The sequence below is a fragment of the Stieleria mannarensis genome, from assembly GCF_014154935.1.
In the GTDB taxonomy this organism is placed as follows: domain Bacteria; phylum Planctomycetota; class Planctomycetia; order Pirellulales; family Pirellulaceae; genus Stieleria; species Stieleria mannarensis.
In genome coordinates this window covers 1-41,013 of record NZ_JACEHH010000064.1, presented here as the reverse complement: position 1 = coordinate 41,013, position 41,013 = coordinate 1, and the positions used below count along the sequence as shown (strand labels likewise).

The window sequence follows — 41,013 nt, the reverse complement described above, 5'->3', positions numbered from 1 at the left end:
GTCTTTTTTGGTCAGAAAACGCAAGAAGACAAGCGGACCGAGGATGACTTTCGGCCCAAGCCGATCCACGTCCGATCCATCGAAGCGGGCGCGAAACTGCCAAGCTTTGCTGGTTTCGAAGGCGGTTTCCTCCACTGGTCGGACGCTACTGTCCAAACCCCGGCCGCTCGCAACCCAGCGTCAACGCCGTCGAAAGTGAATTGGGTTCCCTATCGCAGCCACCATCGTGTCGAAGCACACTTTCGCCAAAATTACGGGCCCGGGCAAGCGACGACGAAACTGGCATCATGGACGACGAAGGACGATGCAAAGATCCCCGTTGTTTTGGTCAAGCTGTACGAAAAGCAAATGAGGTCATTTTTTGCCGACCAGTTGGACGAACGCGGTAATCTCGTCAGCCGAAAGCCGAAGCTGACACAGGACGGTGATCAGTTCACGGTATCGCTAAATTCCACTCCCTATGCGTTCACCGCTTTGGCATCGAAATCCGGTATCCCGATTCTCAAAGCGGTCCGGAATCGGTACCACCGTGCAAAGACGGCTGAGGTTTTCGCCGTTGTGCCGGGCACCCATCCGACCAAACGACGGGCGTCGTCGAGCAGCGAAAGAGCGTTCTGGGCAATCGCCCTGGTTGCAAGCATCGGCTGGATCGTCCATCGCCGAAAGCGTGGCGAATGGCTCGGCCGGATCGGTGCCGAGCTGGCTTGAAACTTACCGCGTAATCGCAGGTCGTTTCTCGTTCGCAGTGAAGCGAAAAAATGGATTGGTTCAGTGTGAATCGGAATCGGGTTTGGCAATCGCTATTCGAACATCAAGATTTGCTCGAGAAGCATACGCCGAAAAACATTTGATCAAGGAGTCACCAAGCGTGGAAGGTTTTTCGCTTTGGGGAAACATCGAAGGGTATCGACGAAGGTGGCGACTATGTTTTCGCCGTCAAGGACAATCACCCCAAGCTCTACGCCGCCATCGCTGACCATTTTGAAATGGCTCACAACGAAGGGCTTACAACTCATGGCGTGCGATCGACCACGACCAAGGGGAAGCAGGCTGGGCGTGACGAAGAACGCTACGTCGAATATGAGCTTCACTCGTCGGTTCGTCACGACGCTGCTCAAGCGAGACACTCGGAAAAAGAGTCTTAGGCGGAAACGAAAAATCGCAGGCTGGAACACCGCATTTCTCGAAAAACTCCTGTTTGCAGCCTAATTTTGGTGCGATCGCCGTGATCCTGTACGGCGGTCCGACATCGACGCACTAAGCAAGTTCATTGCCGATGATTGGGAGATACTTCCAAAGTTTTCTTACGTCGGACGCGACTGGTCAGGAACCGGTTTTCCAGTTGCAGCATATAATCACGTCACTCCACCTAATTCCATAGCTTCGGCGATGTTTCATGGAGGTGTTGGCGGGGACTTTGGCATTGTTCCCGCGTCGAGCAGCCATGCTGGTGGAGTTGTGGCGTCGCTTTGTGACGGTAGTGCACGCTTCATTTCCGACACGATCGACATACGTATATGGCGGCATGCCTCAACTCGTGATTCAGGCGAGTCCACCTCGTTTTCGGATTGATTCGCGCAAGAGAGAGAAGTGATAAATGATAAGTGATAAAGCGTGTAACCGGCGTTCCGCCGGTTGGCTTTGGAGCGTAAGCGCCCGAGGAAACCATTATTGGCGCGTGCCGTAGGCTGGTGGGTTTTCACTCACTCAGCCCGGAGGCTTTCATGGCTCGCTTGCCAGACCCAAATGCTCACGTGCGTTGGTCGCGACTCATCCAGCAGCACGAACAATCTGACCTGACCATCGCCGATTTCTGCAGCCTGCATGGTTTCTCGACCGCATCGTTCTACCATTGGCGACGCAAGATTCGATCCCAGGCCAGCGCACAACGAGAGTTCCTCGCCGTCGAAGTCAGCGATCCCAATACGTCCAACCGAAACGTTATCCCATCGAGACTCGATTCGCGCCCACCGCCAAAAGCAACGAGAAGAGCACAACATTCGCCGCGAGCGTGACCGCCTCCGCCGCCGGTGAACTGAAAGCCCGAGCGACAAAGTATGCCACGTACGCTCATCCGTCCGACAAATCGCAAGGCATCGTGACTCCCGAGCGTCTCACTGGTCTGGTCGAAGGCGATCGCTTTAACGCTTCGATCGGTGTTGAAGTTGTGGACCACTTCTCGCTGATTGCCACCGCGATCCGGTAGATTGATCGTACTCGTGCTCAGTAAAACGGTACTCGTACTCCTACTCGAACACATACTCTTGCCGAGTACGAGTACCGCCTTTGGCTGAGTACGAGTACGAGTACGAGTACGAGTACGAGTACGAGTACGAGTACGAAAGAGGCTGGAAATCGCGGTGGAACGGTCGGGCCAAGCGTTGTAAGACGGTGGCAATCAGCGAGAAGCGGCCAGAAAAACGCTGTGCGTGGGTTGTGATGCTATCGCGTGATCTTTTCGATCGCCCAGCGGCAGGCTTCGGCGACCATTTCGTCCTCGTCGGCGGCTCCGCGCTCCAGTGCCGGCAGCGCAGAGGCGTCGCCTTGATTGCCCAGCACGATCGCTGCGTTACGGCGCATGCCTCGGAGCCGCGTCCGCCAGAGCGGCGATTTGCGGTATCGTGCACGAAAGGCTTCTTCGTCCATCTCGAAGAAGGAACAGAGATCAAGGTTTTCCAGCGTTCGTTGTTCCGGCGCCGTTTGGCTGATTCGCGACGGCTTGCGGTTCCAAGGACAAACCGCTTGGCAGACGTCGCAGCCGAAGACCCACGATCCGAGCCCTTCACGCAACTCCACCGGGATCCATTCGCGATGTTCGATCGTCAAGTAACTGATGCAGCGACTGGCATCGAGAACTCCAGGCGCCGGAAAGGCGTCGGTGGGACAGGCGTCCAGGCACGCCGTGCAGGTGCCGCAATGATCGGTCGCGTGGGGCGCATCATACGGCAGTTCCACGTCGACCAAGAAACACGCCAGAAAGAAATAGCTGCCGTGATGTCGATTGAGCAGCAACGTGTTTTTGCCGCGCCAGCCGAGCCCGGCCAATTGTGCCAGTTCCCGTTCCATCAAGGGCGCGGTATCGACACAGCCGCGCGTCAAAACCTCCGGCGCGACTTCGGCGACCAGGCGTTTGAGTTGCTTCAATTTGTGGTGAATCGTGTCGTGGTAATCGACACCGGGCCAAGCGTATCGAGCGACTCGACCGCGTCCATCGTGCGTCGAGGGGTCGGCATCGGCCGGATAGGGATAAGCCAACACGATGATGCTTTTGGTGCCCGCCATCACGCCGTCGGGGTGGCGGTAGGCGTCCAAGCGATCGGCGAAGTAGTCCATCCCGGCCGCGTAGCCGCTTTCGATCCAGCGGACCAGATCCGTAAAACCGGCCGAATCGACTGCCGGGGCGACGGCGGCGTTGATGAACCCCAATTCGGTGGCCCGCTGTCGAAACAACGGCAGCCAACGACCGGAATCAGGGTTCGATTCATCCACAGACGCGGGACTATTTCTGCAAGGTGAATTCGGGCAATTTGACGATCTCGCCACCCTTGAGCGCCGACTCATGGGCACACAGGCCGACGCAGGTCCAGTTGGCGCTGGTCACGGCGTTGGGCCACGGGTCGCGATCCTCGGTGACCGCGCTGACCATTTCGTGAACCAAGTGCGGGTGCGATCCGCCGTGCCCGCCGCCTTGGACGAACGACAGGTGATCGGCGTCGTGGATTTCCGACGGCAGCGTGAACTTTTGAATCTCCGGCGGCAGCAGGTGGGCAAAGTCGGGCACTTCGATCTTTTCGGCGATCTCCGGCTCCGGCTTCTTCGCCGTGTGAATAACGTGTGGTTCGTTTTCAATCAACGTCCACTCGAAACTCTTCTTGGTTCCATAGACGTCAAAGCTTTCGCGGTATTGCCGGGCGACGTCGTACAAGAACCGCCAGATGTGCGCCGTCAGATCACTGTCCTTGAGTTTGATGTGGCAGGTTTCGACGGCGAATCGGTTGCCCGACTTTTCGGCGATCGAATCACGCACCACGCCCGATCCGAAACAGCTGACGTATTCGGCCAACGCGTCGGTCAGTCCCAGACAGGGGCTGACGACGTGGGTGGCGTAATGCATCGGAATCATTTCTTCCCAATAGCTCGGCCAGCCGTCCATGTCTTGCGGGTGCGAGGCGGCGAGGTGTTGGATTTTTCCCAGCTCACCTTTCTCGTACATCTGCTTGATGAACAAGAACTCGCGGCTATAGACCACAGTCTCGGCCATCATGTATTTCAACCCTGTCTCCTTCACCTTTTCGACGATCTGGCGACATTCATCGATCGTCGTGGCCATCGGCACGGTGCACATCACGTGCTTTCCAGCGTCGAGCGCCTTGAGCGACATCCAGGCGTGATCGGGGATCGGGCTGTTGATGTGAACGTAGTCGATGTCCGGATCGGCCAACACCGCGTCGTAGTCGGTGTAACGTTTCTCAATCCCAAACTGGTCGGCCGCCTTGTTCAACTCCGCTTCGTTTCGTCGGCAGATGGCGACCACTTCGGCGCCGGCATGAGCTTGATAGATCGGAATGAACTCGGCGCCAAAACCGAGCCCAATCATCGCGACGCGAACAGGTTTGGACATGGGAAACCTAGGGGCAAAGGGGAGGGAAGGGAACGGGCCGGGCGACCGGCAACGCGGCGGCGTGGTTTCGCCCGACGAGCAACAAACTTAGCAAAAATCGAAACTCCATCAATGCAATATCGCGCATCATTGCTACGCTATTTCACATGCAACAACGAAGCGTCGCCCTGTTGATCGAATCGAGTAACGAGTACGCCCGGGGGCTGTTGCGGGGTGTATTGCGTTATCAGGAAGAATTCGGCCGCTGGAAAGTGGACCTTCCCGAACAGCATCGCGGGGCGGATCCACCCAGTTGGTTGCGCCGCTACCCGGGCGACGGCATTTTGGCACGCATCGAGACCGACACGATCGCGCGGGCGGTGCAAGCGACGGGATTGCCGACGATCGATTTGAGTGCCGCCCGCCAATTGCCGGACATCCCCTGGCTGGAAACGGACGATCGACAGATCGCGGATTTGGCGGTCGAACATTTCGCCGAGCGGGGATTGCGGTCGCTGGCGTTCTGTGGGGAGACGGAATTCAATTGGGCATGTTGGCGTCGCGATGCGTTTGTTCGTGCGGCGCAAGCGCGTGGATTGGAGGTGTCGGTGTTTGATCTGCCCAAGGAATCCGCCGGTGCCAGGTGGCCGCGTCAGCGCCGCCGGTTGTTGCGTTGGATCGAGCAGTTGCCCAGCCCCTGCGGATTGATGGCGGCTTACGATTCGCTGGCCCGTCGTCTGTTGGACCTGTGTCACGAAGCCGGACGCAGTGTCCCCGACTCGATCGCGGTGCTGGGCGTGGATGATGACCCGCTGCTGTGCCGGTTGGCGTCGCCGCCGCTGACCAGCGTGATTCCCGATGCCGAACAGGCCGGGTATGTGGCGGCGGAGTTGTTGGAAAAGATGATGGACGGCCAGGACGTTCCGGCCACGGCGACGTTGTTGCCGCCGATCGGGATTTCCACGCGGCGATCGACCGACACGGTGGCGGTGGACGATCCCGAAATCGAAAATGCCGCCCGCTACATTCTCGTCAACGCCTGTTCGGGCATCCGTGTCGGCGACGTGGTGGCCACAACAACCATGACCCGTCGGGCGCTGGAGTTGCGTTTCAAAGCGATGCTGGGCAAGACACCGCACGAGATGATCGTCGCCACACGAATCCAGCGTGCCGAACGCTTGCTACGCGAAACCTCATTCCCATTAGATCTGATCGCCCGCCGCTGTGGAATCGAACACGCAGAGTACTTGAGTGTGATGTTTCGAAAACAAAAAGGCATCACGCCGGGCAAGTATCGGGCGTCGTTTCGGTGAGGTGGCCGCAGCTTCGTTTTCGATTGGGCTGGACAGTCGCCGTCCTCTCCGAGGTCGGCGCAGGGCAAAGCTTCGCTTTTTCGCGTGCGCCGAGTTCGGAGAACACGGCGACTCTCCGAACGCATCGGCAGGATCAAAAACTAAGCCGCGGTAGACGGCTACCCGACTTCTGATCCGTGGATCCGCCACCACGATCGGGCTTCTTCGACCGACCAGGGGTAGTCCGCGATCAACCGGTCCAGTTGGATGGCCAGTTCGTCGATCGTCGCGAACCGATCGTCCACGCTTTTTGCCATGCATCGTTTGACGACCGCGACGATTTCCTCGGGGACGTCTTGATCGCGATGCACACTGATGCTGATCGGTTGTTCGGTCAACACCAAGGCGAACAACGACTCGGGGTCACACTCGATAAACGGTGGTCGCCCGGACAATAGAAAGTACGCGATGCATCCGACCGAATAGATGTCCGAACGCGGATCGATGTTATTCGGTTCTCGATAGCGTTCGGGCGCCATGTACATCGGCGTGCCGGCCCAAATCGTTTCGGCGGTCTGGTAGGAATCGGCCTCCGGTTGCAGCGGTTTGGCCAACCCGAAATCGAACACGACCGCCCAGTCCCCGACCGAAGCGTCCAGGGACAGCATGATGTTTTGCGGCTTGATGTCGCGGTGAACCAGCCCCAGCTTGTGTGCCTCGCCCAGTGAATCACAGACTTGTCGCAGGATAAACAGCGCCCGTCCGTAGGGCAGAAACCCGCTGCGGGCGACGACATCGTACAGCGTGATGCCCTTTAGAAATTCCATCACGCAATACGCTTCGCCTTCGTCGCCGCGGCCGTAGTCATAGATCGTGACGGTGTGCGGGTTGCTCAGCGACGCGGCCAGTTTGGCTTCGCGATCGAATCGCAAACGGTCTTCCAAATTGTCTCGATCGCCGCGTAAGACTTTCAGTGCGGTGTCGCGCCCGAGTTGTCCGTGTTTGGCGCGATAGACGACGCCCATCCCGCCGCTGCCCAATTCGGCGACCAACTCATATCGGCTGAGCGGATGCACGGCGGCTTGGGCGATGGCGGTTCGTTTGGCGATCCGGCTGGCGGCAATCAACACCGTCATGGTCAGCATCAACGCCAGCACGAGGAACCCCCACCGGACCGCCTGGGTGCTCGCAAATGCGTTCTGAGCGGTCCGTTCGGCGACGATGCCCAAGTTCCATTGGTTCAGCCAACGCCAGGTGCCCACCACCTCGATGCCGGCGTAGTTGCGATAGGGATCGAGCTGCGATCCGGATTGTCCCGACGATGCGCCCGCGACGGCATAGGTCAACGGCTGTGACCGCCGGAGTTGCAGGTCCAGTTTTGTGGCGCTGTCGGCAGAGGTTTCCGGGGCGGACACTCTCAGCCGGCACGCCACCCTGTCGCCGTCCTGGCGGTCGTCGACCAGCCACTGCTCGGCCCGAGCGCTGTTGGTGACCATCACCCCGGCCGCGTTGACGGCGTACACGTCCAGACCACCCGCGCCGGACGCTTCGCGAAAGATCTGGTCCAACGCGTCGTACATGCCGAAGCCTCGAATCAACATCGTGGCGACCACGCGGCCATCGTCATCGCGAATCGGCAGAATCTCGGCCATCACCGGCGATTGCGTTTCCGGTTGAAATCCGTTTTCCTCGGCCACCAAAATCTGAGGGCCGAACAACACCGTTTCGCCACGCATCGCGCGGGCCAAGTTGGCCGCACCGTCGGGTGCCACGTTGCCCCCGATGTCCGCTCCATCGGGCAACCAACTGGCGATCACCCGGCCGGTGCGATCCCAGACGACGTACTTGAGGTCGGGTTGCTGCGACTGTATGCGCAACTGTTGGCGGATCGTGGTGGCGGCGGGCGAATCACGCAACGCGTCGACCGAATCGTCGTGCCGGCTGGTTTGGACCAACGCGACCACTGCGGCACGAAGTTCATCCTGGCGGGTCCAGGATTCGGCCAACCGAGCCTGATCGGCTAGAAATCGATTGACGCTGGTCCCCACCGCATCGGCCACGCCGGCCATTTCGTGGGCCGCCGTTTGCCGCGCGTGGGCCTGAACTTGACTGTAAATCCACCAGCCGGCGAGGGCCGTCGGCAGGATCGCGGCCAACCACAGCCATCCCGCGTTGAAGCGACGATATTTGGTCGCCCGCGTCTGCCAGATCCCAGCCGAGGGGCGTCGTCGCGGGACAGGCTCGTCGTCTCGATAGCGGGGCGATGCGTGCGTCCGCTGCGAACTGTGTTGGGTGACTTGAGCCGATTGTGGTGGGGCCGATCGTAGTGGGGCCGATTTGGCTGCCGCAGCTTTGGTCCCCGAGCGAGACTTGCGCGCGGCGTTTCGAAAGTCCCCGCGTCTTTGATGCCGCTCGCGAGCGGCCGTGCCGGCACCGGATGGTTGACCCGAGGCGTCCAGGGGCAAGTCGCGTTGGGCGCCCGGCATGAAGGGAGCGTTGGACGTCGAGGCGTTGCCATCGGCCTCGGTGCTGGTCCCGGCGGGATCGGGGGCCGTGGCGGCTCGCTCGGGTTCTGTGCCGGGGACCTCTGCTGCCGCCGCGGCGGCGGCCTCGGGGGTGGCCGACGGGATCGCCGGTTTCTTGGCTGAGTTACCTTCCAGCTGTGCGGATTCTTGGTCGTGCTCCTCAAGCAACGACATCACTTCGTCAATCAGCGGCTGGTCGTCGCCGCACTGCGAGGCCAGGAATTCGCGTTGTTGGTCACTGGGAAGGTCGTCGATGGCCAGGAATAACTCGCGGACCCGCGCGTAACGCTCCGCGTCCATCAAGTCGTCTCGGCGTCTTCGCTGTCGCGTCGCAATTCCCGTCGCATCCAAGCCCGGCTCATCGCCCACTCCTTTTCGATCGTCCGCAGCCCCAACTTCATTTCCGCGGCGATCTCACGCATCGTCATGCCGCCAAAAAAACGCAACTCGACGATCTTGGCTTGCCGCGGATTGAGTTTGGTAAGCTGTTGCAACAAATCGTCCAGCGCGACCACGTCGTCGTCTCGATTGAGTTCAAAGGTGACGTCGTCGTGCAATTGACGGCGTTCCCATCCGCCCCCCCGTTTCAACGATTGGACCTTGCGGGCATGGTCGACCAGAATCCGACGCATCACGGTGGCACCGATCGCGAAAAAGTGCGTCTTGCCCTGCCAATTGATCCGCGAGTGATCCACCATCCGCATGTAGGCCTGGTGGACGAGCGACGAACTGCTGAGGCGATTTCGGAGCGGTTCGTTCTGTAAGAAACGGCCCGCCAAGCGACGCAGATCGTCATACATCACCGAAAACAAACGGTCGGTTTCGCCTTCGGTCCCTTCTTGGCTGCGGCTAACTAAATCGGTGACTGAAGTCATGTTTCCGGCTACGGCATCGACGACTCGGAACTCTGTCGCGACCGAGTCCCCTCTACGGCGAGTGAGCTCGATCCCACGACATCTTTGGCGGAATTCCACCTGCCCCCCAGTGTAACTCATCCGATACGAAATGTGTTCTCATTCCTCTTCCGGCTTCTCGCGGCGAAACACCGCGACAATATCGTCCACCGGCACGACAAACAGCTGGTTGTCGTGCTCCAGATCGACGGGGACCGCGTTTTTGGGATGGAACAGGATCTTGTCGTATTGACGCAGCGGCAGCTCTTCGTCGTTCTCCACCACGGCACTGATGGTCACGATGCGCCCGGTGATCGTCGGAATCTCGGCCGCATCGGGCAGCGCGATGCCGCCCCGCGTTTCGCGTTTGGGTTCGTCCTTCCGCACCAGAACTCGGTCACCGATCGGCTCGACGTATTCGAACGTTGCGTTTGCCTTTTTCTTCGCCATCACCACTCCGAAGGGATTCACTCTTTTCCGCACGGCTGCCAGAGGCAACCGTCTCAGGGGGCTCGGCCGAGTCGCGTCTTGCTCTCAATGGGGCTCGTCAGGCCGACCGGGCCAGGAATAACAGGCAATAGTCTTGCGAGACGGGTCGCTTTCGTACACCCGGCATCGTGGGTGGCATGCTGGCAACATAAACCAAACTGGCAAGAATTGCCGATTAGGGGAAATCGCCGGACAAACAGCCCACACGGCGGCGGGCGAGTTTTCGCCGCAACGGACAACCGCGCTGGACCGGCCGAAGCGATCGAGCCGATTGACAGCCAAGGCGGTGACGGAAACCGTATGCTTTTCTCTTTGACCGATGGTCGTTCGATGCGCAAGGATGTGAAACGTTCTCTGGTGATTTGGCCACTCACGGCGTCCGTGATGGTGACCGGATTCAGCTGGCTGGCCCTTCAAGCCGATCCGGGAGCCAAGTTGTTGCTCTCCGGTGCCGCGGCGCTGTGGAAAAACGTGGGGTTGACCGAGCTGGCACCGGCCCGTTCGGCCTTGCCCGTCCTCGCGCCCACCGGCCGCAGCAATGCCCGCACGTCGTCACGTGAACTGGCCGCACGTGAACTGGCCGCACGTGAACTGGCCGCACGTGAACTGGCCGCACGTAGCTTGTCGCAGGGGACGGCAGCCGATCGTTCCCCCCGACAGGCACCGGCCGAGGCGTGGGCCGAACTGTCACACATCGAGTCGTGGACGGATGCATCGTTCGAGCTGCAACAACCGGCGATCGCGGGTGTGCCCGCTCCTTCATTGGATGCCCACAGCGACATCTTCGGCTTTGACGCGAGGTTCGACGGAGCGGACACAGCGGTTTCGGTCGGTGATCTGCCGGTGCTGGAACTGACCCCGCCGACCGAAAGCAAGGTGTCGGTCCAGCTGGACGCTGCCCAAGGGGCATCGTCAGACGAGATGGTCATTCGGATCGATCCGGACGTCTTCTTTGCCGATGACCGGCCGCTGACCCAGGCCGAACCGCCGGCACGTTTGGACGCCCCGTCGCCGCGGCTGGCCGAACGCCCCACCGGCGATGTCGCGTTGCCGTCGGTGTTCGAAGCCCCGGCCGCGACGGTGGCGGATTTGGCGCCCGACTTGGGATCAACCGAACCGACGCCGGGCCGAACGCGCGGCGACGTGTTGGATGCCGAGCCGAAAATGATCGAGCCTGCTCAGCCGCCCGCCGCATCGGAACCCTCACCCAAAACAGCCCCGACGCCCGAGGTCGCCGAGATCACTCGCAAGACCGATGCGGACGCGGGTGAGGACTCGCGTTCCTCGCGGCCCCTGACCCAGCCTCGCTCGGCGACCTGGCCGGTGCCCCATCGGTTGATCGAACAGTTGGACACGCTGGAATCGATCGCCGTTCGAACCGATTTGCCCGCCGATGACTTTGAAGGGGATTTCGCCGCGGCAGAGACACCGGAGATCGGCACCGAAGAGATCCTGGCCTGGTCTGGAAACGTGCGTGATCTGTTGGATCGTCTGCACCAGGCCAATCGTCTGGGCGATCGCAACGTCCAACCGCTGTTGGACGAATTGAATCAGGCCCAAAGCTTTGCCTCGGTTCATGCCGAATCCTTGCGATCGCGCAGCCGACGCGTGGCCTGGCTGCAAGCCGCGTATTCGATCGAGCGACGATTGGCGATTTGGGAACCGGTGTTCAAGATCAACTCCGGCGATTTCCCGGCGGTGCACCACGTCGGAGACGACGTGATGTCGGTCGCCGCCGCGATCAATCAACTGCAGCGTCATCTGGTGGTGACCGGGGATGTCAACGGCTGGGCGACGTTCCTGTTGCTCGATCGGCTTCGTGACGCGTTTGAATCCGGAGACGACAACGCGCGGCGTGAGATCGCGCAACAGTTCCTGGCGCGTCTGGCGTGGCCCAACCTGGCGCCGATTCATCGCCAGTTTCTCGCCGACCCCGCGGTTGCCGATGTGGCCGCCGCAGTGAAACCCTGGGCCAGTGGTGCCATCGACTACTCGGCCTTGTTGCATCAGATCGAACGGGCGGAATCCAACGCGATCGATTTGGTGACCGCGGAGATCGCGCAATCGATGCAGGCCCTCGGCCACGCCGATCACCCCCAGGCCCAACAGTTGGCCGATCACCTGGACACGCACTACCGAAACGCCAATGTCCGTTTCTCGCTCAGCGAGGAACTGTTGCGGGGCTTGATGCCCGAGTTGCCCACCCGCAACGTTCCCCTGCGGACGACGATGCTGGGCAGCCGCGTGACCGGCGTCAGCCGCGTCAGCAGCGATTTGCGGTTGCGACTGATCCCGTCTCCGTCGACTTGGGAATTGAGTTTGGAAACCATCGGTGACGTCTCCACACGCAGCGTCGGACGCAGCGGGCCGGCGGCGGTGAAGACGACAAGTGTGAATCCGTTTTCGGCCGCCACGCCAATTTCGATCAAGCCGGACGACGTTCACTTGGGCGATCCGTCGGTCAACGTCGGCGGTCGATCGAGGCTGCGTGGGATCAATACGACCTATGATTCCTGGCCGCTGCTGGGAACGCTGGTCCAGAACATCGCCGAAAGTCAATACTTTGAAAAGGCGTCTTTGGCCGACCGCATCGGACGCAATCGGATCCGTACGCAGGTCGGTGACGAAATCGATCGCACGGTGACGGAAAAGGTGGATCAGGCGACCGCTCGATTCAGCGACACCGTCCTGGGACCGTTGACCCGACTGCAACTGCGCCCCCGCGTGATCGACATGAGTTCCACCGAGTCGCGTTTGATCGCGCGTTACCGCATGGCCGGTGATTTTCAGCTGGCCGCCATGACGCCGCGGCCACGAGCCCTTCGCGACAACCTGTTCAGCGTTCAAATGCACCAGTCGGCACTCAACAACACGCTCGAGCAACTGGTCCCTCAGGAGGAAGCGTTGCCGATCGACCAGGTGTTGACGCAGTGTTTCGAGGTCCTGGGCGTTCAAGACCGTCCGCTGCCGGAAGACTTGCCCGAAGACACGTCGATTCAATTCGCCAAGCATCGCCCGATCACGGTGGAAATCGAAGACGGAAAGGTTTGGATCACGATGCGGATCATCCGCTTGCAACGCGATCGGTTGCGGCTGAGAAACTTTATCGTGCGAGCCGCCTATTCGGCCCAGGTCGACGGATTGAGTGCGTCGCTGGTTCGCGACGGGCACTTGAGCATCAGCGGCCCCGGGATGTCGATGCGGCAGCGGTTCCCCGTGCGAGCAATCTTTAACAAAGTGCTTTCGCCGACACGCCCCTTGCCGTTGACGTCGCCGGAGTTGTTGGCCCAGCGTTTGCCGCCACAAAGCGGGATCACCCAATTCGAACTGCGTGACGGATGGATCGGTGTGTCGATCGGCAAGACGACCGAGAACCAACGCGTCGCCGGCCGTCCGGTCGGGATCCGCTAGTGCGACCGAGCCCCCATAAACACGGTACGATCGTCACCTGGAACGATGACAAAGGTTACGGGTTTATCGCGTCCGGTGACGACACAGCGGACGTGTTTGTCCACATCAAATCGTTCGTCGATCGCAGGATTCGTCCGGAGGTTGGGATGCCGGTGACGTTTTCGCTGTCGCGCGATGCCCAAGGACGGCTCCGTGCGGACGAGGCCCGATTGGCGATTGAAGCTGCTGCACCGCGGCGACGCGCTAAAACATCACTGCCCGTGATCGTCGCATGGATGTTCCTTGTCTTCGTCGGCCTATTGGTGTTGACCAATCAACTGCCTCAGCCGGTCCTTTGGGTTTATCTGCTCGCAAGCTTGGCCACCTTCGTCACCTATGCATTCGACAAGTCGGCAGCACAACGTGGCAAGTGGCGGACTCAAGAAAGCACGCTGCACCTCCTGTCGATGATCGGTGGTTGGCCGGGCGCCGTGATCGCCCAAGAAAAGCTCCGCCACAAAACCCGGAAACAGTCCTTTCGAATCGTCTTCGGCTTGACCGTGTTGCTCAACGGAGCCCTGTTGATTGGGGCAATCACGGTTTGGTCGCGGTTGTAGAAGAGCGATTGATGAAAAGGCAGAATGATACGGGGCAGAATGATGGCGGAGGCAGAAGGAAAGGGGCAAAACGATGTCCAGAGAAGCGAGGGAGCATGTTGAGCATCACATGCCAGCGGGAAGCGTCACGGCCTGTTGATTTAATCAGCCGTATGGCGCGAGCCTACGGGCCCCGGTGCGATCTTTCGCCGCTTCAATGCCCGTACGCTCGCGCGAAACGGCTGATCCCACGTAGGGTCGGATTGAATCAACACGCCGGTAAGCGAGCGGCCCGTGGGTGATGCATCGACGAAAGCCGCCGCGCCCTCCACATCCGCCCACTCCCCATCATTCTGCCCCGTATCATTCTGCCTCCATCATCCCCTCCCTCATCATTCCGCCCCCATCGTTTTGCCCCCATCGTTTTGCCCGACGCCCTGGCCCAAGCGGTCTTCCACCGACATCCGATCAGGCCAACTTGAGTTGTCGCAGCACACGGTTGACCAAACGTCCGGGAGAGCATAGCGCAGACCACGCCAACCGCGCATAGCCTCGCAGTTGGCGCCCGCCGAGCAGATCGATCGAGGCGAGCCGGTATTGCAGAAGCGCGTAGACGTTCAGCTGCTTGGTCATCCTCGTGACCACGCCGGCTCGGTCGCGTTTGGAGAAATACTCTTCGTAGCTGATCTCGGGCAGCTTTTCTTCGCGCCGCCGTGCCAGTTCGCAAGCGAACTCGATGCTCGCTTGCAGTTTTCGCATGTGTTTTCCGTTGATGCTTCCGGTGTGGATGCGGTATTCCAGCAACGGTTCGGGCAGGTTGGCCAATTCGCCGACTTCGCCCATCCGCAGGAACATGTCCCAGGCGTCGAACATGCCGTGCTGTTTCCAGTACCCGCCGATGCTCTTGAGCAACTCGGTGCGCATCAAAATGGTCGGATGGCACATGGCATGTTGTCCCTTGCGAAGTTGGTTGTAGATCGATCCGTGATCGGTCGCCAACGGGATCACGCGCCCCGATTTTAGCTCGCCGCGGGGAACGATTTGTGATCCGACCAATCCGACGCGGGGATGGTCGTGCAAAAATGCGACTTGCTTTTCCAATCGCGTCGGGTCGCAGATGTCATCACTATCCATCCGCGCCAGAAACTCTGTGTCACACAGTTTTAGCCCGTGGTTGGAAGCGACCGCGGTGCCGGCATTCTGCTGGTGGATGACAGTGATGCGATCGTCATCAAGTGAATCGAGGTAGTCGCCCGAATCGTCGGTCGAACCGTCGTCCACGATGATCATCTTCCACCGCGGGTAGGTCTGCGCGCGAATCGACTCGACCGCCTCTGCCAGATACGGCATCCCGTTGTAGACGGTCATCAGGACGGAGACGTTGGGGGAGGGATCCACGGACACGATCGGGGCTTCCTATGATTGGGATGCGGGGGTGGCGTCAAGGATAGATCAAGACAGGCGGCGATTCCAGCTGCGCGTCCTCGTCATCGAAATTGCGGCGTGGGAATCCGCGAAGGCCGCACAACCGTCACACGGGCCTCGGGACGACCGCCATCGGCGTTCGATTCAGACACACCCCTCCGTGGCAGAGGTCGTGCGGTAACCACGTAGATACGAGGCGATGACGCGTATCACTCCGCTTGGCAGGACGCTTGCTTTCAGGTGGCGCATTCGGCCAGGAGGTCTGGAGGAACCGAAAAAGCCCACCGATCGCAGCGCGATCGCAGCGCGATCCCGCGGATGTGAAGCGGACTGGGATCCGTGGGTTCGCGCTGCCATCGGTGGGCAATCCTCCTCCCTGTGGTTGAAAGCGGCCGGAGAAATTTGCAATAGCCCCTCAAAATCAAAGACTTGTAAACCGCACTGCCTTCAAAAGGGAGGGTGTCTTCACGTGCTTGATGGCTGCAAGTCCTAACTTGATGCCGATGCCCCTTCCGGATCTTCGCTGCGACCCATCTCAACGATCGCTGCACGAAACGCGACCAAACGGTAGATCGCGGTGACGTAGAAACCGCTGACGAGTCCGAGCGAGGTTCCCAGGATGCTGGCCCGATGGACCAAGGCGGATGAGATCACCACGGTCACGACCAAACCCCAAATCCCGGCCCAAAAATTGGCCGCGGGACGATTGATCGCACGCAACCCACTGGCAAACGAGTACCCCGCACCCAAGGCAATCGTTCCCGATGCCAGCACCAGGATCGCGGCCCCATGCCCGCCGTATTGCTGGTCAAAAATCCAGACGACGATCGCGTTCCCGAACACCCCCACCAGCGCGGCAAACACGCACAGGATCGACAACATCACGCCGGTGAACCGCCAGACCAAATGAGCCGCCGCGGCCGCTCCGCCGGCGGCAAAGGCATGCGCGGCCTTGGGCGACAGCACGTTGCTCATGCCCAGAATGAACGGGTTGGACAGCATCACGACGGTCATGCAAGCCGCATAGATCCCGGTCGCGCGTTCGTCGATCACGGCGGCCAGCAACCAGTGGGCAAAGTAGGTTTGCAGCACCGATGTCAATTGCGCCCCCGTGACCCACTTGCCGAACCGAATGTTTTCAACCCAATCCGATCGCATTCGGGATCGATCCCATTGAAAACTCGATCGAACCAGGGTCAACCAGATCAAACCGGAAAGTCCGGTGGCGATCCCGGTCACCAGAAAGGCGGCACCGGCGGTCATCTGGTCGGCCAATGCCAGGGCCGCAAGTCCGCCTAATTGCAACACGCTGACGGCCAAATCCAACGCCATCGCGGTCGGGACATGAAGCTGCGCAAACGCCATCCGTCGGGCAAATTCACGCAGCATCAAGAACGGCAACAACGCGACCAACAACCACAACAATCCGATCATGCCCGTTGCCCCGCGCGTCGTCTGGATCAGCACGCACGCGATCAGCAAGACCAGCATGGCGATCAGGTTCAACCCGATCGCTTGGGCCAGAGAGCTCGCCCCGTACTTACGTTGGTCGTCGGGCGAGAGGCGTTTGACGAATACCGTGTAGGGGATCGAAATCAACGACTCTTGAAACCCGACCAGCAACACGAACACGCTGAACGCCAGTGAATAATACCCCAGCTCGGATTCCGAGCCGAACCGCCCGACCATCACGGTGGTGGCAAACCGGGTGCCGCTGACGATCACCTGATCCAGCAACGACAGCATTGTGTCGCCGCGCGCCAGACCGCGCAGGCGTGCCGAAACTTCAGCCGCCTTCATCGGCGTACGTCAACGATGTTCGTTGGGCGATGCTGGCTCATGGACGACGGTTTCGGCTGGATTGACGTTGGGGTTTTGTTCGTTTCCGCGGGACGGTGTAGAGTTTAGTTGCCGAACACGCTTTGCATAAGCACGCATCGCCATCCGTCGCGAGCTCCTGATTGACGCGTCGTAGGACAGGCCCACCGAACCCCATTTTGAAATGACAGCGACCAATCCCTTTTCTTCCCCCCGGCGCAATGCCGCCGGTCCCGAGTTACGTGCCAGGGGACGTCGGCTGGCCCGACAAGCCGCCAAGGGTGGAGCCGCCAAAGGGGCGATTTTGGCCAAGCTTCGATCGATCGGCCTGGGCGATGTCGACGCCGATGAACTGGCCGATGCCGCCCTGTGGACCCACCGCCGGACGCGACGCATCCAGGGCATCGGCGTCTCAATGGCAGGGACATTGATCGTGGCGGTCGCGGTCGCACTGTTCCCCTTCGTCGCAGCCAAGTTCGCGATCATGGTCGCGGTGTTCGGTGCGTTCTTCGTCATGCTAGGCGTCGCACAACTGTTTAATTAAGGTTCTTGTTTAAAACCGGCGACCTCTACGTTCGATTGATTCGCGAAAACGATTAGTGCCGCGTTCCCGTTGGATGTTCGCGGGCTTGAGTGGTTCGCGAAAGGGGATTCGGCAAATGTTGCCGTGCTTCGGATCAACGGTAGTGGACGACGCGAAAACCGAGTGTGTCGCGACGCACGTCACTCTCTCGCTTGCGTGCTACTTCCCCATGGCGGCGTGCTTGGCCACCGCGAAACCGAGTGCGTCTTGCTTGTCGGCACAAAAGTCCATGATCTTTTCGTAGCCCGATGCGTCACCGGACTGGGCGGCACGCCCCGCGATCTCGATCAGCAACGGCACGATTGTTTGTGATGGCACGTCTGCGGGCACATGGGCGATCGCAAACTCGATCGCCTGCAGGGGGCGTCCGACGCGATCGAGCAGATCGATGTAGGTTTCGATCGCGCCGGTGCCGTGTTCTTGGGTGTCGACGTTGATCGCTTTCCGTTCAAACAGTTTCAGCCCCGCGTCGACATTTTCGCCCAGCAGGATCGAATAAAACGCGGCATAAGCGGGGTAGAAATCGACGAACGGTTCTTCGCCGGGGTATTGAAACTGGTGGTGCAACTGGCGTCCGTACTGGGTCAGTTCCCAGGCCATGCGCAACTGTTTCGGATCGGTCAGGGTGGATGCGATCCGCACGGTCGACGACAGGTGCGTCGTGTCCAGATGGTAGCCGCCGTCCTTCATCACCCAGGGGCGACTGGCCAGCATGTCGTACAGCGATTCGTCTTCGCCGGGGGCGGCATCGCGGGCTTCGATATCGGCCCGGACCAGCGTGGTCAATTCGTTGTAAAAGTGTTCCAGCAAACGCTCGCCGGCGGCGCGGCGGTCGGCCTTGCTGCGTTGGGCGATCGCTTGGTCGAACAGCGTGATGCTGTTGCAGGTGCCTTGATGGTCCAGAATGGCCTGGAATCCTCGCCCCACATCGACGCCTTCATGCAGCAAGACACGCTGCATTTCGTCATAGTTGTCCTCGGTGATCTCGACCTCGGCGATCAGGCTTCGGATCAAATCGTTGTCACCGGTCGGCCGCAGGTACGTCCAGCCCTCGAACACGCGTCCGGCGCGAATCAGCATTTCACCGGATTCGCGGCAGGCTTCCAGCAATCCCGTTTCCAGTTGTCGCTCGATCGCTTCGCAGCGCGGCGGTTCGTCTTCACTGCTCAGCAGCGGCAACCCCAGCGAATCGCGGACGATCATCTTGCGTGCCTCGAACAACTCCATCGGCAATTCCGCGCGGCGATAGTAGTCGGCGAGTTGCTGAAGCAATTCCGAACGAGAAGCGTCGCAGTGACGAAGGGTTTCAAAGATTTCGCAGGCGGGATCAGACATCGACAAACTAGGATTCGGGGGTGAGGGGATCGGCGGGGGAATCAGTCGTTCGGCGGCGGTTCGCTTGGCATTTCCGATGGCGATGCCGACACACCTTCGTCGGGCGATACCGGCATTTGGGCCGCGTCGGCGTAGCGGTGCAGCCATTCCAGCAACGTCCCCAGCTTGATCGCTGCGGCGGGCAGTTGATTGTCGCTGTGTTCGGTCATGTCGGCTAGTGGACCGAGCAATTCGTCGCATTGATGGCGGATTTCGATGGCCAACGACTTGGCCGTGCGTTGGCGATCGCGGCACAGATCCAGCCGGGTTTTCGCCGCCGCGACCCGCTTGCGTGCTTCCATCGCGCTGACACGGTCGCCGGCCCGCGCGGCCGACTCTTTCTGTTGCAAGTTGTCTTTCGCCTCGGTCAATTCACGCTCGGCCAATTCGGTCTGACGACGCCAATACCTCGGCACCTCGTCGCCAAAATACTGGTCGGCGCGATGAATCGCGATTCGAATCTCCTGCAGCGTTTTCTCCCAACTGTCGGCCATCGCCAGCACCCCCGTGCGGAGCCGCTGAAGCGAATCGATATTTCGAACGTCGCTGGTCGACATGGCAGCACCTGGGGTGATGAGGAAAAAGGGGGCCTCTATTGGACCACGCGACGGCGGTCGCGGCTACCGTCGCTGCCACGCAGATCGCAATTCCTGAATTCCCTGTTCCATCGAAATGCGAACCTTGTACCCCAGACGCTCCTTTGCCGCGGAAATATCGAAGTAGTGGTCCTTGGCCAGTTGGGCGGCCACAAAACGGGTCATCGCGGGTTCGTCTTTTTTGCCGGTCAGACGATAGACAGTTTCCAGCAGGGCTCCGGCACCGTAAGCGACGGGGAACGGGATGTGGCGCGTCGGGGGCGGAACCGAGGCGAGGCTACAGATTTGTGTGATCCAGTCCCAACAATTCACCGGCTGGTCCTGGGCGATGAAGTAGGCGCGTCCGCCGGCGACGTCCGGCCACCGGCCGAGGGCGTCGATCGCATCCAAGTGGGCCGCGGCGGCGTTGACCACGTGGACGGTGTCGATCAAGTTTTTCCCGTTGCCGACGATTTGCAATTTTCCCGACGCCGCGCGGTCGATCACGCGGGCCAGCAGGTGGGGATCGCTCGCGCCCCAGATCAAATGGGGACGCAAGGCACAGGTGTTCAATTCGCCCGAACGATGGGCCTGCAGCACGGCTTGCTCGGCGAGCGCCTTGGTTTGCGGATACGCGCACAACCATCGCCGAGGGTAAGGCGCCGATTCGTCGACGCCCCGCTGGTCGTCCCCATCAAACGTCACGCTGGGGCTGCTGGTAAAGACCAAGTTGCCGATGCCGTTCTTTCGGCAAGCATCGATCACGTTCAGCGTGGCTTGGGTGTTGATCCGATAAAACGCCCCATACGGCCCCCAAACGCCGGCGACCGCCGCCGTGTGGACGACGACATCCACGTCGCGAATCAATCGACCACTGACGTCGGCATCGGATAGGTCCCCGCGATGGTACTCGACGCCCTTGTCTGCAAGCGCCGGGTAGTCGCCGCGCGAGACGCCGACGACCTGGTCGCCGCGCGCGAGCAGTTGGTCGACGATCTCGGCACCGAGAAATCCGGCTGGCCCGGTAACGAGAACGCGCATGGTGTTGGGCTTTGATGGAACGGAGGATCGAAGGGGGGCCTGAATCTTCGATCCTGGCCCGCGATCCGTCAAGCGGCGCGGCGATGCCCCTGGGGGACGCGGCCACTCGGTGGGGCCGATTTGGAATAGAAGTTTCGGTTGTGAAAGGGCATCGAAACCTGGTCCACGAAGTCCGTGTTCAATTCGTCGCGCAAACGTTTCAAAAACCGTGCGCCGTCCAGGTGTTCGTCGTAGTGCTGGCAGACGTTTCGCGACAGCCGCGCGCGTTTTTCCGGAGGCATCGAATCGATGCGGCGGATCGCGGCCACCAATCCTTTGCGTCCGCGAAAGCAGATCGCGTTGACGCCGTCGATCAGTTCGGGGTGAAACCGATCGGCATACTCCAGGATCGGGATCGTGCCCACCGACATCGCTTCGATCGCGTTGTGGCAAACCGGTTGAGACGCCCCCGGGCAACACAGAAAGAATTGGTGGGCGGCGATCGTGTTCATCCAATCCTTCGCCGCAATCGGATCGCTCGCGCTGTCGCGCAGGACGATTTGATCGTCGCGTCCGTCCGAGTCTCGTGTGGCGATTCGAACGTCAAAGTGGCTCCGCAAGGTGGACAAGATCTCCAGCCGTGACAGCACACCGAACTCGTGGTGCATGGAATCACGGCCGTAGCGTCGATTCTGATTTCCGGCAAAAAAGATGCCGGCCTTGATCCGCCGACGCAGCGTGTCGTCGCATGCGGTCACCGCATCGGCAATCTGTTGAGGGTGCATCGGATAGGGCATGACCAACGTTTTGTCGACCGGGTCCCGTCCGATCAACATGGCGACGGTTCGCTGTCGGTTCAACACGCGATCGGCCTGTCCGCCATCGGTATCGAGCAACACCAGCGATTGAAGCGGAAACGTCGCTTGCGGGTCGATCCAATTGACGTGGGGCATCGACAGGAATCGGCCGCCGTGCGGCTTGTGGGCGATCGCGGCCAACAACACACGGCTGCAACGCAACGTCACCTGCGATCCGATCTTGCCGGCCAACGCCGCCAAACACGTCAGATGCCGACCGCCGTCAAACAACAACTGGTCGCTATATAAGTCGATCCCGATCGTCGTTTCGTCGGTCGGCATCTTCACTTTCGATGGCGACGCCAGATGCTCTTCGGCCAATCGAATGTCAAACGGGTATCGAAGCAGGTGTTTTAATTTCATCTTCGGTCGCTCCTAACTTGCCTGCCGAACCGACGCCGCGGCATGATCATCGATGCCCATCTTCAGCAGCGAATTTTTTCCAGAATGATACGCCGCGATGTGCGCCGCGTGCCGCCGGCAATTCGCATTGATTTCTGCCAGAGTTGCTTCGGCGGTGTTCAAAATCTCGGGGATCTGGTCGACCGACCGATAGATCCAACCGATCGGGCCGTTGTGTTCCGCCTGGCGCACTTGGTCCGCCAGCCAACAACCGTCGGGGACGATCACGGGGACACCGCGAATCATCATTTCCAACAGCACACCGCTGCAACGGGCGACATAGCGACCGGGGTCGTAGAGGAACAATCCGATCCCCGCGGTGTCCAACCAATCGTGGTACGCCTGGCTGGTCAAGTTTCCGCGCAGGACTTCCAAACCGGCGTCGGCAAGCCGCTCGGTTTGATCCGGAGACTTGGCGTCACATCCGGACTGCATCGATGGCGGGATCATTCGCTGCCATCGTTTGGGAGGCAATTGCATCGACCAGACGAATCGGCCTGAGCGCAGGAGCGGTCTCTCGATCGATTCCAACAAGCCATAGATCTGACCGCGGCCTTTTTCCGCCCGCGGCATTCCGGCCAACAGGATCTTCGTCGCATTCGATGAAGAGGATTCCCGTTGCCGTCCGCTGCGGTAACGTGTGGGATAGGGAATGGCGGTGGCGTCCACGCCGACAGCAGCCAGTTGCTGCTGCAGCGACTCGGTGGTCGCGTGCAGATGGACGCGATGCCCTTGCATCGCTGCCATCGCCGCGTTGACTTGACGACCAAACGCCCGGGCGCGTGCGGTCACCACGGTTTCGTAGACGGCGAAATGAAACACGACATGAATCGTCATCGGGCCGGTCTCGCCGCGCCGATCGAGTTCTCCAACCGCGTGTGCCAAGGCGAGGAGTTGGAAATCACCGCCGGTGTTGACCACGATTTTGTCCAGCGGCCGTGGCGAGAACTGGAGCACCGATTCGGCAAAGACCGAGGCCCAGGATTGCAGCATCGCTTTGGGCCGACGTGCAGGGCGACTGGCGCCGTCACACACGGTCTGCCACAGTCGTTCCGGCAACGCGCCGTCGTTCGGTGTCCCTTGAATGTCACGCCCCACGTGCGACGATCCGTCGACGCCCAACGACCAGTTTTCCATCCTCCGCACCGCGAACCGGGCGTCGATGCACAGATGATCCAGACGCGAGTCGCGGGAAAGGTCGGGATTGAGTTTCGGAAGCGTTTGGTGAGCAACCAACTGCGGCAGATAGCCCAGTCGGTACGCCCCGTCGGCAAGCAAACTGGCCAATTCCAAATAGTGACCGCCGATGTCCCGAACGTTGTCGTCCAAGAACAGGATTCGCGGCGATTTTGAGAACGATGCGGACATTGACGCGACAGACGGGGATGCTGGTTAAACCGTGGAACTGGTTCATAGCAATTCACGCCTTCGGCGTCCACGTTGCTTCGCCGCGGCCGCAAGAAGTCACTCGACGGTCACCGAGACGCTTCTCTTGACGCCCGTCGTTCCGATTTGGTAGCCCAGGCGAATGAAAGAATCCTACGTCTCATTGGCATCCGTTCACCACGTCGCGTTCGTGGCCCTAATGGCGTTCGCCGCGGCGGCAACACCATTGACGTCGCTCGCAGACGAGTCGTCGCAAGCTGCGTCTCAGCAGGAATCCTGGGTGCTGCTGCGCAACGGCAATGTACTCTGCGGCCAAGTCGCTAAGATCGGATCGACGGTCACGATCACACGTAGCGACCAATCGAAAATCAATCTGCCCGGCAACCAAGTCGAAACGGTGGGGCGTTCGCTGAGCCAACTCTACCAGTACCGTCGCGGCAACCGCTTCCAAGGTGACTTAAAGCGGCTTCACGCCGATGTGCGCTGGTGCTTGCGAAATGGGCTGCTACAAGAAGCGGCCCAGGACGCGTTGGAAGCACGGGCGCTGGATCCGGCCGACCCGAACACGGTTCAGCTGCTGCGGCAGATCGCCGCCGTGATCCGCCAACAGTCGGCCCCTTCGCAGGTCGATGCCGCTACGCCCGCGGTCCAAACGGTTTCACACGAATCGCCGATTGCTGACGATCGAATGATGGCCGACGAAACGGATGCGGCCCCGCCGAACGGATTGCCGGAGAAGTTGGTCTATGAGTTTACCGCCCGGATCCAACCGATCCTGATGAATCGCTGCACCAGCTGCCACGCCCGCGACGGCCGCAATGAGCGTGAGTTTCAAATCCACACGGCACTGACATCCAGGTGGGCTCCGAAGGATGTTGCCAGAGAAAACTTGCAAGCGGTGATGAAGTATGTCGACCAGGCGGCACCGGGCAACAGTTTGATTCGCTTGCGTGCGTCCGATGGACACGGGGGCCGACGCCATTCATTCGGAAACGAAGGCTCCGCGATGATGGCCAATTTGGACCGCTGGCTGATGCAGGTTGGATCCAGCCAGATGGCGCTCGATCCGGGGCTTTCGTTGTGGGAACGGGAAACCGACCGGGCCAGCGAAAACAAATCCCTTGCACCGACAAGCCCGCCGGAGCTGTCATCGATTGGCCAATCGGGCGACTTGGCGGTTGATACGGCCCACGCAACCGTGGCCGGTGTCATTCTGCCCGGCAGCGGCGACAGCGTATCGGCCTGGAACGCGGACTCACCGGCCGCACTGCCAGAGAAACCATCGCCGGAAACCACACCGCGGATGCGACGCATGCCGAAGGTCGAAAACCCGTTTGACCCGGCAATCTTTAATCGACGGGTTCATGGTCGCTGATCAAATCGCTTTCGGCGACGCGTTCAAGCACCAGCACAAACACGGCCGAACCGATGACCAGGGCGACCAACAACGCCAGGCTGCCGTTCCATTCGCTCGGTGGGACGACCTGCATGATTCGCTCCTTCATCTTTAGCCCCGCCGTTTCTGCCGTCGGCACCTGCAGCGGCCACAGCTTTTCGACGCTGCCGATCATCAACCCGACCAGGACCGCCATCGTCTTGTCGCGATGATGGTCCAGCATCCAGCTCAACAGCCGCGAAAACGCCAGCAGGCCGAACAAGCACCCGAAGGCAAACACGCCCAGTTGCAAAATCGAGTTCAAGTCGATGTCCAGCTTGACGGTGTTCTTGATCAAACCCGTGATCGGGTGATAAACGCCCAGCAACAGCAGGATGAACGCACCGCTGATTCCCGGCAGGATCATCGCGCAAATCGCAATCGCCGCGGCACCGAACAGGTAGATCAGCGAGTCGCCGCCGTCGGTGGGGGAAAGCCGGCCGACAATGACAGCGGCCAGGATTCCAACGGCGCACGCCACCAAACTTGCCGGCCCCCAACGTTTGACCTGGCGACGCACGATCAGCACGCTGGCAAGAATCATTCCGAAAAATACCGCGAAGGTTTCTGGCATGTGATGATCAAACAACCAATTGATCAAACCGGCCAGCGTCACACTGCCCAACACCACGCCGACACCGATCGCCATCAGAAACCGCGCGTCGACATAGTCCCACGCCTGTTTCGGGCGCCGTGCCAAGACCTCGCCGACCAGGTGGGAATCGATCCGGCTGACCGCATCGATCAGGCGTTGGTAATGCCCCAGCACCAACGCCACCGTGCCGCCGCTGACCCCTGGCACGATATTGGCCGCTCCCATACAAAACCCACGGATCAAATTCACCACGTCCAGATGCAACGCGCTGGCGGACCGCTTGCCCGCCGCCGGAGTGTGCGGATCTGACGAGCATTCCGTATCCGTTTGATGCGGTTCCGTTTGATTCGATACAAGCCCGGCATTCGGATCGACGCAATCGGTGTCAATGTTCTGGTTGTCCAGTGACATGGTGGATGGTTCCCTGATTGGCTTCGACGGTGAATACTGCGGCAACAGTGTGATTGTGATCGAGCGCCGCGAGAAGCGGACAACTTGATTTTCAACTGATATCCAGGCCCTGTGAGTACCCAAACGGATTTAGTGGCGTGATCGAAACCATCATCCTGGCCGTTGTGCAAGGGATCGCCGAATTTCTGCCGATCAGTTCTTCGGGGCACCTGGTCATTTTGGGGGCGATGATCAGCGACGTGCAAAGCGAGTCGCCGACGCTGGAAATTATTTTGCACGCCGGGACCCTCGGATCCATCCTGGTCATCTTTTGGCGTCGCATCTTGGATTTACTGACCAGCGACCGGCGTGTGATCCCACTGCTGATTGTCGGGACGATTCCGGCCGTCGTTGTCGGGCTGACGATCAAGGCCCAATTCAGTTGGATCCTGAAGAATCCGCTGTTGGCCGGCGGCATGCTGATCGTCACGGGCATCATGCTGATCGTGCTGGGGCGATTGCCGGTTCGCCAGGGCGCGTATCGAAACGCGTCTTACTTGGCCGCTTTTTGCGTCGGCTGTTTTCAAGCGTTCGCGATATTGCCGGGGATCAGCCGCAGTGGATCGACGATTCTGGGCGGGCGACTGCTGGGGCTGAAAACCGACGACGCGGTCGTGTTCTCGTTCCTGCTCGCGATCCCCGCCATTTCGGGCGCGACCGTGCTGGCGATCAAAGATTTACTCGAAGAGACGAGCCAGGGAGCGCCCCTGGGACACTCGATCACCGAACTGGGAATCGGCGCGCTGGTCTCGTTCGGCGTCGGGGTCTTTGCCCTCAAGTGGCTGATCGGCTGGAGCCGCCAAGAACGACTGCACTGGTTTGCCGGCTGGTGCATCCCGGCCGGAGGCTTGGTGCTGGCACTCGGCCTGGCCGGGTTGGTCTGATGCTCAGTCCGGTAGTGGACGAGGCGACGAGTCCCTGCGGATCGCTAGCGGAGAGCCCCCCCTCGCGTCGTCCACGACCATTGCCTGATTGGCGACGGCCCCGGAAGGGCCGTCGTCCACAAAGCGACCAGGCGTTCTAGCGGCGGCGGCCTCGACCGCGGCCCTTGCCTGACGGCGATTTCTTGTGGTTTTCCAAGTTGTTGTCGACCAACAGGGTGACCACTTCTTGCCAAGTCGGAACGATCTTACGTCGCTTGGCCGCCTCGGTTCGCGGTTCCGCATCGGCTTCGTCCTGGCGGTTTCGACCTCCGCGACGCGTTCGAACCTCGTCCTCGTCTCGGTCCCGCGAAGCGCCGCCGCGTTCGTCTTGATCGGCCGATTCGGCGTCTCGATTGGATCGTCCGCGGCCGCCACGACGTCCGCGACGTCGGCGTCCACGGCGGATCACATCGACTTCTTCGTCGTCTTCGTGATCGTCGTCGAACGCGGACTCGGGGATCCGGGCTTCGGTGACTTCGTCCAGGTCCTCGTCCAGATCTTCATCGTCGCGTCCGCGGGATTGCGAACGGCCGTCATCGTTGTCACTTCCGCCGCGTGAACGTCGGCCGCCACGTCCGCGGCGGCCACGTCGCCGTCGGCGCGGCCCGGAATCTTCCGTTTCGTCTTCGGAGTCGTCCGAGTCGACATCGACACCCAAGCCGAATTCGTCGTCGACCAGTTCGAAGTCTTCGTCCGCGACGGGATCAAATTCGTCACGGCTGACGGTGCGGCGTTGGGAGGATCCCCTTCGGCCGCGACGCCTGGAAGATCCTCGGCGAGATTCATCCAGATCATCACTTGCGACGTCGTCGCTGTCCGCGTCGACGTCCGGCGACACCATTTCGGCGTCCAGCCCTTCGTCGGCCATGCGCTGGCGTTGGCCCCGCCGACCGCGTCGGCCACGTCGCCGCGGGCTCTCACGATCTTCATCACGATCGCGGCCGGGTTGGTCGTCACCATCGGACCGCCCGCGGTCGCTCTTTTCGCTGGCGGACCGTCGTTCACCCGCGGGCGACCGACCCTCGTCGTCGGCATCGTCGCGATCGTCAAAACCGCGACGGCGACGCCCTCGTTCGGGTCGTTCGGAGGTGCGATCCCGCCGCGGAGATTCTTGGGTTGGCTGGACGGTCGCCTGAGCCGAATCCGCGTCGTCGTCTTCGCCGTCGTCGTTCAAATCGGAAAACGAGCGGAACGACAGGGGGTCGGGGGGATCCACCGATCGCGACGTTGATTCGGCAACCGTTGCGGATTCGCGCGCCGGCGGATCAGGCTTGTCGATCGAATCGGGAGCCTCGATTTCGGTGGCCTCGATTTCGGTGGCCTCGGCGCTCGGTTCGGGCTCCGGCCCCAAGTCGATGCCCAGTCCGTCGCCAAAACTACGGGGCGCCTTCTTGGACTTGGTCGCTGACGCTTCGCGTCGCGTGGATTGGATTTCCATCGGGGGGCGATGGGGCGGCGGTTCGTCGGTCGCTTCAATCCCCAGTTCGCCGGCCAATTCCGACCAGACACCGGTTTCCGGTTCGTCGGAAGCGGCCTCACTGTCGGCGTCGGCGCTGTCGGCCGAGCTGGTGGCGTCGTCGCCGGCAAACAGCTTGTCGGACTCGCTCCGCGACGCTTCGACCTGCAGCAATTCTTCGACGACCGGCTCTTGCTTGGCCGGCGGGCCGCCGGCGGCAAGTTCATCGATCCGCGGGTCGCGGGGTCGAACGCCGAATCCGGGCAGTTGCGTTGCGGCGGTCTCGCTGGTCAGTGCCTCCAGCACGTCTTCGGCCGAGGGGCCGCTATCGTCCATGTCGGATTCGTCGCTGACATCGGCGACCGCTTCGGCCACCGGTGGCATGCCACGCGTCGCCGATTCGTTGGAATCCCGATCCGAAAACTCGGACGAATCCGATGCGGATTGTTGTTCGCGGTCGTCGTCGGCGGTCGATTCGGCTTGCGGTTTCGTCTCTTCTGTTTTCGGGGGGGCGGGCGGACCAGGGGTACCAAGAAGCTTGGCAAGAAGGTTCCAATTGTCTGACATTCGGTCTATTAATGAGTTGTTTTGGAGGGGCCAGCAGTCAACCAACCGGCCGAGAACTCGGGCGTATCAGTGACATTGTTTCATCACCGTTGTGCTGTCCACGGATTCGTTCCGGCGTGAAAAGGAGTCCGATCAGCTCGCTCGATGCTCCAACCATCCATTCAAGTCCGATCGAAGGGTCTTCCACGATGCGATGCTTCCGCTGCAAAGGAGTGACAGCTTCGGTGATGATTCGGCAGAGCAATTGAGTCCTCCGGCGAGCTCCGATCCGGCAGTTCCGGATCACTGATCGCTCGCACGTTTCCGACGGTGTGTATCCTGACGCGGTCCTCGTAAAAGGGGCTGTCTGCTGAGATTGATGCCCGAAATCGCCGGCCGGCTTCAATTCGAACGGCTCGGTCCACGGACTTAATCTATATGTATAGCCGCGTACCTCCGGATTCCCAAGGGGATTCCCGCCCAATGAGGTTACGGTTGACCGATCCCGCTCGTATTTCTGTCGTCTTTCCGAGAATCCCGTCCCCCGAATGTCTGCTCAAACCTCCCCGTCCACGCATCCCGCCAAATCGACATCGATCATTCCACGGCGTCGCGGTGGGCCGCTGCGACCGCTGATCGTGTTCGGGACCCGCCCCGAGGCGATCAAGCTGGCCCCATTGGTGTTGGAATGCATGGCGCGGCCGGACCAGGTTGCACCGATCGTCTGCAGCACCGGCCAGCACCGTGAAATGCTGGCACAGGTCCTGTCGTATTTTTCGATCACCCCAGAAATCGATCTGGGATTGATGCAACCCGGCCAGACGCTCACCGGCCTGACCGCCCGCTGCCTGGAAGCGCTCGACCGCGTCGTCGATCAGTGCCAGCCGGATTGTGTCGTCGTCCAGGGCGACACCACCACCGTGATGGCATCGGCGATCGTGGCGTTCTACCATCGCTTGCCGGTCGTGCATGTCGAAGCCGGGCTGCGCACCGGCGATCTGACAGCACCGTGGCCGGAGGAGTTCAACCGCCGGGTGACGGGAATCGTCACGACCTTGCACTGTGCCCCGACGGCCCGCAGCGAATCGGCGCTGCTGGCCGAAGGCGTCCCCCGGCAAAACGTCCGCGTTACCGGCAACACGGTGATCGATGCGCTGCTGCACACGATCGCGAAAGAACGCGCCGACGACGCCAGGTGGCGGGAAAAGTACCCGATGGCGCTGGCCGACAGCGTCGTTCTGGTCACCGGACATCGCCGCGAGAATTTTGGCGGCGGGCTCGAACAAATCTGCGCCGCGCTGACCGAATTGGCCGCGTCCCACCCACAGACCCAGTTCATCTATCCGGTGCACCTGAATCCCAACGTGCACGGCCCCGTCCATCAGCTGCTGGGCGGGTTGAACAACATCCACTTGGTCGCGCCGGCGGACTATCCCGAGTTCGTCTGGCTGATGGATCGCGCCACCTTGGTGTTGACCGATTCCGGCGGCGTGCAAGAGGAAGCTCCGTCGCTGGGCAGCGCCGTGCTGGTCACGCGCACGAAAACCGAACGCCCCGAAGCGGTCGACGCCGGGCTGGCAGAACTGGTCGGCACCGATCGACAGCGGATCATTCGACGGGCAAGCGAACTGTTGGCCAAACCCAACGGAAAGCGCGAGACACACGTCACCGAGAATCCCTACGGAGACGGCAAGGCGGCTCGACGCATCGTCGACTGGATGGTGGAAGCGGAGTGAGTTGGGAGGTGGGAGAACTTCTCCTACCCCTGCTTTTTCAACTCCATCAATTCCTTCCGCTCAGGCAGATTCTTGTAGAACGGGTCCAAAGGATAACAGCCGCTGATGATGCCTTTCCGCGGGGCGGTGGTGCAGTCGCTGAAGGTGCGGCAGACTTTCTTGCGCGTCAGCTGGTTGCCTTCCAGTACATCAGCGGGCAGGTCGGGATAGGAAAGCACCATGCGTCCCAGCCCGATGGAATCGGCCAGTCCGTTTTGCAGCACCGCTTGGGCCACGTTGGGAAGCCAGTCTTGCAGGTAGGTGTAGCCGGAACCGACGACAAACATTTCCGGAAAGCGTTTTTTCAGTTCCGCCGTCGCTTCGATTTGTCGATCGACTCCGATCAGCGGATCCTCCGGCGGGTCGTAGCCGTCGCTGGGTGGAAAGAAGGCCGGCCGTTGCAAATGCGGCGTGTAGTAGGGGCTGCCGGCGGTCGTGCAAATCAGTTTCATCCCCAACGACTGCATCAGCGAAAGGAATCGGATCGGTTCGTCCAGCACGACCGCATCGCCGCGCGAATTGGAACCGAACACCAAACGTGGGTCGCCGGCCGGGTCGGGTTCACCGATTCCCGCGTCCGATTTCCGGTAGGGCAGAAAATCAAAAATGCTTAACCGGACCCCGAGTTCCAAATCCGGGGCTTCGGCACGGATCCCGGCGACGATCTCGCGCAAGAAACGCGTGCGGTTTTCAAAGCTGCCGCCGAATTCGCCTGGACGATCGACTCCGCTCAGCAATTCATGGCCCAGATAGCCGTGGCAATGCTTGACATCGACGAATTGAAAGCCCAGCTTGGCCGAGCGGCGTGCAGCGACGACAAAGTCATCAATCAACGTTTTTAATTCGTCGTCGCTGATGACGCCCGAATCGTCGTTGATGCCCAACCGCGGATCGAGCGCCGGATTGCGTTGGGCGGCGCGCGGTTCGGCTTTCGTCTTTTGGTTCGGACGGGCGAAGCGTCCCGAATGCGTCAGTTGCAACCCGACCACCAGGTCGTCGGTGTCGCCGAAGCGTTCGGCGTGGGATCGAATCAACAGATCACGCAGTTCCCCGATCTGGGACAAGTTGTTTTCAGTCAAACACAATTGGTTGGGATTGGCGCGGCCGTCGTGACGTACCGCGACCGCTTCACCACCCCACATCAGCTTCGCACCGCTGATGCCAAAGTTCTTCCAACGGCGTCGAGTCAAGTCCGTCGGTTTGCCGTCGGGTGTGCCGTCCCAGCCTTCCATCGGCAAAATGCAGAACCGATTGCCGATCGTCAACTCACCGACCTTCGCCGATTGCGACAGCGGTGAAGCCGGGCCCGGCACCACGTCTTGGTCGGCGGGTAGGTTTAGTCCGAGTTCTCGGAGTCGGGATTGAAAATCGTCAAACGTCTTGAGGCTGGCGACACGTGGATAAGTAGGCATGACGTAGCGGTGGCGGTGATGTAGCGGTGGCGGTGATGATGTGGGAAGACGAGCGAGCGAGAAAAGGAGTTCGAGCGACGCGCGTCGATGGCGATCCAATCAGGCCGTCGTTTGCAGCGGATTGGCGGCGTTCTTGAGTAACGTTTCCAAATCGCGGGCGATGTGACCGAGCACTTCGCGGTCGCTGTCGGGACGAGTCGGCGAACCGGGATAGGTATGGTCGGTTTGAATCTGATCACGCAGTTTCAAAAACATCGCGGCGTCGTGCTTGTAGGCCGGCACGGGGGCACGAAATGCGAACGCCCCCAGGTACTGCAACAAGTCATTCAATTGATAAAACCCTTCGTCACCGCTTTCCCACATCGCATCGCGGGCGGCAAAGGCGTCCGGGGCGAACGTGCTCAGCCCGAGCAGGTAGTCGCTGCCGTACATCACCATGTCGATCGCCAGATCATTGCCCGTCATCACCTTGAACTCCGGACGGACCTTGTCACGCAACTGCAACCGCTGCCATTCCAACACTCGATCGAGCGAGGAGTGCTTGGCACCCAAACAGTTGGGAATCCGCATCAGTTGCTCGTACACGCCGAGCGAATAAATACTGCCGAACGGGGCAAACACGGTTGCCAACTCAAAGGCATAAAAGGAATCACATGCCGATGCGAGTGTTTGGTAGTGCGACACGACCTGTTCGTCACTGCCCTGGGTCAGCCCATAGGACTGGAAAAAGATCGGCGTGCCGCCGTGCGACTGGATCTGGTCGATCCCGGTGCGGTACGCGTCCGCCTGGAACGTGTCGCCGGGCCGGTCGGCCACAAACGCTCCGGCTACGAAATCCCGTCCACCGGCGATCGCTTGCGTCCGCCGCAGCGCCTGGATGCGCGTCGCATCGTCGATCAAGTTTCCGTAGCCGGTGTCCATGTTGATCGCGGGCGCCAATCCGGCGTCGTAGGTCCGCGCGACATGATCGTCGAACCCCTGCCAATCAACCGTGTGGTCCTCCAGCAGCGGCAACAGGATCGCGGAAACCCCGGTGATTTTTCGTCCGGGTTTGAGCATTTTGATCGGATCGATCGATTCCACTTGGTTCATCGGGCTGGCCAGTTGCGTTTCGGGCAAATTTGAATTCAGATTGACAGAGGATAGAGGATTTCAATGACCCTGTCTTCGAAAATCGGTTACGACGATCTTGGCAATTCGGGCATCCCCATTCATCGCGGGTCTTGGGGCCGATGCTGGTGACGCGGGAAAACGACGAGAAAGGTGGCGATGAACAAACCCAGATTGACCGACCGAGCACTCCAGGAGCATCTCCCGGATTGGGGCGTGCTGGTCTTGGAGAGCCACCATTCCCCGCAATTCACGATGGATTGGCGCGAGCATGCGTTTTTGAAACTGGTCTATGTGTTGCGCGGCCGCGGGGTGCTGGAATTCCAGGACCGCGTGCACCATTTCGAGTCGGGAGACCTGTTGATTGTCCCGCCAGGCGTGTCCAACCGTATCACCGACGCCCCCGATGCGGCGAGCAGTTTGTACATCGGATGTATCGATCCGCGGCTGTTCGGTTTTGATGACCAGCTGATCGGCCGCCTGCGTCTCGGTCTGGTGGCCGCCAGTCCGTACTTTTCCAATCGCGTGGCGACCCAGCTGCGGCGGATGCGGCACCAGCAAGCCAGCAACGATCCGACACGGCCGATCTCGATGGTCGCCGCCGCACTTCGAATCATCGAATGGGTGTTGCAATTGGGACAGGCGTCGGCCCAATCGAACCGTTCAAGAGGCCGGCGCACAAGTGACCGAGAGGTCATGGAAGAGTACGTCGCCCGCCTGGCCACCGAGTTCTACGAGGCATCGACGATTGACGCCGCGGCCGCCTCACTGGGGCTGACCCGCCGCGTTTTCACCAAGCTGTTCCAAGAGGTCACCGGATCGACCTGGCTGACGCATGTCCGCAGACTGGCCATCAACCACGCCAAGCACCAGCTGGCACAGACCAACCTGTCGATCACCTCGGTCGCCTTTGAGTGTGGATTCAACGACCTGTCGACGTTTTATCGCCAATTCAAATCCCAAGTCGGGGTCTCGCCAAAAAACTATCGGCAATCGATTTCAGCAGAGTAGCGGTTTCAGACATCCTTGCCGTGCCTTGGGTTATAACGGAGCGATGAACATTCCCCATTCTGGTCGAGACGACGCGATGTCCGAAACTGTGAACTTGATTTCCCCCGTTGCTGGCACGTCGGTGCCTGCTTTCAATCGACGAAGCGGCTTGGGCGCGTCGTTGACCGTGCTCGCACTCGGTCTTTCCACACTGGTGCTTTCAACGCTGGGGGGCCCCGCGTCTTTGTCGCCTTCGTTGTGTTACGGCGACGACCCCGTGTTTTCGGGGCCGCAAGCGGGCGAACCGCTGCCGCCGCTGAAACTTCGTGGCGTCTACGACGACGCCGCTGGCAAAGAATTCGACCCGGTCGCCCAGGCCGATGGAAAACCGACCCTGTTGGTCTTCGTGCATAAACTCACGCGCCCCGGGCTCGGCCTGGCACGGGGACTGACAAACTACGCCAAGTCTCTTGACGAATCCCCCAACTATGCCGCGATCGTTTGGCTGAACGATGATCAAGCCGAAGCCGAAGCCTACCTGACTCGGGCACGCCGCTCGTTGAACTTGCAGGTCCCCGTCGGAATCTCGGTCGACGGAGGTGAAGGGCCAGGGGCATACGGCCTGAATCGCAACGTCGAGCTGACCGTCCTGGTCGCCAAAGAAGGCAAGGTGGTCGCCAATTATGCCCTCATCCAACCTTCCATGTCCGACGGTGTGAAGATCGCCGGTGCGTTGGCAAACACACTCGGCACAACGCCCCCGACCGCCGAAGAGCTGCAAAAGGTGGCCTACCCGGGCAGAGCGACGAAGATGCGGCAGCGAGCCAAAGGGCGGGAGTAAATTTCAGGTTTCAGGTTTCAGGTTTCAGGTTTCAGGTTTCAGGTTTCACAACATTTTCTTGTCACCCAACTCCCAACTCCCAACTCCCAACTCCCAACTCCCAACTCCCAACCTTACTTCCTATCCACCATCATCAAACCGTTGTCGGCGACCTTCAACAGCGGACGCGAGTAGCGTGATTGGGCGCCCAGTCCGCCGGGGCGGTAGGTGAATCCGATCGCCAGATTCCAGCCCTCTTCTTGATTGCCACCGCTGCCGGTGCCTTCGTTCGGGATCAGGTAGGTTGCCGAAGTGTTCCACAACAAGTTGCCGTGCACCGGCAGATCCAGCTCCATGCCCAACAACCCGTCATCGTTGTCTGTCCAGCCGACGAAGCCTTCGCAAGCGCCCAGGCGTGCCAGGCGGTGGCGATAGAACAATCGGTACTGCGTCATCGCTTCCATTTCGATGTCATTGCGAACGACCGCGCCGCTGTTGTCCAAGACGCTGGTCGTGGCCGTGTCGTCATCCACTCCCACTGCAAACTTCAATCCGAACACGTTGCAACTACGATTGACCCAACCGAGTTCACCACGCAGCTGGACCAAATCGCTGCGGTAGTACCAATCCTCGTACAAGTAATCCAGCACCAAGCCGTACTGAAACCCATAGTCCACTGTCCGAAAAATGCCGCTGGTCAGAAAGATCTGGCCGCGCGTCTCGTCGGTGAACCCGGCACCGGAAAGGTTGTTCTGGGTGAACCGCACACCGGATTGCCAAGCCATGTCGGTGCCAAAAAATCGCAAGCCGACGCCTTTGTTGAACCCTTCGTAGAATCCGAAGCTGCCCGTCCCGCGACGATCGGTTCCCGTGCCGCTGATGTTGGCAAAATTCATCGGCCCGGTGTGCCCGGCCACGCCGGCAAACAGATCCAATTGCGCCCACTGGATTCTCAGTCGCGGAAACAGACAATCGATGAATCCCCCGATGCCGCCACAGCACGCGTTGCATCCGCAGGTCGGATCATAGCCGTCGCAACACGCATCGCATCCAACACCGTCACATCCGCACGTCGGTTCGACCCACGATTCGGCGCCACAAGCGGTTTCAAAACCACAGGACGCTTCGATGCCGCAGCCGGGATCGACATAGCCCCCGCCGACCGGGCAGTCGCAGACCGTTTCACAGCCGCACGTCGATTCGAAGACGCCGGGACCGTAGCCGGAATCGCCCTCAAAATAGCTCACCTGCTTCAATTCGCCGCCGTTGTGGACGGCATGAGAGACCGAAACGTCGCGTCGCGGCCGGCGCACCGGTGACGCGTCGGACATGTCCACACGCTCGGTTTGAAATACATCGGCCGCCGCATGCACCACGCCTTCGCCGGCCATCACCGGGGAACCGAACGCCGCAAGCCCCCAAAGCACCATCCATGGAAACGACAGGACGGAAATCCGTCGGCACCGTCCAGAGCGGAACATTTTTCGGGGACTCGACGTGTTTCCACTGTGCAAGACCCGCGTAATGGAGTGGCTTGACGTTATCATGTTCCAATTCTTTCCGCTGGGAGGCGTTGCGAAATCAGTGACCGCTTCTCGGTACATCTCTTGGTTTTATGTTCGGCACTCCTAATCGTGATCATTAGAAAACTTTGCGCAATCGGAATCCCTTGCCACCGCCTCACCCTGCTGGCCCTGCTCGCCGCTTCCCTGCCGTTGACCGCCGCCACGTCGGCCCGGGCACAAGACGAAACCGCTGCGGCAGAAACCGCTGCGGATGAGACCGCAGAGGAAAAGGAGGCCAGCGAAACAGCCGGGGCTGACACGCCCGGGGGGCCGCCGACGGTGGAGGTCCCCGAACCGGTCGATGCTGCGACCGCCGCGGTCGATTACCCCCGCGACGTCGCCCTTCTGGATGGAAAACTACTGGTCGTGGACCGATTTCTGCCGGGCATTTGGATCCAGGATGGCGAGCAGTTCACGCTGTTCACGCCGGGAACGCCGCTGTTGCGCAAACCCATGAACGCGCCTTGGTGTGTGACCGCGCATCCCGGCGGCGGCATCCTGATCGGCGATTCGGCCACTCGAGAGATCTACCATGCCGGTCAACCGGGGGCCAAACTCTCCCCGCTGAACAACGGTTACCTGGGGATCCCGATGGCGATCGCCGTCGATGCCGCCGGGCAAACGATTTACGTCGGTGACGCCGAACGCCGTGCGGTGTTTCGCCTGCCGATCGCCGGTGGAAAACCCGAGCTGGTCGCGCGCGTCAACGCGCGGGGGCTGTCATTCGATGACGCAGGCAACCTGTGGGCGGTGACCCCCGACGCCGCAGCGGTTCAGAAGATCGACGTCGCCAACAACTCGGCCGAAACCGTTGTCGATGGCCGTCCCTACCAATTCCCCGGCGGTCTGGTCTGGGCCGGCGAAGAAGGCTTTGTCACCGATGTCTACGGCAAAGCGATTTGGCGATTCGCAGCCGATGGGACGACCGAGAAATGGTTCCAAGGCGAACCGCTGGCCGGACCGGTCGGCATCACCGCCGACGAAACGCACCTGTACGTCGCCGACCCAAAGAAAAAACAGGTCTACCGCTTCGATCGAAAGACCAAAGCGGTTGAACCTGTTTTGTAGCAGGACCGACGGCCCCATTTGAACGATCCAGGCGTTCTATTTTCAGTCGCGAACGATCACGCGGCCGTGCTTGGTGATCACCACGTCAACGCACTCGCCGCACTCGAACTTGTACGTCAAGATCTTGCGGCCGAACAAGCCTTTGCGGCAACCGACATAGCAGGGGACTTGACCGGCACAGCAGGCGTCGACGCAAACGGTGACGGGGTACTTGCAGCACGTGCAGGGATCGACGACGCAAAACGTCACTTCGACCGGCGGCGGCGGGCAGCAAACCGGAGGCGGGCAACAAACAGGGGCGGGGGCGCAGCAAGGGGCGGGTGCAGGTTCGCAACAACCAGCCGACGCGTTCACGGCGGCCAGTGATCCGATCAGCAACGCAGTGCAAGCCGCGAAAACTCGAAGACCTTTCATTGGGTTTTCCTACAGTAAAAGAAGGGGGGGTATCGCTTGACGCCGCTGATACGGGGGGCGACATCAATCTGATTGGCGAAGTCTTGCTCATCAACAAGGTTTGTGCAAGTCGCCCAGATTCTAAAAAATCACAGCAATTGGTGTGCCTTTTGACGGTCCTGGCGATGATAGCGAGCCAAGATCGCTGGCCTGCCGCCATGTGCCGCCGCGGAGACGTCCATCTTGACCCCCGCAACGGCGGATTCTTATCCCAACACGCGTCTGGGGGCATCGATCGACACATGCTGCAACGCAGAAGCGTTGGGAGGTGAGTATCGTTTACCAATGGGACCAATGGGACATATTTGACGCATTTGTCCCATTCGTCCTATTGGTTTCATGCGTGACATGCGTTGCGACACAGCCACCGTTTCGCCGCCCGCCACAGGCCTGGCATCCCCGATTGACCTGGAAGGGTGACCGCCGAACCTGCTACTACGGCATTGCGCCCGATTTTCCCCGTTCGCCGAGGGTCCTGTTTCGTATGCCAATGCCCACGCTCCACAAAAGTCGCCGAATGCTGTTCATGCTGGCAGCGATGTGTTTTTGCCAGGCGAGCGTGGGCTGTGTCCGTCGGCGGATGACCGTCCGAACCAACCCACCCGGGGCGATGGTTTCGGTCGACAACCAAGTGATCGGGGCCTCGCCCGCGTCCACGCCCTTCGTCTACTACGGAACACGAGAGTTCCGGGTGGAGGCCGACGGCTATCGGACCGAGACGATCCGCCGTCGCTTCAACCCGCCCTGGTACCAATGGCCGGGCATCGATCTTGTCGCCGAAACCTTGTGGCCGGGCGAAATCCGCGACGAACGCATCATCGATGTCACGTTGGTCCCCAAGACGCTGCCGGCGTCCGAAGAAATCATCGCCCGAGCCGACGGCCTACGCCGGCAATCCAACTCGGGGATGGTGACCGCCCCTCGACAATAAACTCGCGGCGACAGCCCGGATCCACTACATCACCGAGAAGTAGTTGTCGCAGGCGAAGTCGAAGTACTCGTTCTTCAGCTCCAACTCCAAGTCGTTGTAGAGACAGAAATTGCGAACTTGCAGCAGCAGGTCGCGGGGTTGGCAGTTCCGGAACGGTCGCCCCACCGGCAGGTAGTGGGTTTTGATCAGGTAGTCGATCGCTTCGGGGTTGTAAGGCATCTTGGTCACCCGGCACATGATTTCGAACAGTTTTCGAAAGTCTTGCTCGGGCGGATTTTCGACTTCGATCTTGTAGGGGATCCGTCGCAAGAACGCGTCGTCGACCAAGTCCTTGGGTTCCAGGTTGGTGCTGAAAATCACCAACTGGTCAAACGGGACCTGGATCTTTTTTCCGCTGGCCATGTTCAGGAAGTCATAGCGTTTTTCCAGCGGGATGATCCAGCGGTTGAGCAGTTCGTCGACACGCATTTTTTGACGGCCGAAGTCATCGATGACCAGCGTGCCGCAGTTGCTTTTCAGCTGCAGCGGCGATTCGCTGATGTTCGTGTCGGCGTTGCACAGCACCTCCAGCATGTCCATCGTCAATTCACCACCGGCGATGATCGTGGGGCGTTCGATCCGGACCCAACGCTTGTCGAAGCCGCCGATGTCCAACAGCCCGGTGTTCTCCTCGGGCATCGCCAGCACGTGGTTCATCGGATCAAACACCCGCAAGACGTCGCCGTCGATGTCCACGCTGCGGGGGATCCAGATGTATTTTCCGAACGCGCCGGTCACCCGCTCGGCGATCGACGTCTTGCCGTTTCCGGGGAACCCGAACAAGAACATCCCCCGTCCGCTGGCGATCGCCGGGCCGAGCCGGTTGAGCATTTTGGGGTTGATCAGCAAGTCGCTGAAGGCCCGCACCAGGTCCGCTTTCTTGGGATACTGGCCTTCAATGGTTTGGTAGCGAACGCTCTTGATGTAGTCCTCCAAACGGACCGGGCAAGCGCCGAAATAGGTGCAATCGGCGTTGTGGTTGCGGGCGATCTGGCGTCCGGTTTCGGTCAGAACGTAGACGTAGTCGTTGGTCGCCGTCGCGTTCTTGTAGGCGATGTTCTGCTCCATCTTCATCCGCGTCAAAATCGGTTCGACCAACCGAAACGGGACTTTCACTTGATCGGCAATCTTGCGGCCTTCTGATTCCCCGGCGGTCAACAGAAAGCGGTACATGATCGCTTCCAAAATCGACTCGTTGATCCCAGCCTTCTCCATCGACTCCGGTTCGACCGGTCGCCAGGCTTCGTCACGCGAAGGTTCAAATCCCAGTGGTCCCGGCGGGATTTCGACGCCTCCGCCGAGCGTTTGCTTGGGGCCGCCGGCCGCTTCGGTCGGCGGAGCATCGGACGACTTTGCCGCCCCACCCGATGATGACTTGGCGGCGTTCGCCACCGCCGCTCTTGGCGCCGCCCCGTGAGGCGGCCCCGGGCGTTGACCTGCCGGGCGTTGTGGAACCGGAGGCCGCTGGGCCGGCTGGGGGCCATCGGGAAGCGCCGACGGCGGCGTCCTCCGCGGCGCTTGCGCGGCGGCTCCCGGTTGCGGCTGTCCGGCGACCGGCTGTCCGGTTGAAGCGGGGCCGGGCCCGCCGGGGCGCTGTGGCGGCGCACTCCCCTGCGCCGGCCTCGGCGGTTGCTTGGCCCCTTGGTCGGCCGCATCGCCCCCGGTCAGCGATTGGATTCGAGAGATCAGCGCATCCAGTTGGCTATCTGCATCCGCGCCGCTGCCGGCAGAAGGAGGCGTAAATGACATCGAGAAGTGACCTTCGGGTTTGGAAAGGAGTCGCTTTGGGAGACCATCAAAGCCTGCCGCTTCTTCGGTATCGGACCGACACCAACGCGACTCTTCCAATCATCGGACCTTTCGGATTAAACCAGTCATCGCATGTCAATCGCCGCACTGGCGGAGTTCCCTCAACGGTCCCCGGCATGTACAGACGTCCTTTCCAGGTCGTCGCGGGCTGGTTGGCACGACGTCCTTTCCAGGTCGTCGCGGGCTGGTTGGTACGACGTCCTTTCCAGGTCGTCGCGGGGAGTCCTCTGGACGCCCGCCCAAAAACGCACCCCAGCGACACGGCCCGCACGGCAATTAGCCTGCCAAAAACCGGGGCTCGCGATTAATTTTCAAAAATTTCACCGATGCCTCTTGCCAACCGGCGATTCCGCCCCTATCTTTCCGCCTCCTTGGTGAGGGCGAGCGACGCGAGTCGCTTCTCCCGCAACC

General features: G+C 60.7%; 34 protein-coding genes and 1 pseudogene. 16 read left to right on the top strand and 19 right to left on the bottom strand.

The window, feature by feature from the left end; genetic code table 11:
* From H1B37_RS29010 to H1B37_RS28995, 5 genes and pseudogenes are all read left to right on the top strand, one after another.
* The coding region (locus tag H1B37_RS29010; RefSeq protein ID WP_182870780.1) for a hypothetical protein at positions 1-708 on the top strand (708 nt) is incomplete at its 5' end.
* A 206-nt stretch (positions 709-914) separates the two neighbouring features.
* Positions 915-1,209: pseudogene (locus tag H1B37_RS34150) on the top strand (hypothetical protein); the annotation flags it as partial.
* Positions 1,210-1,389: 180 nt separating this feature from the next.
* A complete protein-coding gene (locus H1B37_RS34635; RefSeq protein ID WP_182870778.1) occupies positions 1,390-1,572 on the top strand; it encodes an H-X9-DG-CTERM domain-containing protein in 183 nt (60 codons plus the stop codon).
* 152 nt (positions 1,573-1,724) lie between these two features.
* Positions 1,725-2,015 carry an IS66 family insertion sequence element accessory protein TnpA gene (gene tnpA / locus H1B37_RS34630; protein WP_353620952.1) on the top strand — a complete coding sequence of 97 codons (291 nt, stop codon included), beginning with the start codon at positions 1,725-1,727 and terminating at the stop codon, positions 2,013-2,015.
* A complete protein-coding gene (locus H1B37_RS28995) occupies positions 2,012-2,206 on the top strand; it encodes a hypothetical protein (RefSeq protein WP_182870777.1) in 195 nt (64 codons plus the stop codon). Before tnpA ends, H1B37_RS28995 begins: the two co-directional genes overlap by 4 nt.
* A 236-nt stretch (positions 2,207-2,442) precedes the next feature.
* Here the strand turns inward: H1B37_RS28995 and queG are convergent, their stop codons facing one another.
* Together queG and H1B37_RS28985 are read right to left on the bottom strand one after the other, a co-directional pair.
* Complete coding sequence (gene queG / locus H1B37_RS28990; protein ID WP_353620951.1) at positions 2,443-3,489, bottom strand: tRNA epoxyqueuosine(34) reductase QueG; 1,047 nt, start codon at positions 3,487-3,489, stop codon at positions 2,443-2,445.
* Positions 3,490-3,499: 10 nt separating this feature from the next.
* Positions 3,500-4,621, bottom strand: coding sequence for a Gfo/Idh/MocA family protein (locus H1B37_RS28985; RefSeq protein WP_182870775.1), 1,122 nt, complete (start codon positions 4,619-4,621; stop codon positions 3,500-3,502).
* A gap of 146 nt (positions 4,622-4,767) precedes the next feature.
* Here H1B37_RS28985 and H1B37_RS28980 point away from each other — a divergent pair, with 146 nt between their 5' ends.
* A complete protein-coding gene (locus H1B37_RS28980; protein WP_182870774.1) occupies positions 4,768-5,913 on the top strand; it encodes a XylR family transcriptional regulator in 1,146 nt (381 codons plus the stop codon).
* A 158-nt stretch (positions 5,914-6,071) separates the two neighbouring features.
* On the opposite strand, the gene H1B37_RS34625 is transcribed toward H1B37_RS28980, so the two are convergent.
* The 3 genes from H1B37_RS34625 to H1B37_RS28965 form a co-directional block, all read right to left on the bottom strand.
* Positions 6,072-8,786 (bottom strand): protein kinase domain-containing protein, encoded by a 2,715-nt coding sequence (locus tag H1B37_RS34625; RefSeq protein ID WP_182870773.1) that lies wholly within the window; start codon positions 8,784-8,786, stop codon positions 6,072-6,074.
* Positions 8,717-9,292: a sigma-70 family RNA polymerase sigma factor gene (locus H1B37_RS28970; protein ID WP_182870772.1), complete on the bottom strand. Its 576-nt coding sequence runs from the start codon at positions 9,290-9,292 to the stop codon at positions 8,717-8,719. Before H1B37_RS28970 ends, H1B37_RS34625 begins: the two co-directional genes overlap by 70 nt.
* Before the next feature lie 138 nt (positions 9,293-9,430).
* The gene (locus H1B37_RS28965) at positions 9,431-9,760 is read right to left on the bottom strand and encodes a co-chaperone GroES (RefSeq protein ID WP_182870786.1); all 330 of its coding nucleotides are present in this window, start codon (positions 9,758-9,760) and stop codon (positions 9,431-9,433) included.
* Positions 9,761-10,099: 339 nt separating this feature from the next.
* On the opposite strand from H1B37_RS28965, the gene H1B37_RS28960 reads away from it, so the two are divergent.
* Complete coding sequence (locus H1B37_RS28960) at positions 10,100-13,210, top strand: hypothetical protein (protein ID WP_182870771.1); 3,111 nt, start codon at positions 10,100-10,102, stop codon at positions 13,208-13,210.
* Positions 13,210-13,806, top strand: a complete 597-nt coding sequence (locus H1B37_RS28955; RefSeq protein WP_182870770.1) for a DUF1294 domain-containing protein — start codon at positions 13,210-13,212, stop codon at positions 13,804-13,806. The genes H1B37_RS28960 and H1B37_RS28955 overlap by 1 nt, the downstream gene beginning before the upstream one ends.
* Positions 13,807-14,253: 447 nt before the next feature.
* On the opposite strand, the gene H1B37_RS28950 is transcribed toward H1B37_RS28955, so the two are convergent.
* Positions 14,254-15,189: a glycosyltransferase gene (locus tag H1B37_RS28950; RefSeq protein ID WP_220498421.1), complete on the bottom strand. Its 936-nt coding sequence runs from the start codon at positions 15,187-15,189 to the stop codon at positions 14,254-14,256.
* A gap of 510 nt (positions 15,190-15,699) precedes the next feature.
* Positions 15,700-17,010 (bottom strand): lipopolysaccharide biosynthesis protein, encoded by a 1,311-nt coding sequence (locus H1B37_RS28945; RefSeq protein ID WP_182870768.1) that lies wholly within the window; start codon positions 17,008-17,010, stop codon positions 15,700-15,702.
* A gap of 202 nt (positions 17,011-17,212) precedes the next feature.
* Here H1B37_RS28945 and H1B37_RS28940 point away from each other — a divergent pair, with 202 nt between their 5' ends.
* Positions 17,213-17,572 (top strand): hypothetical protein, encoded by a 360-nt coding sequence (locus tag H1B37_RS28940; RefSeq protein WP_182870767.1) that lies wholly within the window; start codon positions 17,213-17,215, stop codon positions 17,570-17,572.
* Positions 17,573-17,770: 198 nt separating this feature from the next.
* Here H1B37_RS28940 and H1B37_RS28935 read toward each other — a convergent pair whose 3' ends face one another.
* The 5 genes from H1B37_RS28935 to H1B37_RS28915 all read right to left on the bottom strand — a co-directional run bounded on the left by H1B37_RS28935 (position 17,771) and on the right by H1B37_RS28915 (position 23,168).
* Complete coding sequence (locus H1B37_RS28935; RefSeq protein WP_182870766.1) at positions 17,771-18,946, bottom strand: hypothetical protein; 1,176 nt, start codon at positions 18,944-18,946, stop codon at positions 17,771-17,773.
* A gap of 41 nt (positions 18,947-18,987) precedes the next feature.
* Positions 18,988-19,542 (bottom strand): hypothetical protein, encoded by a 555-nt coding sequence (locus H1B37_RS28930; RefSeq protein WP_182870765.1) that lies wholly within the window; start codon positions 19,540-19,542, stop codon positions 18,988-18,990.
* Positions 19,543-19,605: 63 nt separating this feature from the next.
* Positions 19,606-20,601 (bottom strand): NAD-dependent epimerase/dehydratase family protein, encoded by a 996-nt coding sequence (locus H1B37_RS28925; RefSeq protein WP_182870764.1) that lies wholly within the window; start codon positions 20,599-20,601, stop codon positions 19,606-19,608.
* Positions 20,602-20,669: 68 nt separating this feature from the next.
* Positions 20,670-21,800 carry a glycosyltransferase gene (locus tag H1B37_RS28920; RefSeq protein ID WP_182870763.1) on the bottom strand — a complete coding sequence of 377 codons (1,131 nt, stop codon included), beginning with the start codon at positions 21,798-21,800 and terminating at the stop codon, positions 20,670-20,672.
* A gap of 12 nt (positions 21,801-21,812) precedes the next feature.
* Positions 21,813-23,168, bottom strand: a complete 1,356-nt coding sequence (locus H1B37_RS28915; RefSeq protein WP_182870762.1) for a hypothetical protein — start codon at positions 23,166-23,168, stop codon at positions 21,813-21,815.
* A 199-nt stretch (positions 23,169-23,367) separates the two neighbouring features.
* On the opposite strand from H1B37_RS28915, the gene H1B37_RS28910 reads away from it, so the two are divergent.
* Complete coding sequence (locus H1B37_RS28910) at positions 23,368-24,600, top strand: hypothetical protein (protein WP_182870761.1); 1,233 nt, start codon at positions 23,368-23,370, stop codon at positions 24,598-24,600.
* Here H1B37_RS28910 and H1B37_RS28905 read toward each other — a convergent pair.
* Entirely contained in the window at positions 24,575-25,666 is a 1,092-nt protein-coding gene (locus tag H1B37_RS28905) for a DUF368 domain-containing protein (RefSeq protein WP_182870760.1), read from the bottom strand. The genes H1B37_RS28910 and H1B37_RS28905 overlap by 26 nt on opposite strands.
* A 137-nt stretch (positions 25,667-25,803) precedes the next feature.
* Between H1B37_RS28905 and H1B37_RS28900 the strand changes: the two genes are divergently transcribed.
* Complete coding sequence (locus H1B37_RS28900; protein ID WP_182870759.1) at positions 25,804-26,589, top strand: undecaprenyl-diphosphate phosphatase; 786 nt, start codon at positions 25,804-25,806, stop codon at positions 26,587-26,589.
* 136 nt (positions 26,590-26,725) lie between these two features.
* Here H1B37_RS28900 and H1B37_RS28895 read toward each other — a convergent pair whose 3' ends face one another.
* Positions 26,726-28,651 (bottom strand): hypothetical protein, encoded by a 1,926-nt coding sequence (locus H1B37_RS28895; protein WP_182870758.1) that lies wholly within the window; start codon positions 28,649-28,651, stop codon positions 26,726-26,728.
* Positions 28,652-29,178: 527 nt separating this feature from the next.
* Here H1B37_RS28895 and wecB point away from each other — a divergent pair.
* Entirely contained in the window at positions 29,179-30,366 is a 1,188-nt protein-coding gene (gene wecB / locus H1B37_RS28890) for a non-hydrolyzing UDP-N-acetylglucosamine 2-epimerase (RefSeq protein WP_220498420.1), read from the top strand.
* Positions 30,367-30,389: 23 nt separating this feature from the next.
* On the opposite strand, the gene H1B37_RS28885 is transcribed toward wecB, so the two are convergent.
* Positions 30,390-31,817, bottom strand: coding sequence for an oxidoreductase (locus H1B37_RS28885; RefSeq protein ID WP_182870757.1), 1,428 nt, complete (start codon positions 31,815-31,817; stop codon positions 30,390-30,392).
* A gap of 99 nt (positions 31,818-31,916) precedes the next feature.
* The gene (locus H1B37_RS28880) at positions 31,917-32,936 is read right to left on the bottom strand and encodes a dihydrodipicolinate synthase family protein (protein ID WP_286178321.1); all 1,020 of its coding nucleotides are present in this window, start codon (positions 32,934-32,936) and stop codon (positions 31,917-31,919) included.
* A gap of 150 nt (positions 32,937-33,086) precedes the next feature.
* Here H1B37_RS28880 and H1B37_RS28875 point away from each other — a divergent pair, with 150 nt between their 5' ends.
* Together H1B37_RS28875 and H1B37_RS28870 are read left to right on the top strand one after the other, a co-directional pair.
* Positions 33,087-33,938: a helix-turn-helix transcriptional regulator gene (locus H1B37_RS28875; protein WP_182870756.1), complete on the top strand. Its 852-nt coding sequence runs from the start codon at positions 33,087-33,089 to the stop codon at positions 33,936-33,938.
* Positions 33,939-34,014: 76 nt separating this feature from the next.
* Complete coding sequence (locus H1B37_RS28870; protein ID WP_182870755.1) at positions 34,015-34,758, top strand: hypothetical protein; 744 nt, start codon at positions 34,015-34,017, stop codon at positions 34,756-34,758.
* Between the two features lie 113 nt (positions 34,759-34,871).
* On the opposite strand, the gene H1B37_RS28865 is transcribed toward H1B37_RS28870, so the two are convergent.
* Complete coding sequence (locus H1B37_RS28865) at positions 34,872-36,218, bottom strand: DUF6666 family protein (RefSeq protein ID WP_182870754.1); 1,347 nt, start codon at positions 36,216-36,218, stop codon at positions 34,872-34,874.
* A 153-nt stretch (positions 36,219-36,371) separates the two neighbouring features.
* On the opposite strand from H1B37_RS28865, the gene H1B37_RS28860 reads away from it, so the two are divergent.
* Positions 36,372-37,370, top strand: coding sequence for an NHL repeat-containing protein (locus H1B37_RS28860; protein WP_353620950.1), 999 nt, complete (start codon positions 36,372-36,374; stop codon positions 37,368-37,370).
* Positions 37,371-37,412: 42 nt separating this feature from the next.
* Here H1B37_RS28860 and H1B37_RS28855 read toward each other — a convergent pair whose 3' ends face one another.
* Entirely contained in the window at positions 37,413-37,784 is a 372-nt protein-coding gene (locus tag H1B37_RS28855) for a hypothetical protein (protein ID WP_182870787.1), read from the bottom strand.
* Positions 37,785-38,313: 529 nt separating this feature from the next.
* Here H1B37_RS28855 and H1B37_RS28850 point away from each other — a divergent pair.
* A complete protein-coding gene (locus H1B37_RS28850) occupies positions 38,314-38,754 on the top strand; it encodes a PEGA domain-containing protein (RefSeq protein ID WP_286178320.1) in 441 nt (146 codons plus the stop codon).
* A gap of 24 nt (positions 38,755-38,778) precedes the next feature.
* On the opposite strand, the gene H1B37_RS28845 is transcribed toward H1B37_RS28850, so the two are convergent.
* Entirely contained in the window at positions 38,779-40,542 is a 1,764-nt protein-coding gene (locus H1B37_RS28845; protein WP_286178319.1) for a DUF8689 domain-containing protein, read from the bottom strand.
* Between the last annotated feature and the right edge of the window lie 471 nt (positions 40,543-41,013).

Coding starts and splice junctions, on each gene's coding strand:
- H1B37_RS34635 (WP_182870778.1), top strand. CDS start 1,390: ATGTTTCATGGAGGTGTTGGCGGGGACTTTGGCATTGTTCCCGCGTCG.
- tnpA (WP_353620952.1), top strand. CDS start 1,725: ATGGCTCGCTTGCCAGACCCAAATGCTCACGTGCGTTGGTCGCGACTC.
- H1B37_RS28985 (WP_182870775.1), bottom strand. CDS start 4,621: ATGTCCAAACCTGTTCGCGTCGCGATGATTGGGCTCGGTTTTGGCGCC.
- H1B37_RS28980 (WP_182870774.1), top strand. CDS start 4,768: ATGCAACAACGAAGCGTCGCCCTGTTGATCGAATCGAGTAACGAGTAC.
- H1B37_RS28970 (WP_182870772.1), bottom strand. CDS start 9,292: ATGACTTCAGTCACCGATTTAGTTAGCCGCAGCCAAGAAGGGACCGAA.
- H1B37_RS28965 (WP_182870786.1), bottom strand. CDS start 9,760: ATGGCGAAGAAAAAGGCAAACGCAACGTTCGAATACGTCGAGCCGATC.
- H1B37_RS28960 (WP_182870771.1), top strand. CDS start 10,100: ATGCTTTTCTCTTTGACCGATGGTCGTTCGATGCGCAAGGATGTGAAA.
- H1B37_RS28945 (WP_182870768.1), bottom strand. CDS start 17,010: ATGAAGGCGGCTGAAGTTTCGGCACGCCTGCGCGGTCTGGCGCGCGGC.
- H1B37_RS28940 (WP_182870767.1), top strand. CDS start 17,213: ATGACAGCGACCAATCCCTTTTCTTCCCCCCGGCGCAATGCCGCCGGT.
- H1B37_RS28935 (WP_182870766.1), bottom strand. CDS start 18,946: ATGTCTGATCCCGCCTGCGAAATCTTTGAAACCCTTCGTCACTGCGAC.
- H1B37_RS28930 (WP_182870765.1), bottom strand. CDS start 19,542: ATGTCGACCAGCGACGTTCGAAATATCGATTCGCTTCAGCGGCTCCGC.
- H1B37_RS28925 (WP_182870764.1), bottom strand. CDS start 20,601: ATGCGCGTTCTCGTTACCGGGCCAGCCGGATTTCTCGGTGCCGAGATC.
- H1B37_RS28920 (WP_182870763.1), bottom strand. CDS start 21,800: ATGAAATTAAAACACCTGCTTCGATACCCGTTTGACATTCGATTGGCC.
- H1B37_RS28910 (WP_182870761.1), top strand. CDS start 23,368: ATGAAAGAATCCTACGTCTCATTGGCATCCGTTCACCACGTCGCGTTC.
- H1B37_RS28905 (WP_182870760.1), bottom strand. CDS start 25,666: ATGTCACTGGACAACCAGAACATTGACACCGATTGCGTCGATCCGAAT.
- H1B37_RS28895 (WP_182870758.1), bottom strand. CDS start 28,651: ATGTCAGACAATTGGAACCTTCTTGCCAAGCTTCTTGGTACCCCTGGT.
- wecB (WP_220498420.1), top strand. CDS start 29,179: ATGTCTGCTCAAACCTCCCCGTCCACGCATCCCGCCAAATCGACATCG.
- H1B37_RS28885 (WP_182870757.1), bottom strand. CDS start 31,817: ATGCCTACTTATCCACGTGTCGCCAGCCTCAAGACGTTTGACGATTTT.
- H1B37_RS28875 (WP_182870756.1), top strand. CDS start 33,087: ATGAACAAACCCAGATTGACCGACCGAGCACTCCAGGAGCATCTCCCG.
- H1B37_RS28870 (WP_182870755.1), top strand. CDS start 34,015: ATGTCCGAAACTGTGAACTTGATTTCCCCCGTTGCTGGCACGTCGGTG.
- H1B37_RS28865 (WP_182870754.1), bottom strand. CDS start 36,218: ATGTTCCGCTCTGGACGGTGCCGACGGATTTCCGTCCTGTCGTTTCCA.
- H1B37_RS28855 (WP_182870787.1), bottom strand. CDS start 37,784: ATGAAAGGTCTTCGAGTTTTCGCGGCTTGCACTGCGTTGCTGATCGGA.
- H1B37_RS28850 (WP_286178320.1), top strand. CDS start 38,314: ATGCCCACGCTCCACAAAAGTCGCCGAATGCTGTTCATGCTGGCAGCG.
- H1B37_RS28845 (WP_286178319.1), bottom strand. CDS start 40,542: ATGTCATTTACGCCTCCTTCTGCCGGCAGCGGCGCGGATGCAGATAGC.